This is a genomic window from Oribacterium sp. NK2B42 (genome assembly GCF_000424445.1).
Lineage (GTDB): Bacteria > Bacillota > Clostridia > Lachnospirales > Lachnospiraceae > Oribacterium.
This window is the reverse complement of sequence record NZ_AUJX01000003.1, coordinates 57,672-115,342: the sequence shown is the minus strand read 5'-3', so window position 1 is coordinate 115,342 and position 57,671 is coordinate 57,672. Positions and strand designations below refer to the sequence as shown.

The window sequence follows — 57,671 nt, the reverse complement described above, 5'->3', positions numbered from 1 at the left end:
AAGTTCCTTCTTTATTGCCGGGATAATTGTGCCTGTCAGATTTACAAGATACTCATCTGCACCCCCTGTACATGGGATGTCATTTTTACTTAAAGGCGGACATTCCCACGGAGACATCTCATTATCCCAATTAATGTCACTGATGACAGCAAGATTCACTTTCTTTTCTGTCATTGAGCAAAGCGCACTGTAAATGCTGCTACCGTTTCCCTGAAATGTGTTAATAATCACAAGCGGAGCAGCCTCATCTCTGTCACCATATAAATAAACATGCTTTCCCTCAGCTATCATTTCCTTCATTTATCCTCTTTTGCTTCATATATCTCTTGTTTTCACTAAAGTAAGTGCCTGTTATGCACCATCCAGAAGCTGTATCTTCTGAATCTTGCCTGTATTTTTTACCAGCAAATCATGGTTTACAACCCATTCCGTTGTGTTCCATTAACAGTTTTCTTTCTTTTACATGGGGCTTTGACAGGTTCCGTTACATTCCTCAGAAAGCGGTTAGATAAGGGTCATACCGTCCTTATCCTAATCTGTCCGTCTCGCGTCGGAATGCGTCGTCATGTGTCAAAATAGTCCGTCATTTACTGGATTTTAACGTTGGAAAGGTCACGGATTCAGCGTCTGTCTGTCCCCGATTATTCACGATTATACTACTCAAATCGACCACTTCACTTCCGATTATTTCCGACCACTCAGGTCGATTTTCAGTTAAAAACAGGTCATTTCCAATCTGTGTGGTCAGGCGAATGCCGTCCCACTTTCTAAAACAAATTGTCCAGCTTGCTTGCCAAGCCTTCAAATGTTTCCTGCTCCTTTTCTTCTGTTGCCTCCGCATAGATGTCCATAATAGATTTTTTTTGTTTTGAGATTATGCGTTACTTGCTTGTAACCATGTAATGCACGATGGATGCGCATCTTGCCGCTGCTTCTTTTTCAAAGGTGGGATAATCCACTGTGGCAGAGCCGTCCGCCTTATCTGAAATGGCTCTGATGATAACAAAGGGCACATTGTTCTGGTAGCAGATCTGAGCTATTGCTCCGCCTTCCATCTCACAGCACAGTCCTCCAAACTCAGATGTGATATTATTTTTTTGCTCATCTGATGAGATGAACTGATCTCCCGTGCAGACTCTGCCCTCAAAAACATTAACTTCCGGTGCACATTCTCTGATAGCGCTGACGGCATTTGCCCTCATGGGCTCATCTGCCGGCAAAGAGACAGAGCCTATTCCATTAAGTTCTCCCTTTTGATTCCCTATGGCAGTCAGGTCAAAGTCGTGCTGCACCGCATCGGTTGACACTACAAAATCTCCAATATCTATCGAAGCATCAAGTGAGCCTGCCACACCGGTATTAATAATCCTGTCCACACCAAAACTCGTAATAAGAACCTGAGCGCAAGCCCCCGCATTAACCTTACCTATTCCGCACTTAACGATAACTACATCCTCTCCGTCAAGATTTCCTTCATAGAACTCCATCCGGCCAATATCTGTTACCTTTACGTTTTCCAGTTCCTGCTTAAGGGTATCCACTTCCTCATCCATAGCTCCGATAATTCCGGTTTTTACCGATGACTTAGCCTTTTCCCCGCATCCTATGAGTATGCAGCCAAGTACCATTGCAATTACTACAGACATCAGAGTAATACTTCTTTTTCTCAAATTTAATCACCTCGTTTCCATTATCATTGAGAGTCAGGGTACAGCCCCTTTTCTATTTTACTATATATTCTTGAATTTTAAATTCAAGAATTCATACTTCAATAACCTTACCTCTTACAGTTACATCCTCTATAGCAGATATTAATTTACTCTTTTCTCTATCTGTTATTAGGTATATCTTATACTTCTCAACATCTTTATAAATCCCACATGTGATATATGTCTCTACAAAATCCTCAAGATCTTGTTCTAAGATTATGTCAAAGTGCCAGAAACGCTCCACAAAATCACTCAGCTTATCCTTTCCACTGCCTTCGTCCCAACTGTTGAACAGTTTCTTTATACCAGGCATTGTATAATCCAGAATATGTATTAATTCCTGCAATGCTTTTACATGAATTTCCATGGAGTATCGGTATCGACGGCCCAGGAGCTTGAGCTCGGCATAAACTTCTTCATCTCCCGAATGCCTTTGAAGCTTGAACCATTTTTCTATGCCATAATTAGCAATCATGGTGGAGTTCAACTTGTCCGTCTTTGCACCTCTGATGTTATTGTCCTTTGCAAATTCTTTCATCGCAAAAGGATTGACCACAGACACGAAATACCCATTCTCTTCAAGGAAAGTCATCATGGGTAAGTGATAAATACCAGTGGCTTCCATTACCACCCGTATTTCACCATCCAATTTCCTCAGTAAGTCATCAAGGCCTTCAAGTTCCTTCTCTACATGGAGCACTTCAAATGGGCTGCATACAATCTCTCCATAAGGTTTAAGAATACAGACTGTACTTTTTCCTTTTGAAACATCAATTCCAACGCTTATCATCCTATCGTGATTCCACCCCTGGCCATGGCAAGCAGATTTGAATTGATCATCACATTTTTACCCATCTTTATTCGGTCAAGACAGGCTCCCTGGATCGGTGCAGCTACATATGCCCCTTCCCCAAGATTATCTCCAAACAATTCTTTCAGAATCTGTTGATATTCATCTGTCATTGGCATCGTATGATTCAGCTTAAACGCAAGCTGTGCCAGTCTCTTGCCCTCTTCATAATTCTTTGAATCCGGTATACGCAGATCCACTATTTCTTCTTCACAAATCATTCTTTGTCACCTCTATCTTTTTCCATCATTCAAATAATTCCTCAGCGGTCAAATGTTGCTTATTTCTTTTCTATCATCTTCACTACTCTGGCAGGGTTCCCTACCGCAACCGCATTATCCGGGATATCCTTGGTTACAATACTGCCTGTTCCTACAATGGCATTTTCTCCGATGGTGACACCAGGCAGGATATTTACTCTTGCTCCGATCCACGCATTCCTTTTGATATGGATCTTCTTTGTCATGATCACACGGATATTTTCAGGCTCATGATTTACCGTAAAAAGTCCGACTTCCGGTCCAAGCATCACGCCATCCTCAATTTCAATGCCGCCAAGGCTCATGACGGTAAGTCCGTGATTTGCAAAGACATTCTTTCCAAGTTTTAAGCAGTTGGCAAGATCAACCTGAAACGGTGGTGTAAAGAAGGTTCCATCCTTTATCTGCCCATCAAGCAGCTCATTCTCCAGCTCAACGATCTTTTCTCTATCCTTTGGCGGTGTTGCATTGATCTCAAAACAAAGCTGTCTGCAGCGATCTATCTCGCCATGGGCTTCTCTTTGATAATCCTCATCACGGATATCTATTGCCTCTCCACTGTGCAATCTTTCAAATACATTCATTTAAAATCTTCTCCTTGAACTCTCTTTTATTCCAATACTCTGATCTCAATGGTCCCAGGTGCTTCCTGCAGAGTGTTTTCAATGCCCCCGGATATTTGAATAATAAATGATCAGGTTCTTTGCCATTTTCCCATCCTCCTAAGATTTAATATGTTGATGCTACACTACGTGTAATCTTCCACTCGCCACTTATCTTCTTAAGGCTGCATTTTTGCTGAAGATGCCAGTTCGATCTTCCACCGCCAAATACAGCTGCGGCCACATAAGACTGTCCGGTAAGAACTGCCGTGTCACCACTTATTTCTATCGGCATATGCTCATGCTCTGCACTGAAATAGTTCAGCGTCCCGTTCATAACAGCTTTTATAAAAGCATCCTTTGACTGTCTCATCCCAGTCATATGAACAAGCACAAAGGAATCATCCAATACCTCATCCAGGATTTTCTCATCCTTTTTAATCATTCCTTCGTACATCTTTTTATAAATATTTACGATCATTTCCTTATCTTCCATCTCTTGTCACCACCTTTATCGTCAGTATAGAAAAACCACCGGAAATCATCAATTCGATTTTCGGCGGTTTTTGATAAGTATTACTTATGCGAATTATTTTTCCGGCTGCAAAGATCCGTAATAGTAGGATGCCGTTTCCTTATATCCTCTTACCATCTGCGATGTTCATATCAGGATAAGTTTCCTTAAGTTCTTTTATGCTATTGTGATTGTTTTAGTATCCAAATTCTGTAAGCCATCCGCTAACCTTTTCTTTTACTGCAGTCTGATCATTCTGGGCATCCGTACCTTCTATGGCAAGTCCTGTACCCACTGTACTGTCAGGTAATGCTTTTGAGAGCTTACTGTCAAATCCCGAAAGCCCGCTTCCGGCATGTGTGGAAAATGGAATCAATGTCTTACCTGTCAGTGCATCCGCATTCTCTTCAAAGAATGTGTACATGATCATCGGCCAGTCGCCCCACCATACTGGTGCCCCTACAAAAATGGTGTCATATCCGCTTAAATCCGGCACGGCATCTCTTATGGCAGGTCTGGCATTATCATTCTGTTCCTGCTTGGCTATGTCCGTTAATTCTTCATAGGTATATGGATAATAATCCTCCTCCGGAAGCACTTCATAAGAATCAGCTCCGGTTAAGTCAACGATCATATCAGCAACGATTGCTGTATTTCCCTTGTCAATCACACCAACACTATACTGCTCTCCTGTTCTGGAGAAATACACGACCAGAGCATTTGAACCTCCCTTCGTCATTTCCTCATCACTGTTATCTGCCGCATCATTGCTTTTACTCTCATCGACAGTATTCACAGGCTGCCCTGCTTCACTCTCAATAGTATCAGTACTTTCAGGCTGTTCCGTGTCCTCTTTTACAACCTGCTCGCTTTTTGATGTTGCACTGTCCGTAACGCCGCATCCACCTAGAGCAAACATAAATAGTAATGCAGAAAATAATATTGCTAATCTTTTCATTCAAACCTCCTTATGATCTGTCCGTCAGTCTTTCTGTCGCTTCCGAATATCTTGCTCCAATGACGGTATGTCCATCAAGGATCCTGTCAATGTGATCCGTCTTAAGACGCTTTAGCGATGCATCCATAGCTTTTCTGATCGTCCCGGGTCTTGAATCAAGTCCCATGATTTTTCCGTCTTGGATGTCCCATCCAAACTTGGTGGCGATTTTCACCTGATCTCTCACGGGAGCAAGTGCCTCTCCAACAAGTTCTTCGTTTTCTCCTGCAGCATATGCTTCCGAAGTATCAAAAAAGGTCTGCCCCATCTCCACTGCACGGCGGAGGAATCTGATTCCCTCCTCTTTCTTGGGAAACGGAGGATAGCTTTGGGACAATCCAATACATCCAAGACCAATTGCAGATACTTCTAAATCTTTTCCCAAAATACGTTTTATCATACTCACCTATCTTTTCTGACCGTATACCGGCATCTCAAGTTTATCCAGTAATTCATCGAGTTCTGTTAGGAATGCTCCTTATATCCGCATGTTTTCTTAATAATAAAAAAACCATCAAAAATCATCAATTCGATTTTCGACGGTTTTCAATAAGTTAAACTTATGCGATATCTATGAAAGCCTTTTTCGAAGCATTTCTGCGAACTCCTCAATGTAATAGCCCGTTCTTGCTTCCTGCCAGAATATACAATACTTTCTCGTCACACGACGGTTCTTTCTAAATAGTGGTATCCTTTTTATTGCGCCCGAAACCTCCGGCAGTTTTCCCACAGCCTCTACCGGAAGAAATCCTCTGTTGCCCGTTACCATGAGTCTTGCTTCTTCCTGTGTCTCGGCAAAGATAAAATCGCTGTTAAACCCTAATATGTTTCTATAATATTCCGCTTCTGTATCACGCTGCTCCTTAGACGACACGATAATGCAGGACAACTTGGAAAGATCACCCACTTCCAGCCTCTCCGCTGATGAGAGACCGTTACGCTCTGAAATCTCAATGATACACTCGGCATTCTTAAGTTCCATATTTACATAGTCATCCGAAAATGCCCTGCGCTGATCATTCAATGCCATATCAAGTTCACCTGAAACAAGACCATGATACAGCTCTTCATGGGTTCCGCTACGCACGGATATATTGACCTCCGGATAAACGGAAGAAAACTCAGCAATGGCCTCTGACAGTTCCGGCCCGGCATATAAACTGATATATCCGATATGAAGATTCATCTCCTGATCACTGCCAAGCCTCACTGTCTCTGTCTTAATAGCTTCCAGATCACTAAGAAGTGCCTTACTTTTTCTATAGAAATATTCTCCCGCAGTTGTCACGGAAAAACTGCGTTTTTTCCTCTCTATCAGCTTAACACCCAGTTCTTTTTCCAAAGAATTCAATGCCTGAGATATAGCTGACTGGGAGATGAAGTTTTTCTCAGCTGCCTCAGTGAAGCTGTTCTCGTCTATTATAGATAGAAAGTATCGCATTTGTTTTAGCAGCAAATTTATCCCTCACTTTCTGTCAGAACTATCCAGTATCTTCATTAACTACTTATAATTCGTGATAATAAGGACAGATGTTTTCATATTGTCCATCCTTAATCTCACCCTTTAAGCAACAGCCTTAGCTCCTCTTCATCCATCTTCGGCAAAGCTTTTTTGATATGTTTTATAATCCTGGCAAAAGATTCCTCCGGGCTTCTCTTATATGCCGACCGACAAAGCTTATCTCCCCAGAAGTTCTCTGCAGTATCGTACCGGCAGTTGCCACAACCATACTCGTCACCGTTTTTGCGCTTGCTGTATTCATAATTCACCGGAACAACATAGGTTTCCATCTGAAGTCTGGTGATCACTGTTTCAAATCCTTTATTTCCATCCTTCTTGTAATTTAGGTTATCCTTGATATCCCTCGTCAACATAGCCCCGGCACCGGTAATATAGTCCACAACACCCTTATCTTTATAGGATGCAAGACCATCATCGAACCTGGCATCAAAATCATATCCATCCCGCCTATAATTGCAGAAGTCCGGCCACAGCTTAAGGCTTATAAAGCCTGCCTTCTTCTTACTGCATATGATCCCAGTCCAGTTTCATAAAGCGTATTCCGGTCATCAACATACCCGCAGCGATTATCACACTACACATCATTGCCGGAGGATAAACTGTCAAGGTTAAAACAAGACCTATGACTTTTATGCCAACATCTATTCACAACAATAATCTTCTTTTCTGCATGACTTCCACAGGCTTCTTGTTTTCTTCATTCTCATTCTGTAAAACCATGCTCAATCCTTCTTAATAATGCAACCCTTTCTTCCAATATTTTCTTGACTGCAAAACTTCACACAGCTGCATGTTAAAAAAAACTCCGTATCTCCTGCATCCTGCTCATCTGATCCACCGAGAACGGGCATCTATTGTTACAATGACCGCAGCTGACGCAATCAGCGGCATTCTTTTCAAGTGCCATGTAATGCTCTCTTGCCATATCATCGCCAATACGTGCCAGATCATAGAACTTATTGACCGCACCTATATCTATCCCTGCCGGACAAGGCTCACAGTGATTGCAATATACACATTTGCCGCTTGCTTCCGGAGGTGCAAAAGTTCCGATAATACTATAATCAAGCTCTTCATCAGACTTCTCATAGTATTCCAAAAGAGCATCTATCTCTGCTACGCTCTGCGCTCCTGGCAATACAGTAAGGATCCCCGGCTTATCAAGCGCATATTTTATGCACTGATACTGTGTAAGTGCCTTTCCGAAGGGCGATGTCTTATCACTTAATAGCTGTCCTCCGGAGAAAGGCTTCATAACTGATATGCCTACACCCAGCTTTTCACATCTCTTATATACATCTGCTCTCTCATCCACGCCGCCATAAGCATACTCACCGTGGTTATAGTCATATGCGGGATTGACCGAGAACATCAGCATATCTATGAGATCTGTATCCAGAATCTCCTGTATTACGGAAGGTGTATGGGATGATGCCCCCATATGCTTCACCACACCCTGGTCTCTCATATCCAAGAGATACTGAAGGATGCCGTTCTTCTGATACTTCTCCCAATCCTTTGACTCATCCTGACAATGAATAAAGCCGTAATTGATATAGTCGGTCTTTAGATCCTTCAACTGCTTATCAACTGACCTCTTTACGGTATCAAGGTTAAGAGCCCATCCATAAGTGCCTTTAGAATAATCAGCACCAAAATGGATCTGATACATCACTTCATCCCTTACATCAGACAGAGCCTCACTCAAAATGGCAAATGCTGCTCCGTCTCCTGCGGCAAGGTCATAATAGTTGATTCCACTCTCATAGGCATGTCTGACAGTCTTTACAGCTTCTGACCTTTCAGCCTCTGCGATGTAAGCAGTCCCCATGCCAATCTCACTGATCTTATCTCCGGTTCTTCTGTTCTCTCTGTATTTCATCCGACACCTCTTATCTGTTCCCTATTCGAGAGTAATTTCCACATCACCATTTTCCAGTAAATCGGTTAATTCCTCTTGTGTCATGTCGATATGGCCAAGCCTCGTATATGCCCAGGCGTTTGATCCATAAAAGACTACAATCTGGTCCCCGGAATACAGGACGATATCTCCATATCCGGTCGTGATCTGTTCATCATTTCTCGGCAGGCTTTCACCAAGGGAACCAACCTGCTCAAATCCACCATACATAGACATCTTCACAGTCAGCGGACACAGTTCCTTCAATGCTTCTACCGACTCATTTTCTTCCCATTCAACCGGGTATTCTTCACCATCAATCATTAAGATCATACTTTCACCCGCATCTCCATTTATATCTTTTACAGACAGCAGCTCAATCTGTACATTAAGCTCATCATCCACTGTCACTCTGTATTTGTGGTCAAGATTATCGGCTATCGGTGACCTTTCCTCTATAACCAGCGTCGTCTCACCCGGTTTTATTCCGGTAAAAGTTATGATCTTATCAAAACCGGAGCCTGTCATTTCCCCGTGATCTGAGCTATGATATTTCACCTCAGTTTCGTAAGAAACAATGCCTTCGTCAGCGATCAATACATTAAAATCGGGGCCGCCTCCGTCAAAGGACTCAAAACTGAGTTTTGCTTTCTCACCATCGGAATTATCACTTGCCTCTTCCGTAACGATTTCTCCGGTCCAATGCTCTATTCCGCCAAACTCATAGACATTCACATATCCCATGTCTGCCAGCTTTTGAGATGCTTCCTTACTTCTCCTTCCGGTACGGCAATAAACCAGTATTATCTGATTTTTGTTCGGCAACTCTTCCGGCGGAGTGTCGGTAATACTCTCATTCGGAATCAGGATTGCTCCTGGAATGTGACCTTGTGCGTATTCATCAGCTCTGCGCACATCAACAATTACATGTCCATCGTCATCTTTCATCATAAGCTTGGCTTCATCCTGTGATATACTGACATACGCAGGTTTATATACCATGCCGTCACCATCCAGTTTCTGCATCCCGCATCCAAATAACAAAAACATCACTGAAACTCCCAACAGGATTGATAAAATCCTGCTAATTCTTCTTGAACTCTTCATACTCTTGCTCCGCTTCCTTCATCTCCGCAGCTGTAAAAGCACACAGCTTTACATCCACATCATATTCCGGATAATCAGATGTAAATTTCCTATATGCTCTCAGGCACTGTTTCGTGGACTCTGCCACCGGATTATTCAGTGATCCGCCAAATATCCCGGAACTGATGAGCGGAAACGATATGCTGTGATATCCGTTATCCTTCAGCACCACCAGCGAGTTATAATATGCATCAAACAGTTCCTTGAAAGCCGTCGGTGTTACAGCAAAATTCGGACCTACCGCATGAATGATTGCCTTGGCATTGGTCATTTTAAAAGCAGGGGTAATAACAGCATCGCCATCGTTGAGAGGGGTTTTATACTTGCTACAAGCCTCTGTCAGCTCTGCTCTTCCGGCTTTACTGAAGATTACTCCACATATTCCACAGCCTGCCCAAAGACCATCATTTGCTTATCCGAATATTCGTATAAGCAAATTTATCAGAATAGTTTACTTATCCGCATCTTTTTCTGGGAAATCAGATATCAACCTGTTTCCCAGAGAAAAGATGTACATAATAATCTTACCTAATTCCACAGAGCTTTGCCAGTTCTTCATCGTTTTCCCATAAGGGTTTTTTATTGTTGTCCGTCTCTACAGATGCTCCATATTCCATTTGCTCTCTCAGAAGTTCAACAGAAGGAATTGCATAGGACTTTCTTGTAGTCTTAGTGCTGACATGTCCAAGAATTACCGCTATTGTCTCAATAGGGATCCTATCACGATACATTCTGGTTGCCCTTGTTCGTCTCATGTGAGGATACACGCTATCTGGCAAGTCCGGATGGTCACATCTGATTTTATCAGCATATTTTTTTATGATGCGCTCCACATTTCTTTCTGACATTCTTCCGACTTCACCTTTTATCACCGTATATATAAATGGCCTATTTTGTTTTCTTAAATCCTTATGGAAAACGCGGCTTCAGGAAGATATTGACGAATGCATTAGAATCGCAAAACCTACGAGGACTTTTTGCTCCTTATCAAAGAAAAGGCTATACAGTTAACGGTGAAAAAATCGGTGATACTCACTCAAAATACATAAAGTTCACTGCCCCAGGCCAAGAGCGATCTGTGCGTGGCAGCTTCCGCAATTTTGGAGCCGGTTATACAAAAGAGGAAATAAAGGACAGGATTGAAAATCCGCAGAAATGGCAGAACAAAGAACAAGCCACCCAAGATGCATCATCTTCAAAAGCCGAAGAAAACACTGAGGCTCCAAAGCAGAAGTCAAGAATAAAGATACCAAAGAAAGATATCCTCACCCGTACCAGTGCAAGCAGAACGCTCATAGATACCTCTGGAGAAAAATTTCAAAACAGTCCCGGTCTGCAACACTGGGCTTCCGTCAAAAACCTCAAGACTGACGCAGCCAGCTATGCCACCGCAGATAATCTTTCTCAGCTTCAGAAGCAAATTGATAAAAAGACAGCTGAGGCAAAATCTGCCCGTACCGAGCTTGTAGAGCTGGAGCATAAAATGAAAAAAGTCTCCGAACTGCTCCTATATGCGGAACAGTACAGAGACAATAAACCGTATCAAGAAAAATACAAGAAGTCCAAAGATCCAGACAGATACCTCCGTATGCACGAAACACAGCTCATCTTATATGATGGTGTTGAGCGTATGCTTCGAAAGATGGGAATTGATCCCCAATCTTTCAACCCATCAGAGATACGTGCTGACTATGAAGCTATGCAGGCTCGCAAAAGTACACTTAAAAAAACATATAATGCTGCTGAAAAAGACATGAGATCCCTTCAACAGAATATGATAAATGTTGAACAATACATTGATCAACGCAAGCAACATGAAAGCATAAAAAACACATTAAACAGCGATAACTTATCAAAAACATAAAATGGTTCTTTACTGTCAATCACTCTCTTGATAAAATACTGTTAGTTATAGCTAACCAGTTTTATTCATAGAAAGCATAGGCTATTCGAAAGGATGATTTTACAAAATGCCTTATTAAAAGAAAAGTAACCAACTTAATAATGATATGTGTTGTTATCGTCTCTATATTGCTTTCGCTATCTTAATTTTTATCGTTTGTAAACAGCCTATATATTAATCCTGGAAGAAACATCACACCAAAAAGGACAAAAAACACTCCCGTAATGTAATTCTAGCAATCATGGTTATTGCTTCTTTCGCTATCGGAATTAGTTTGATAGTAATAAAGCCTTCCTTTTGAATTATCACAGAAGCAACAACTACCATTGTCCCAATAAGTGCTCTTATCATTCTTTACGAGACTAAATTTCGGAATGTCACCCCTTAATTCAAAATAGATGCCAAAATATCTTTCTTTTCCTTAATGCCATTTAACCCAACCATGTCTGGTTCAAAACAAAAATCGTCTGATTCATGATAAATCTTTCCAATCTTAATAGCTCTATCCCCAGCACCAATAAAGTCATCTCTATAGATTTCTTCGTTATCTCTGCTAATTATAACAGATATCATAGATATTTTCCCTATTTTCAATTGTTTTTTATTCTTCAGTGTATCTAGAGTTAAAATAATTCTCTCATCTTCTGACAAAGCATCTATCTGAATATCTATCTGCTCCGCTTCACCACCGATATTCATATTATCGCCATGATGTACAATAGCATTATCCTTTACAGATGGATGATCATATGTTGCACCATCTAAGTATTCAACCTTATCTCCTCGGGTCTTTACCACAAATGCTGATACATCACAATCAACCGCAGTATTGTCTTTCGATAAAACACCTGCTATCAAACCTCCTGCCCTTTGATGCTCATACTCGTTCCAGTCAATACATATAGATACAATACCTTTCTTACCAAGTGGTACCTTTTTGTTATTCATATAATCCTCCCCTTTTCCGTCCGCCGCAAAAATCCCGGCATCCTCCAGCTTCGTCATATTTCCATTGATCAGGTACAGATCGCCACCCTGCTCAGCCGGTATCCTGTCCAGGTTCTCCAGCTCACGGATGTCATTGGCGGACATCCAGCCGTTCTGTCTGGCTGTCGCATAGCCGTTCATCCTGCTCTGGTAATCACCATGGAGCAAACCGTCCACATTGAACTTGAAGAAATACTTTTTCTTCTCATCCGGAGTCAGCAAGGCTCTCACCATCGCCTGCTCCCAGCGGCTTACCCAGGGATCCAGCGTATACTTCACAAACTCCAAGCTCTGCTGCTCAATGTTGTTGAAACTGGACTTCTCCAAGTCACCGATCATATGAGGCGGCAAACGGAAGATCCTTGCGATCTCATCAATCTGGAACTTCCTTGTCTCCAGGAACTGAGCCTGCTCAGGACTAATACTGATAGGCGTATATTTCATGCCTTCTTCCAAAACAGCAATCTTATTGGCATTGCCGCTTCCTCCGAAGGTCGCCTGCCAGCTTTCCCTCACCTTGCTCGGATCCTTGATGGTTCCCGGATGCTCCAACACACCGGAAGGAGCCGCACCGTTCGCAAAGAACTTGCTGCCATACTCTTCCGTAGCGATTGCCAGACCAATCGCATTCTTGGCCATAGCAATCGGACTATAGCCAACCAGACCATCGAACCCTAATCCCGGAATGTGCAGCACATCATGAGGCTGAAGCCTTACCGTCCATCCAACCTTATTGGTGCCTTTCCTTCCGTCCACATCGTCCGAATCATAGACCGTGTATTCGTAATAGAGCCGTCCGTGCTCATCACGGTCCACTTTCATCCGATCCGACATCAGCGGATACAGAGCCACGACTTCACCCTTGCCATTGCGGATGATATGACTGTAAGCATTGCCCCACAGCAAAAGGTGTGTCATCAGAGTCTCCCGGAATATGAATGAAGTCATCTCTGGATTCGGCTCATCATGGAGCAAAAAATAAAGCGGATGTTCCACCGCTTTCTCCTTACCGCCATCATCGGTATATCTGTAAAATTGTAATGGCAGGCTCGCCACCGCCTCCGACAGGATCCTCACGCAGCAATAAACCGCCGTCATCTGCATCGCAGATCGTTCCGTCACGTACTTACCGCTCGCAGTACCTCCCAGAAAGAAGCTGTAGCTGCTTCATGCTGTCCTGTCCGTGGGCTTATCCCTGCTCCGAAATAAACCGCTCAGTATTCCCATCGCAATTCCCTCCTTCGTCAAAATACAAGTAATCCGCGCTCATCATAAACACTCCCTTGCGGCTCCGTCTGATTGCGTATACATCGGTCAAGTGCAATGATTGCAGCCACAATGCCGTCGATCTTCTCTTTTGATTTTGCCTTCGTTACCTTGATGTTTCCGGCAGAATCCGTATCGACCACCACGTTGCCGGCCATCCACATGAGACCCGGATGCCCTCCGTGAATGATCTGGCCTTCCATGAGCAGACGATAGAAATCTTTTGTCGGTTCGGACATTGAAGCAAAGCCCTGGCCGAACGGAACCATCGTGAATCCGTCACCCTCCAGGTTCTGGATCATCTGCGTAGCGTTCCATCTGTCCACCGCAATCTCAACGATGTGGTATTTCTCCGCCAGATCATTAATGAACTTCTCAATGAAGTCATAGTGGATCACGTTACCCTCAGTCGATAACAGGTATCCCTGCCTCTCCCAGATGTCATAAGGAGCGGAATCCACCTTCACCCTCTGCGGAATTGTCTCTTCCGGCACCCAGAAGAACGGATGCAGAGTGTACTTCTCATCCTCATCCCTCGGAGGAAACATCAGTACTAGTGCTGTAATATCACCCGTGCTGGATAAGTCCAGACCGCCATAACAGTCCCTGCCTTCCAGCGAAGACAGGTCGATTTCTTCATTACCCTTCATGAATATCGCATCCTGTATCCATGCAACCGTACTTGAAACCCACATGTTCAGCCTCAGCCACTTGAAGGTCACTTCGTCTGCCGGATTCTGTTTTGCTTCCCGGTAGGCATCGCGCAAGCGTTCAATATCTACCGTATATCCCAGCGAAGGATTGACCTTGTACCAGTTCGCTTCATCCTCCCAGTCCTCATCATCCTTCAGTCCATAGACCACCGGATAGAAGGTCGGATTCACACGCCGGCCTTCCAGAATATCCACCGCTTTCGTATGAAGCTCATAGGCGATGGAATGTCTGTCCGTTCCCGCCGTAGTGATAATAAAATGCAACGGATTATGTCTGGCATCCGACGATCCCTTTGTCAAAACGTCATACAGCTGTCTGTTCGGCTGCGTATGAATCTCATCAAACACCAATCCACTGACTGAAAATCCATGCTTACCACCGACCTCTGCACTTAGCACCTGGTAATAATATGCTCATGAGCCTCTTTTCATCTGGCATAGGACTGACAATAGGCTGCAAATGCAGACCGGTCGATCTCCGTCAACACTCCCATCTGGTTCAGTTTTTCCGATAACCGGATCCATTCTATCTTAGCTTCCGGTAATAACCATGCAGGGCACTCGGGCATTCCCTTACCCGGATTCGGTTCTTTTGTGTTCAGTTTTCTCTTTCCCGGATTGCCTTCCAGCTTTTTCACTGCTGTAGGCTTTGGCTTTCTTCCAGCCATAGAGCATCGCCCTCCTTCCTTCTGCTTTGCATAATAAAAGGACCATGCTCTTCACATGATCCTTCAAAAGATTTTTTGAATATATCCTTTATACAGCTATTTTATATTGCTCTTTCAAATTATTCAACATACTGTACTTGATCATTCCTTCCAGCTGCATTCTCCCGACTACTATCCCCGGAGCAATTCCTTGAGCTTTTGCAAATTGGAGTACTCTTCTCTCTGAATAATCCCTTTCCTCTCTGAAAGCTTCAAAATCATCAGATGAAATAAGTGTATCACCAGACCATTTGTCCGCTGCTTTCTCATCATCTTCAGATGTACCATTAGGCTGCCCTACATGACCAAGAGCGATGTGCGCAAGTTCATGGAACAGGCTGAACCAAAACTTGTCAGCATCCTTACCTCTGGCAGTAAGCCCTACAACAATCTTTTTCCCGTCCATAAAAGAAGCCCCCTGGAGGAATGAACCTTTAAGGTGCGGCAGAAATACTAAAGCTATTCCACAATCCGCAAGACATTTCTTGATCTGAGGACAGAATTCCTTAGGTTTAAGAACTGTCATTTTTCTTATCTCTGGCATAGTAGAAATCAAACCTTTGATATTGATCGGAGCGGTTTGGATACCACGCGCCTTAATCTTTGCCTCCTGTGCCCATGCCATTAATGCCAGATCACTTTTTTCTGTTATTGCCAGACGTCTGCAGGCAATTCTCGTAATCTGCTCACTCCCAAGAAGTGAAAGTTCAACAACCTCAAAGTATTTCCTCAGATTGACAACCTTCTCCTTCGCTTCTCTAGTCTCCGGAACCCATCCAAACTTTGCCATCTCGCTATAAGGAAATTGTTTGGCCATTTCAGCATCAGCATCCATTGCATTTTCTGCTTCAGCCTTTATGATCTTCTCTCTGTATATCGCCTCAAGATTATTCCAAAACTTTGCCGGTACACCTAAAACCATTTCTAATCTAACCGCGGTCTCCGGTGTAAGCTGCACCTCACCGTTAATGAGCTTGCTGATATGCTTTTCAGACATATCCATCCTGGCTGCAAACTCCTTCTGGCTCATGCCTCTGTCATTCAACTGCTCTTTAATTGTCGCCCCAGGTGGCGTTGCAATATAACTGCGACTTCTCACCATAGTGCTACCTCCTTGACTTGTCATCTTGACCTCTAATGATAATCGACTATTTCCAAAATGTTTGCTATTTGAATCTCGTCGCCATTCTTCTTGAATACCAATCTGTACGGATGAACCAAATCCACCGCGTATTGCCCTTTTCTATTCTGCGTAAGTGGATGACATCGTCCGATATGGAACTGTATCATCATCTCAACAGTATCTGCTGCACCAATTTCATCTATACGCTGATGTATTTTTTCGGCCATTTCCCTACCGTAGGTTCTCTCTGCAGTTTTGGCATCCGTACAAACCTTTTTGATTTTGTTGTTCTTGTACGTGATATCCAAACCATCACCTCTCTTTCGGATTTACCTTTGAGGTAAATCCATGATAGCACAGATATCTTAATCAGTCAAGATGTTTGTTTACCTCAGAGGTAAATTCTCTTTAGTTCGAATTTCACTTTTCGTTTCGCGATTTTGCACGCATGCCCCCCGCGCCGTTCCCTGGGAGCCATACCTGTAGAGATTTCACCCGCCCCTACCCGTGATGGTTTCCCCAGTAGTCCCCTCTCTTCGCGTGTATGGTTGAGTGACACGACTTGCACAGCGCGATCACGTTACTGCGATCGTGCGTGCCACCTTCACTCAAAGGTAGCTTGTGATGGATCTCTTCAGTCGGCACGATAATTCCACGTTCAAAACACAACTCACAAAAGGGATGCTCCGCAGCATACTTCTCACGGATTCTCTTCCATGCACGACCGTATCTCTTCTTCGTAGACTTATCTCTGCCGTACTTCTCATAATTACTGTTCACCTTCTGCTGATGCTCCGGACAGTAACGACCGTCAGTAAGGTTCGGACAGCCCGGATATGAGCACGGCCTTTTGGGTCTCATTGACATATTCATCATCTCCAATATAAAAGCCCGGCAAGGATCTCTCCTTCCGGGCTCTCATCATATTCACTATCGCCATTATAACTATATCATAGGAACGATATCTCATTCTATCACATTAACTCTCCACTTTATAAAATTTGGAAAGTTCCCTTAACGCCTTATCATGCAGGCGAAAAGTGTGCTGCATACTGTAGCCCATATCCACGGCTATCTGCTCCCATGACTTGAAGCAAAGGTAACGCTGCTCCAATATGATCTGATGCTCATGACTATCCATCATCTTGATCAGGTGGGTAATGTCAGCTTTCAGATCAACCAGCTTGTCAATATCGTGATTGATTTCATCTTCCAACTCCATAATCTTAATAATGGCATCTTCGATCTTGGACTTTCCCTTATTGGGATTGCGCGGCATATCTGAAAATGTAACCGTTGCTTTTGTTGCCAGATCATGCAGGGCACCGATCTGTTCCAGTTTGGAATTGATTCTCTGGTCAATTCTGTATGCCTGCATCAAGTATTCTTTAATCTTCATTGTCGATACCTCCATCAAAAGGTTTATTGTTATATCCTTTGCGGCATCGATGCATTGAAGCATTGTTTTCTGATTCAGTGTGCTATGTTCATTGCAGGGAACCGTCTATCACGGCTCGCACCTCATCCACGGACCTCACCACCAAGGCAGTGTCCCCGGCATTTTGGATTTTTCTGATTGTAGCCTCCTGTAACTTGGTAGGCTCTCCATCCTCGGTCTTAACTTCAAACCCGTAAAATCTGCCATGAAGGCAACAGATAATATCGGGGATTCCGGCGGTACCGTACATTCCGCCATGCTCTTTCCAAGCAAAACATCCCGGCACGGTTTTTAAGTACTTCAGAATTGCTCTTACAATATCCGATTCCTTCATCTGTCAAATCGTCTCCTTGTTTTTCAAGGCTTCTGACACATTTGACACTTGATTTCCATTTTTAAGGAACATTTTTCAAAAATCCTGCATATCTCTTAATATGGCATTATTTCCACGCACATATATTGGGAAGATAGGATTTTGGTGTCAAAATGTGTCAATGTGTCAAAAACCAAATTCAATGGAACTTTAATCCAGGATCTCACCCAGCTTGATTCCTGCAAGCGTCCTCTTTTTGCCAACTTTATCCACGCTCCTTGTAACTCCGTCATTTGCTGCAACGATCTGTGATACAAACTGTTTCTGTGAAAAGGGCTTCAATCCACATTCTTCGCAGTAAGCCTTGTATGCATTGTAAAGCTGTGTTGAACCGACCTCGTAACCATCTCCAAGCTCGCAATCTTCCTTGACAAAGGACAGCACGCTGTCACTTTCCTCGCGATACTGCTGCAGCTCTTCCCTGTTGATATCGGTCTCTGAAAAAACATAATGGTTAGCCATCAAGCGGCGTAAACCTTCCAGCGCAAAGAGAAAAATACCATCTGCCTCAACCCTGAACTTATCAAGCAGGTTCGGATCCTTCTTTTCCTGAGGCACTGCATGATTAAAACGGATAATGATCAGTCTTCTGTAAAAACCATCCGACCTGTCACCGTAATTCTTAGGAATGCTATTGCAGGAAAAGAGCAGCCTCGCATTTGACTGAAACGAGAACGGATCACGGTTCTTTTTCTCAACGGTCAGGTAATCTTCACCGACAAGAGCCTTAAAAATGTCGTTATCATCAATATTCTTCGTCGGAAGATCCGCAAAGATATTTGCCAGCTTTCCGAAAAGCTCTGCTGTCTTAAAACGTTCATTTAACGCCTGCCAGGATACATTGGACACATTTTCCTTCCCCAAAAGCAGCTCATTCAGTACCATGAGCAATTTTGACTTGCCCCGCCACCTGCACCAAAAATAACAAAGCACTTCTGAGCCAGATTTACCGGAATAAGAAAGTATCCCAGCATTTCCTGTATCAGCTTGACCTGACCCATATCGCCGCCCATCGATTCTTCCAAAAACTGCTTGAACCTCGGACAATCAGCTCCCGGATCATAGCTTACATTCAGCTGTATCGTAGAATAATACTCTGCCGTATGCTCTGTAAGCGTATCTTCCAAAACATTGTAAAGACCGTTTTTCAGATTCAGGATATAGGGATTGGAATTAAGCTCCCTGATTTCCTTACGAACAAGCAGTCTCCACTGATGTTCCGCATCGTTGATCTGATTCATCTTGGTCTCGCTTGCGATCATCTTATCCCGTACCAGCTTCTGATTAAGCTTACGCCCCTTGGAAAGCTGTCTCTTCAGATACTTGGTAAATTCCTTCAGCGATCCCGTAGGAAGTGAAAGTACCATCGGGAAAAGCTCACCCTCCATCAGCACATAGATCATGCGGCGGTTCTTACAAGCTTTGCTCTGACCATCCCCGGAACCGAACTGGTTCAAAGGACAGGTAGCACAAGCACCGCCAGGATTACCTGTACCGTTCACGCCGTCAAAGGAACCACAGTCAGGCGGATTCAATCCACCTGTATACTTTTCCTTGTAATAAGCGTAGGCAGGATGATGAAGTAAGATCACTCCAACAATCTCCTTAACCATATTCACTTCTTCACTGTCACCGTCCGGGATCTCGAAAGCCGTTGACCCACCGGCAGGAATCTTTATCCTGTCGAAAGTAAGATCAAGCCCTGCAAGATCCTCTGTCGCATCATTCAGCACCCCTGCATTTGCAAGAGCTGCAAAACCACTTGTAACTGCCACTTCTGTAGCTTTGTTCTTTTTTTCTTCTGACATTTTTCCGATCCTCCCTGTCTATTAACCTTTGCGTACTCCCACGGAAACCTTCTCATAGGTACTTACCACCTCGGAAAGCCAGTCCGGAAGTTCTTCACCGTGCTCTGCCATCTGTTCCTTTACAAAGGATGCCAGTGTGTTCGCATTCACGGTTTCTACTACAATGGAGCCGTAACCCTGATCTTTTAAGGCCTGCATCAGCTCATCCTTGCGACCTGCTGCCGATGAAGCAAAAAGCCTTGTGTTTAAGTAGAATGTATTTCCATTCCTGCTGAACCGATCCAGCTCTGCCTCTGCCATAGCATCGGATAATGCAAGGTCAAGCTCATCAATCTCTGCGGTCACCTCTTTGACCTGAGCATCAAGCTCCTTCTTGCGGTTTTTGGCTGCTTTGAGTTTGTCAGCCAATTCAAATATTTCCTGATTTGTCATGGTGCTTTTCACCTCCTTCTACTACAATCCGAAAAAAACAACCCCCTGTCTTTTCCGGCTCATAGCAGCGCATTTCAATCCTTAAACGGATTCTTGCCTTTCCTGTAATCATCAACCAAAAGCTTTGCCAGATCTCGTTTCTCTCGAAGAGATCTGAGCACCTTACGGTCTACCGTATTCTTCGCAACCAGATAGATATACAGACAGTTCTCTTTCTGAGATACTCTATGGATGCGGGCTTTCGCCTGCTCGAAATTAGACATGGAATAATCCAGGCTGTAGAACACCATTGTCGAAGCAGCTGTCAAAGTAATCCCTAATCCTGCCGCCGCTATCTGTCCTACAAACACCTTGCAATCCTCATCTTCCTGAAATCGGCGTATCTCTTCAGCACGATCTTTTACGCCACCTCTGATCAATGAATAGCCTATGCCCTTTTTCTCCAACAATTCCTGTATATCGTTTAATTCCGGAATGAACCTTGCCATAACCACAAGTTTTTTCCCCTCATCCATAGCGGCATCCAGAATATCCGAAAGCGCATCCAATTTTGCCGTACTAACGGCATTGTCATCGCCTTCGTCATCAGTCAGGTGTCCGCCGGTAATCTGAGATAATCGAAGCAATCTTGTTAAAACATTTACCGCGCTTACTTCAGAACCTGCCATCTGGGTATAGGATTCTTTTTCCAGATTCGTATATAGCTTCATAGCCCTGGGTTCTAACTCAACGGTTCTCACTTCTTCGGTAATATCCGGAAGATCAAGACATTCTGCCTTTGTTACTCTGTATACCACGGAATGCATCTTTTTCAGGAAATCTTCTCTCAGATATTTGCGGAACACCGGCGTATGGTTGCCATATCCAAGCATGTCAAAATATCGATTTCTGAACGCATAAAAGCTTGTGCCAAATATTTTGCTGTTTATAAAGCGATACTGTGAAAAAACATCAATTTCCTTATTAGTAATCAAGGTTCCGGTCAAAAGCAGTTTGTACCTCGCCCTGTCTCCCAAGGCGTGCATACATTTACCTGCTGCCGTCTGGGCAGATTTGATCTTGTGTCCTTCGTCTGCGATGATCAGATCTGCATCAAAGTTTTTAAGTTCTTTTTCAAGCCTCCATGCCGATTCATAATTTACTACCACGATCTGAAGCCCCTTGTCCGATATTTCTTCCAACTGCTCCCGCTTCTTAGCCATACTTCCCTTAAGAACTATAAGTGAAAACGGGAATGCCGAAAAATGTTCAAACTCTTCTTCCCAGACTCCGAGAATACTTAAAGGTGCCACAATCAAAACGCTGCTTACTTTTTCAAATTGATAAAGGCATCCAGTGATCTCGATAGCTGTGATAGTTTTTCCGCACCCAATCTCCATCAAAAGTGCGGCTCCCCTGCTGTAGAACGGTGCATTGAAGATACCGAATAATCCGCATACAAAACCAAACGCCTTGACCTGATGCTCGTAAGGATTAGCCTTTATCGGCATCAGCAACTTTACTTCATCAAGCGTCATACCCGGCACCTCCCTTTCGCAGTTCTTTAATCTCCACGCTGGAAACAGTCTCTCCCGGAGTCAGAACAAATACCTCGCAGAAATCGCCAAATAATAATTTCAGCAACCTCACCGTAAGCATAAGCCTTCTGCCTTTCAGGAGTTCTGTCTTAGTGCCGTTTTTCTCAGCTATGCTGATACATACTTTGTGTTTCATCATCATTCCTCCAATCTGTCATGTACGGGACTAAGCCCGGAGGTTGTTTCTTCCTCTACTACAAGCCGAAATAAACAACCCCCTGCCGTCCCTGCTCCTTACTGCTCCGCCTTTTCAAAAAGCTTCTTCAGGCGATCCAGAATCTTTTTCTTTCGATTCCCGACAGATTGGGGAGACTTATCGGTGCCGTTTGCAGCATTCCCTTCGTCACAGATCTGCTTCAATGTCTTTCTGGCACCGAAATGTTCGTAGATCAGGTTGATCTGATCCTCTGTCAGCAGCTTCATAAAATCCTCTAACTGCTGAATTTCAGGTTTAACTTCCTCTTCCTCTGGAAACAAAGTTTCAAAAATATCTGCTTTCGGATCTGCGATCATTGCCCAGGCATCCGTATCAGACATATCCTCATCTTCCCCGGCCTTTTTGTTGTTCACACGGTTGGAAAATTCATAATCCGCATTTTCATCCTGATAGCGATTCTGAAGATCCACTTCGTGATCAGCATGGTCAAGCATAATGATCCATTCTGCATTCTCTCCGTTTTCTCCAAGAGGAATGGTGCACACCGGCACTTCAACCCACTTCTTACCTCTCTTTTCCCATGTGGTATAAACATAGTTGCCATCAGCATCCATGTAGGAACCACGGTTTCCGTCGTACTCACTGGTACGAACAGTCTTTACTACATTGTTCTTAGAATCTTCGTTCTGTGCTGCCATAACTGAAACCTCCGTTTCGGCTATGGTCAGCTGCTTCACTTGACTGTTTTTTAATGTCCGATGATCCACCCTGAAGCAGCACGCTTTCGCGTAGTGCCCCGTGTACTTTGGAGCAGAGCTTCACATCGAAGGCAGTTAAGGTCGTTGCCCGACCGCCGCCGGAGTGATCAGTTACGGCGGATAAAAAAAGCCACTTAGATCACATCCCAGAAATCAAAGCACGAGCTATATTCCTCGTGGCTCTGAGTCCTGTAATGCGCATCTAAGTGGCTTTACGAGTGACTCGGTTATTTTATTTTTTTACTCTTCTTATTGCCTTACCTGCATAAACAGGTATTTTTTTACCCATAAGACGGCAGGATACGTTCAGTACATCCTTTTCCTGCAGTGGTTCCGGTGTCGATACTACAAAGCATTTGGCACCAGTCGGACATTTCGGAAAGTATGAACAACGATATTCGTACTCATCTCCTTTTGTAAAATCCGCTTCTGGCGGCATTTCGTAATCCGATCCAAACATTCCGATTAAGTCCTGGTAAGTTGTCTCTCCGGTTACAATAGGCCTCACCTCCTTAAAAAGTCCAGATATATAAAAAGCCGGAGTCCATTCCTCCACTACCCGTGAAAGAATCAACTCCGGCATCGCGTCCTCGTTTAGTAACGGAACAAAGCTCGGTATTAAATTATTAACTTGCCCGCATGCAGGCTTGAAGATAAATTTTACGTTCTGCGTCTGTCATATTAATAAACATCTGATATAAAGCATCGCTCATGCAGATCTTCCGATATTGTTTTTTGTGCCTGTTATCCGAACACTTTACATACAGAAACAATCCTTTTGACTCACGGACAAGTTCAAAAGCTTTTTTTCCGTCGTTATCAGTGATTGGTATACTATCGGCATAATCAAGCCACTTTTGACTTTCATACTTCATTTCAAACCTCCTTTATGTTTACTTAATTTGTTTACATAAACTGCCGCTCTGGATATGAATTTATACTCCTGAGATCCGTTCTTTTCTATAATTGCTCTGTCCACACCGGCAATCTGTCCGTTACGTACTGCCTCGTTATATATCTTTCCAAGACGTGCCCTGATAGAAGCTGGTGATTCTTTGATATTTTTCTCGATGATGATCTTGTCTACATTTTTAAATGTTGGAAGATCTGAAAGTGTAAACTCTACATCCATCTGCTCTGATTCATTTTTTAAAGACTCCATGGCAATGCTGTAATCAAAGCTGTGTTCAGTCATAAATGTTTTCTCCAGCTCACTGACCACCAGAGAATTCACACTTAAATACCTGCTATCTGCTTCCTGCTTCAGCCTGTCATAAAGTTCCTGACTGACAGATAAATTGATTCTTGGCATATCATCCCTCCTATGAGTGTTATACAACCATCTATGATTTAATTATATGAGTGTTGTGCAACAGTGTCAATTAGCTTTTCTGATTTCTTCATACCTTCCATACATGTAATAATTCACTTCAGCTCTGTAATAACTTCCCATGGTTGCAGGTGCATTGAAAAGTGTTGAAAGTATATAGGATTTTATGTTCCTTATCTTTGTCGTATTGTTCTTAAGGCACTCCATCACATATTCCAGATGACCATAGTTAAGTTTCAGGAACTTTGATTTAACAAGCTCCGCCGGATATTCGTTTTTTGAAATCCATACGGACTTTCCTCTGCAAAGTACTATCTCAAGGATTAAGTCATACATACCGTCAATTATATCTGTGTCATGAGGATAACTCTCTTTCAATGCCTCCAGTTCAACATTCTCTCTGATCTTCCTGGCATATACCGCATACTCTTCATTCATATCCTTATCATCCGATAAGAGCTGATTAGATATGTTTATATTATTGTTATTTGTATTATTATAATTAGCATTGGTTTTACCCATGTCTGGACTTTGATTTTTCCCATCTCTTGACATTGGTTTTTAAAAGGTCTTGACATTGGTTTTTCCCATGTCTGAAACAGTCATAGTTTCATTAGACATTGATTTTTCCCATGTCTGAGTCTTCTCTGCCTGAACGAAATTCTTCAGGTAGATTATTGCAGGTTTTCCCTGCCCCTGCCTTTTTCTTTCTATCAGACCGATAGCTTCCAGCTCTTTAAACATGTTTCCGGCCTTGTTTTCCTTACAGTTGAGCATTTCCATGGCATCCTGCTGTGAAAAGTAGATATATGCCCGATTCTCGGAATCAAACCACTTGTTTTTTATAGATAAGGACATCCTGTCTAGCATAAGACCATATAAAACCTTGGATTCTACACATAATTCTTTGAAAAAATCATTGGTGAAAAGCAACTTGGGAATTCTATAAAATGTGAGGATATCAGCTTCCTGATCCGTAAAATAGTCGAAAATGATTTTATCGTTCAATCTGTTTCCCTCCCTCCAATGAGCTTTCATACTTCTCTATGAGCTTAGGTGGTGCAGTTTCTGCACTACCCGACACTCCTCAGGACTCTCTGCTCATTGAAATTTTTGACATATATCCTGCTGGCCTTTCCTTTGATCTGTATCCTTGATATGAGTCCGATATCTTCCAGCTCTGCCAAACATGCGATTATGGTATGCCTTGAAAACCTGATATCTTTCTGAATCAGACTTAATGGATACAGGATTGTAAATCCGCCTTTCTTCATCTATCCATTTATTCCCTGAAGCCTGCTTCATTCTGTCCAGCATAATCGCATACAGCATCTTTGAAGAAGGAGAAAGCATTGAAAACCTGTTTCCAGTAAGAAGCTCCTTCGGTATTTCTATTGATGTGAACTGTTTTATCTGATTTCCATAAAAATAATCCATCATATCATTGATCCCCACCTTTTTGTGATTTCTTCCATTGTTCCAGTAGTTCTGTCATGATCTTCTCAATCTCTGTCTGTGAGTAGTAAGCCGGGAAGTACTTATTTAGTTTCCTCTCTGAAAATGTGATATGTTTCCTGACCTGTGGTGTTGCTCTGCTCTCTATAAGTATGTCAATAAGCTGTTCTTGCGTCAGGGAATCATCCTCCCTGTATTGTCTTAAGGCCATGAGCTGTTCCTGTTTTATCATTCCATTCTCATAGATATACTCGTAGATCCATTGCTGGTAGTTATTGTTAAGATAAGAAATTTCCTGAGCTACATTTATAGCAAGTCTCCCTGCATCAACCATATCGAGAAGCTTTGGTATCAGATAAACCAGTCTGATGTACCTATGAACCTGGGCACGCTTTAACCCCACAGTTTCTCCAACTGCTTCTGCTGAATGCAACTTTGTCTCTTTAGTAGACAAAGTTAAATCTGAGCGGCTTCCCCTATGATTCATTGCATCCATTTTCATTTTCAAAGAAAATGCCCTTTCACTGGGAAGTATCTCTTCCCGCTGCATATTGGCATCTACCATTGCGATAGTTGCATCATCATTGGTCATTTCTTTGATAATTGCCGGTATCTTTCTGAGTCCGGCTCTTTTTGCAGCATGTAGTCTTCTGTGACCTGAAATCATTTCATAGGTGCCTTCATCATCCGGTCTGACCAGAACCGGAGTCAAAACACCATTTTCTTTGATGCTATCAACGAGCTCATCCATGTCTTCATCATCCACCACTCTGAAAGGATGATTCTCAAAGGGATATATTGTCATCACATCAAGATCTACAGTACCTTCAACACTTGGTACGCCCAGCAGTTCATCTACACTAGCCAGCTTTACCTTTTTTCCAACTCTACATGGCATGGCTTATTACCTCCTGAATCAGTGCACTGTATGCAAATGCTGCCTTCCCCTTAGGATCATAAACATATAGACTGCTTCCAGATGCACTTATTTCTGCAGCTCTGACTGATAAAGGTATTTCAATGTGAAAAACATTGATGCTGGAGGAATAAACATCATAGACCTGTTGTGCTATGTCTTTTGCATAGTTTGTCCTGTTATCGACCATAGTTATCAGTATTCCCTCAATTTCCAAATGAGGGTTTAGCTGCTTCTTTACACGTCCAATGGTCTTTATCAGTTGCTGAAGACCTTTAACCGGAAGATAGGCAGCCTGTACCGGAATCAGAACTGAATCAGCGCATGCCAAAGCGTTGATGGTCATCATCCCTAATGAAGGCATACAGTCAATGATGATATAGTCGTATAGTTCTCTTGCCTTGTTAACGTATGATTTCAAAATAGTCTCTCTACTGATCACGCCGGTAAGAGTGATCTCCAGACTGGATAACTCAATATTTCCCGGAAGTATGTCTACGCCTTCTTTATGATGTATAAGCCCATAGGTGACATCAATGTCCTCATCTTTTATAATATTTATCATGGCAGTAGCAAGAGAATACTCAAGCCTGTCCGGTTCATCACAACCGAGACTGATGGTAAGCGAACCTTGGGGATCTGCGTCGATCATCAAGACTTTATAGCCTTCCCTGGCAAGGCCTACCCCTAAATTCACACAGGTAACGGTTTTTCCGACACCGCCTTTCTGATTAGCTACAGAAATCACCTTACACATTTTACATTCCCCCCTCTTCATCAAATGACTCTATAAAAGCATTTACCTTTTCGATATTCACAAGGATGATGCCCTTAACTCTTCTTACTGCATTTGCATCCTTTGCCAGTTTTTCAAAGGTATGTCTTCCCATGGAATAAAGTTCTGCTCCTTCTGCATACCGTACATATTTCTTCTGACCGCTCTTTATAAGTTCATCTATGTCTTCTATCTTTTTTCTTCCTCTTGGCATATCTGTTTCTCCTTCGGTTATTTCATCATATAAACAATTGGCTTCTATATAAGCATCAAGCTTGTCCAGATCTACAAGAGCTGTCTTTCTCAGCTTGAATGTTGCACCGGCTTTGATTGCCAGTAAGCGGAAGGTCCCATATGGAAGAGTATATTTCCTTGCACCTTCAAAATAACTGCAGAACCTGTGACCGCTTCCTTTTAAATACTGGTCAAGGTTCACCGGCGGTGAGTTGTTCTTTTTCATTTGCTTCCTCCTGTAATCCATAAAGAGACGCATCGTTACTAAGAAGCCTTGGAAATTAAAAAAGCCAGGTATTCTCTATTGCTAGAAAATACCTGGCTAAATATTAACCAATTTAAATTGTCAAGATATTGCGTGAACCGGTTGATTCCATGAAACATTCATAAATGGTCGTAAATCTACCATTCATGACAACACTTTTACAATCCATAGAGGACACTGAAATTTTAAGGTAAAAATCCATACACGCTCATAGAAGTCCATGGATGTCCAACAGGTTCGTTGTACTCCCGTGTACTGATTGGATTATATTGTATCGCTATGGTTTTCTTTGATGTTCAATGAATCCATGTATCAGTTATTACTCTTCAGCGTGGGGAATATTTGACGCTACCTCATAATTCGCAATAACCTGCAATAATCGGTATTTGTAATCCCTCATTTTTTCCGATTCGCACTGATTTACAATGATCCGTATGTAAATTTGTGTTACTGATGTGTTAATCGGAAGATTTTTAAGAGCTTTATGGTTTACGATACCTCTGTACCGGAATCATCCATCAAGGACTCTTCCTAAATCACATCGTTATCGTTTAACTTCTTAAATTCATCCTGCTTCTTCTTTTCCGATACTTCGGCATAGATATCCAGGGTTGTCTGGATGTCCTTATGCCCCATAACGGACTGTATTACTTTTACATTTGTTTCATTCTCGCAAAGCCTCGAACAAAACGTGTGCCTTGTAATGTGGCAGCTGAAGCGTGGAATCATCAACGGATCTCTATGCTCTTTTGCCGCTTTAACTTCCTCCCTGCAATTATGATCATCAACAATTCTCTTAATGGCTTTGTTGATTCCTGCAGGGTTGTGCAGATTTCCAAAGCGGTTACAGAAGATAAAACCACTCATGCCTCCAAGCTCGACTACATTTTTATAGCCGTACTTTTTCTGATTCTCTTTTTCAAGTTTCAGTGCATCCTGCACCTTGCCCAGCATAGGTATCGTTCTTATACCTGCCTCAGTCTTCGGTTCAGAAACCTCAAACTCACACTTGAACGAGTTATCAGATCTCGGATAGTATGAAATACTGTGGTTTACGCTGATCTCATTCTTATCAAAATCAACGTCCTTCCATCTGAGACCAATGATTTCTCCAACTCTGCACCCTGTACCAAACATTACTACGAACAGGGGCTTCCACCTTACATACTCCGGCTGCTCAATAAACTCAAGAAAGGCCTGCTCTTCCTCAAACGTCAATGCATGTCGCATCTCTGTCTTACCAAGCTTCTTCTTAAGCTCTGCCATTACTCCGTCCGTTGGATTATGTCGGATGATATCGTCACGGACTGCGAGCTGAAATGTCGGATGAAGCACCGAATGGACCGAATCCACCGTGTTTACGCTTAATCCTCTTCCTATCAAAGCGTTGTAAAAGAGCAATACATCGGAGAACTTAACATCCCCCACTTTCTTCTTGCCGAAGCCATTTCTTACATAGCGGTCGTAGGTATATACATAATTCGACATCGTGGTTCCACGAAGTCCGGTCTTAGTCGAGATATAACGATCAAAGACAAAGTTTACATCAGCATGACCCTGGGCATATATATCAAGTCCGTCCAGCTTATCCTTCTCTATCCGCTTTTCCCTATCTCTCAGTTCATGCAAATCCTTGGAATAAATACTCTTCCGATTCCCAAACTGATCGGTATATGTATAGCGGTAGAGATTCCTGTCCTTCTCGTAACTCTCTCCCTTATGCAATACCCTCCCTTTTGAGTCTTTTCTTGCTTTTGCCATTCTTCTTTCCTTTCTGATCGAGATAGGAAAGAGCATTTTGCAAAATTACGCCTTGGCGCCAATAGCTATCCTTACACCCTGACGTATGATCTCTGTTATGGTCTGTCCGCTTTGGTCTGCACGCTTCTTCAGCTGTTCGTACTCTTCGTCCGTGAAACGGATCGAAATCTTGTTAGCCTTCGGCTTTTCGATTTTCGGCCTGCCCATCTTTGCCAAATCAGCGCACCTCCTTTCAGCTATGTACCATTATAATTTCTGTCCGTCACAATGTCAAGGACTTTCTGCCACGCAAAATCTCTTATACCATATCGTCGATATACTGATCCATGACACGAATATCAACAAGCGCAACACCATCCGTCTTTCTTACTGCATCAGCTTTTTTTGCCAGAATCTTCATTTTGCCTTCGCTGATACCGTACAAAGCGGCAGCCTCTTTATACCTGAACAAATGTCTTCCGCGGAAATGCATCCTTAAAAGTACCTCTGATAAGACCTCATTTGAGATATAAAACACCTCATTATTGAACTCGCATCTGACCAGTTCATCAATTCCATTACCTGCCATTTTCTCATCCTCCGTTCATAGGCCGATTAGGAAAGAGATTTTGCAAAATCATTGTTTGCTACGGTCAAGCTCATTATATTGTCCCTACTTGTCCGAATCAATATAAATCTTTCCTAACAGCCGTATGATCTAATGACAGTCCTCGATAAACTGATCCATTACATGGATATTAACAAGTGCCACCCCGTCCGGTTTTCTCGTTGCATCAGCTTCCTTGGATAGTAATTTCATCTTACCCTCGCTGATTCCATACAGTTCTGCCGCTTCCGGATACCGATAATAGTTTCTCCCCTTAAACGGCATTTTCAGAAGGACCTCAGCAAGAACCTCATTTGACACATAGAATACCGTGTCATGGAACTCGCATTTAACAAGCTCCTCGACGTCTTTTCGTTTTGCCATAGGCTTATGCTCCTCTCGCTATATTATTTCATGGCTAATCAGCCAATAAAGGCGCACTTATCCCCTAAAACTCAAATTCTCTTTCGCAAATGCGCTTTTATTGACCGACAAACCTTTTCTTAAAAAAATACTTTGCAGTGATCCTGGGTACAGATCACATTGGAATTCCACCAGCTTCGACAGCCCCCACTCTTCGGGGAAGTAACTTTAACTAAGGAACGCATCATCGCCATAGGATCCCCAATCCCATTTTCAGCAACATAGACGACGCTCCGCTGTCCTATAAGAAATCCGTTTTTCTTCCTTATATTTCGGACTGCATCATGGCGTACTTACTGTTTGGCTCAACGCTCCGGTTGTTCTGCAAAGTATAACCATATTCATTTTTCAAAGATCAACACCACCCCTATGGTGGCAATTCCTATGCCGGACTTGTCAGTCCGAAAGATACATAAGTGACACCTGCAGCTGCTACACCGCTTTTTAGCTTATGTACCTTATGAGAATGACAAATTAAAATGAAGGCGACAGGAATCAGGAGTTATCGTTATAAAAAATGATTATTCCCTAAAACTCATTACAGCATTATCAAATATAATGCCCATATCTCCTAAAAGATCGTCGAAACCAAACCATTCGGGATCAAGTTCGTATTTCTCGACCATAACCATGATTTCCTTATTCAGTTTGTACCGCATAAGTTTTTCATAATGCTCTCTCATGTGAAATAACGCATCAATGTCACCGGCTATGGCTTCCCTGATCAGGTCTGCTTCCGGCGGAGTATATTTACGCTTTTTCATTTTTTCTGACCGCTCCTTTCCTAATTTCTCTGATTGCTTTGGACTTCGTTGATTTTACTGTCTCATACTTAAGTCCCAACTCCTCCGCAATCTCTTCAAGGGTCATATCCAGCATATAATTCATGAGAAGTATTTCTCTCTTCCTCGCTTGAAGCTTCATCAGCATCTTTGCCAGTTCTTCATCACGAACAAAGACCTCCTTCCCCCTGACGGACAGTTTTATCCCAAATATATTTACATGGTCATCCTCATGCAGCATTTCTTCCAAATCCGTCTCATCATTAGTGAACTGGTGGATAAGGTATTGTGTCTGCTTATACACTAAGTTATGCGCCGCATGATAGATAACCTCCTTGCAATAAAAGTCGAATCTGTCCCTTAAACTCCCTTTTTTATCACCTGGATCGAATTCATAGCCACTCATAGTCTTTCCTTTCTACGACTGGCTCCTGATTCCGCCCTCCATTAACAGAGAAGTTCTTTTTTCGTCGAAATGTGGGTAAAAATATTAAAATTTTTAAAATAATCAATATTTTTAATCAGCTTTACATATCCACTTTATATTTATATAATCAAAGTATATACGTTTCGACGAGGTGCTTATAGATGTCTAAAATCCGAGAGCAAAGAATTGAAAGAATAAAAAAACTGGCAAAGCAGAACGGTGGCATGATAACCACCTCACAGATAGAAAAAGAAGGTATCAGCCGTGTGCTGATACCCACCTTCATAGATGAGGGGATTCTTGTTAAAGAAAGCCGTGGAATATATTATTATGCAGATGAATTCCCCGATGAACTCCAGGTCATACAGGCAAACAATCCCAAATTGGTTTATTCCTACGGAACAGCTCTTTACCTTTGGGATATGTCTGATCGGATTCCACATTCATATGAGATTACTGTTCCACAGGGTTTTAATGCTTCAAGGATAAAAAAGGATCATAAGGATATACGCATACATTATATTAAACCCGACAAATGGGAGATCGGAATAACCGAGACACAGACGCCAAGCGGTAATACCGTAAAACTATACGACAGGGAAAGATGCATCATAGACCTGATAAGGAGAAAAGATAAAATAGAAAAACAGCTCTATCTTCATGCTCTTCGCGAATATTTCGCAGACAGCACTACAGATAAAACTGCTCTTATAAAATATGCTAAAATCTTTAATATTGAGAACCGTGTCAGGGACTATATGGATATTCTCATCTGAACAAAGAAAAACCTTACGCAGATTCATGGCGAAACAGCGTAAGGCTCAAATGTACCTTATCTAAGATTTGTTAAGAACTCTTTAATCAACGATTTTTCAATTCATTTTCGATCTCTTCGATCGTAGGCATTGACCCTTTAAACTCTTCCGGCATAACATGGCTAAGTTCATATTCGGATATTCCAATCGGAGCATTAATCATATTTACCGCATACTGAGCCAGTACATTATCTTTGGTTCGGCATATAAGCAATCCTACTGTTTGGTTATCTCCTTCACCTTTCAAAATACCATCAACCGCTCCAATATATGTGCCAAGCTGCCCCATATCACCCGGTTCAAAATCCCTAACCTTTACCTCAACTACAACATAACAATGGTTTGGGATATTATAAAAAAGCATGTCGATGAACTGCTCTGTTTTTCCAACTACAAGCCTATACTCTCTTCCAACAAAAGCAAAGCCTCTGCCCAGTTCCATCAAAAGAGACTGGACATTCTGCATCAGAGCATCTTTCAACTCCTTTTCATCGTAATTCTTTCTGATAGTAAGGAAATCAAAATTGTAAGGATCCTTTGTCATTTCCTGAGCTAAATCGCTCTGTACTGAGGGCAGGACTTTATCAAAATTGGTGATTGCCTTTCCCTGCCTATCATAAAGATCAGTTCCAAGAAAATTCATCAAAACTGCTCGGGACCAATTATTCTTTAAAGTCTCTCTCACAAAGAATAGTGCTTTTTCTGTTTTTCCTTTACACTTGTCAATTATAAGTTTATTGTGTCCCCAAGGAATATTGAAAACCATCCGTTCGAAATCTACCCCAACTTGGGGTAAATTTTGAAGTTCGAAAGAATCTACCCCAACTTGAGGTAAATTTCCGGCATGGGGATATAAATCGAAAAACCACTTCATGTAGTGAAGGTTGGTCACGGAAAATGACTTCACATCCGGAATTTCACGTTGAAGGTCAGTACTGAGTTTTTGATAAAACCCTGATCCATAGGCATTGCTCAATTCCTTTTCATTGATATCCCTACCAAGGAGCCAATAAAATCTCAGCATTTCAGCATTAACTTTAGCGGCTGCTTTAATCTGACTTTTCTTAAACTGGATGCTGATGCTCTTAATCCACTCGTTATATTCCGAATCTCTATGGATCATATCACTCATATGTATACTACCTCGATTTTTGTTAATTTGCTTGACTTCAAATTATATCATATTGAAAATAAAAATATCATGGTTTCGAAAATTTCTCTATAAATACTCAGTTATACATTGACCGTATCACTGAATTCTGTTAACATAGCCTCAATTTCAAAAGACATCTATACTGCTACGATTACTGGTGTTACCCATACGCTGGTACTGTGGCAGTTTTTTATTTTTTCATTGGTTTCCCCACAGTACAAAAGCATAAGAACAATCGCCGGATACGGCGTTATGGGTTCAAAGCCGCCTGCCTATGGGCAGTCTGAACCCGCAAATCGCAAACGATTTGCAAGAAGAATACCAAGCATTGGATGTGTGCCCACACATCCACATTTACTGACCATTTTCCCAATCGGCAAAATAGCAGCAAATGGAGCTTGCAAGGGGCTACGCCCCCTGACCCCCGTTAATGCAAAACCGCTTCAAATTCTCCTACAGCAATATGAACAGTTTTGTTTCAAAAACACACACGCCGGAAACGGCAATATTGAAAGGAAGTGGTATATATGAGTGGCAAGCGAGACCGCACCAATGAGCTAAAAGTATTCCTCAGCGACAATGAGCAATATGTGCTTGATGAAAAGGTCAAAACCTCTCACATGAGGAACAAATCCGAGTATATCCGTCACCTGATCCTATATGGTTATGTCTATGACATCGACTATAACGGGCTGAAGGAATACAGCTACCAGGTAGCCGCCCTCGGCAGAAACATAAACATGATCAGAGAGCGGATTATGAAAACAGGGAACGCTTACGAAGAAGATCTAAATGAGATAAAGGAGCTGATGGATAAGATATGGCATACACACGAATCCATGCTATCAAAAGTACCGTTACAAAAGCTGTAGCTTATATTTGCAACCCGGATAAGACCGAGCAGCAACTGCTCGTTGATTCATTTGGCTGTAGTCCCGAAACAGCCAAACATGACTTTGACTATGCTCTTTCCCGAACAAAGCAATCCGACAAAAATCAGGCTTATCATCTGATCCAGTCTTTTGCAAAAGGCGAAGTTTCTCATGAGGAGGCTCATCGTATCGGGATCGAACTTGCAGACAAACTGCTCGGCGGGAAATATTCCTATGTGGTGGCAACCCACACTGACAAAGGTCATCCACATAATCACATTATTTTCTGCGCCGCCGACAACATAGATCATAAAAAATATAATGCCTGCAAGAAAATCTACTATCATATTCGCCAGCTTAGTGATGAATTATGTAAAGAACACAATCTATCCGTCATCATTCCAAACAGCAGAAAAGGAAAAAAATATGTAGAGTGGAAGGCAGAGCAGGAAAACCTTTCATGGAAAAAACGACTTCGGGAAGATATCGACGAATGCATTAAAATCGCCAAATCCTATGAGGACTTTTTGCGCCTAATCAAAGAAAAAGGCTATACAGTTACCGGTGAAAAAATCGGTGATCCTCACTCAAAATACATAAAGTTCACTGCCCCAGGGCAAGAGCGACCTGTGCGTGGCAGCTTCCGAAATTTTGGAGCAGGATATACAAAAGAAGAAATCAAAGACAGGATTGAAAACCCGGAGAAATGGCAGAACAAAGAAGAAACAGTACAAGAGCCAAACACCACAGAAGCTCCTAAACAAAAATCACGGATCAAGATACCAAAGAAAGATATCGTCACCAAAACCAGTGCAAGCAGAACACTCATTGACACATCCGGAGATAAATTCAAGAACAGCCCCGGTCTGCAACACTGGGCATCCGTCAAAAACCTCAAGACTGCCGCTGCCAGCTATGCCGCCGCAGATAATCTTTCTGAGCTTCAGAAACAGATTGATATAAAGACAAGCGAGGCAAAGTCTGCCCGTACCGAGCTTGTCGAGCTGGAGCATCAAATGAAAAAAGTCTCCGAACTGCTCCTGTATGCAGAACAGTACAGAGACAATAAAACATTTCAGGAAAAATATAAGAAATCCAAGGATCCGGACAGATACCTTCGGATGCACGAAACCCAGCTCATCCTATATGACGGAGCTGAGCGTATGCTTCGAAAAATGGGACTGGATCCTAAGTCTGTCGATACTGCTGAAATCCGAGCAGACTTCGAAGCTATGCAAAAACAAAAAACCGCTCTGGAGAATAAGTTCAAAAACTCAGAAAAGGAAGCTAAATCCCTTCAACAGAAACTGTCCAATGTGGATCAATATGTCGAGTACGGACATTCAAGAGATAATACCCCCATATCAAAAGTCTCCAATGAGCAGAAAAACGACAGAAAACCAAACCGATAATGAAAGCACCGTGGCATTGTTGATCAAAGTCTTTCTATCAGCAATGCCATTTTACATCATATATTTTCATTCATCTGTCCGTGATCATTGCGATTGATAGCCATTGCGTTTTTCAGTGCATCAGGGAAATAGCCTCTTTTTTCGACAAACTCCCGTCCTTTTTCATCCTCCCAAAGGACAAAAAGAATACTCAGATACTCACTCCATTTCATCTTGCGATTACCGGCAACTATCAGCTTCAAACGATCATAGTCCAAGCCTGACCTTTCTGCAATAATTCCGATTTTGTACCCCATCTCTCCACTGATCCATGGAAGATCCAAAGCAAGCTGGCCCATAAGCGTATCGCGGTCTAACTTATTCAATTCCTCCATTATTGCATCAGCCATAGTTAATATTGATACCTTTCTTAATTCTCTCTTCTAATTGTTCTGGGTAAAGACCTAGCACATCTACCACTGGCGCAGTTCTCTCGTTATAGAGGAACACAAACAAAAGTGCCAGATACTGATCCCAACTAAGTTCACGCTTTCCTGCCTCAATACTCTTATATGCATTTCCTGAGATTCCGATAATATTTCCCATCTCCTCTGCCGAAACTCTCATGAGCATTCGCAGCGAAGCCATATCTCTTGCCATCTCATCCATCAGCCAAATACGATCCAGTCGGTTTTTCTTTATCCGTTCTCTGCTCTTTTTTGCACTCTCCCTGGATAATCGCTCGATCTCGTCCTCTTCCTCCGAACTTATTATTTCCGTTAACCGATTATCCCTGCCGATTTCTGCATCTCTCGCACTTTCACGCCTTGCAATCTTTTCAGCTTGATACCTGTCAAACTCTTCTGTAGATTTCATGAGCAGTTCCATCTCATCTCTCACGCTGATATCGAAATGATCCATGCTATATTCTTTTTTATTGATAGCTTCCTCTATATCATTTCGTATCTTATTGGAAAGGCTTGGTCTGATATCATCAGATATAAGCTCATAAAGCTGCATAGTCCTGTCATAATATGCCTGCCAATATATTAGCCTCATTCTCCACCAGAGTTTTTGATCCTCCTGCAGCTTTTCTTTTAAAAATCTGAATTCATCGCGTACATCTGTAACTACTCTGGGATCCGCAATACGCTCTGTAGGAATATCCACCTCTTTATTGAATATGGCATCCACTGATATAGACGGAATACCTATCGCCATTGAAAGAAAGCGAAACGCACTATCCTGACTTCCATATCCTGGTCTCTCATAAAAACGTATCCCTGTATCTCTCAGATATGAAGATCTGTAGATTGTTATGTTGTCAAACATCCAGCTTCTAAAAAGCCGGCTGTCCATTTCCTGTTTTCTGCTATCCCTGACATTTGCCTCTCCGATTGTCTTTCCTCTGTCTTCCGCTGTTCTTCCATAAGAATCCGTACCAAAACAGTTTGTCGCACATGTAAACATATCTGCATGAGGTGCTTCGTCAAGATGAATGCATAAAAACTCTATAGCATTCTGGCGAAAATATCCTTCCGGGTCAGCAAATATAATGTATGGTGCACGGGCATGATCCATTCCAATATTCTTTGCGTGACCGATGCTCCCCATACTGTCTGCAAGAAATATAATGTGATCATCTTCTGCTGCCATTTCCATAAGAAGATCCTTTGTGCCGTCCGTGGAATTCACATCCACTACAATAGCCTCTATATCTGTAAATGTCCGGCTAAAGAGACTGTCTATACAATTTCCGATAGTCTTCACATTATTATGTGTGGCTATTATTACTGATACTTTTGGTGTCCTATACATACTCATTCATTCCATTAACCGCCTGACATCGTAGTTAGTAGCTACCCCATCATCCCGAGAAAAACGACACAGAACCCAGTCCGCGCCAAGGTCATCAAAAACCATACTTCATACTCTCGGTCATTGGAGCATGTGCATTCCGGTTCACGGACAGAGCTTTTTTCAATTCATCCGGAAACAGCCCTTTGCTGTCCAGTATTCCCTTTCCGATATCATTATTCCAAATCACAAAAAGGATTGACATAAACTCGCTCCACTTAAAGCTGCGTTTCCCATTTTCCGCAGCCTTAATCTTTGCAACGTCTACACCGGTCTTTTCAGCCAAAGCTTCCTGTGTCACATTAAGCTGCCTCCGAATATCCGGCAGTTCCTCTGCCATTTTCTCCATCAACGCCTCTCTGTCCAATGACTTTAATCCGTCTAAAGCATCTGCTGTCATCTATACATCACCTATCTTAATCTTTTCCTTCAGAGCATCAGGATATAGTCCCAGTGTATTCACGATATCCGTTGTTCTCATATTGTAGTGGTACATAAAGAGCAGAGTCATATACTGATCCCATGACGGTTCTCTGCTTCCGTTTTCCAACTGCCTGTACAGTCCGGTGGATACTCCAAGCATCTCTGCAGCCTCCTCCACAGAGACACCGACCAACATTCGAAGTGGTGCCAGATCCCTGGTCAACTCATCCGTCAGCCACTTCACATCCATATGACCGTCATAAGGTGCATCAGGATGAATCCCACGGAAGATATTGTTCAGTACCTGCTCATCTGCCTTGAAATTCATATATGTCTTCCGCAAACGTTCAAAATTAATATTCTCAATCCGGAACACGCTCATGATTCTTGTCAACCAGTTTTCCAAAGTCCGGGGATCCGCCTGCTCATCATCCTTGTTTCGGATCAAAGGCCTGCCATTTAGCCGAAACTCATCAATATAATCATTCAATATCGCCGGATAGCTTACCCTTCGGATCTGTTTCTTTCTTGGGATCTCTTCGATGATAATAACCGTCTTCTTCTCCTCATTTTCATCCTTCTTCGGATTCCGAACCCTATGAGCTGTCTCATGGATATATATCTCATTCCGCACCCCGTCCACATCATCGCTATTCAGGGCACACAGTTCTCCTGTCCGCATCCCGCAGAAAATGGACAGAAGCGCCGCCAACATCTCCGGACAGTGGTTATGCTTCGCCTTCAGGCAGATCATCTCCAGTTCTGCCGTTGTCAGCTCCTCATAGGCAGTCCTGTCCATCACAATTTCAGCTTTCTCAATACCCGAAGCAGCATTGGCATAATTGATGACATTGCTCATTACTGCTTTAACTACAAGCAGTCCGCTGTTGGTCAGCAATCTGCCACGCTTTTCTGCAAGATCTGGTGCCACCCTAATAAACCGATTCATTTCAGATTCCGTAACATCCACCATAGGTGTGCTTGCATACTCCGGATATACGTCTCGCTCCAGTGCATCCAGATATCTGTCATAAGTCGTAGAAGCGATTGTACCTTTGGCTTCAGCAAGATAATCCTCCGCCACCTGTTTAAATGTCTTACCTGCTATAGGTGACTTCTCTCCATATATTTCTACCAGCGCAGCTTCAGCCTTCTCACGTACTTCCGCCTTGCTATAGCCGTAGACAGACTTATAGATTGCCTTGCCGTTTGCGTCACGTTCTGCTATGTAACGAGCCTCGTAGCGACCGTCTTTTCTTTTGTATATGTTTTCACCTGTTCGTGCCAAATCCTAATCCCTCATACACTTTAAGCTATAACTTGCGTATCCTGTTCCCACATGAAATCTGCCCATAAACTTATAGTTCTCTATTGATCACAGGAAAAACAGGCATATCCCTATCCGAATTCACCGCAAATGCCATATCAATCCCTGATGGTTTCCTGTCATTTATCACAATCCGCTCTCCCATTGGAATGTTAAACAGAATCTGATCATACCGTATGCCATTATCTTGTAGAAAAGAAATGGTCATATCTTTGAATTCTTCTGTCCTTGAAGTTAATAACAAAATATAATCATGATCAGGAATGCCGCCGAGGTATTCCTTAACACCATCAAGCAAAGTGTCATGACCATCTATTTTATAGCCATTATGCTTAAGTAGTGTTCCATCCAGATCAAAAATCCATGTCTTAGGCAATGTTGATAATGTTATAGCTTCGCCCACTCGATCGCCTCCGTCGCCAACAGGTTATAGTCAAACTTTTCTATGTTATACATCTCTATAGATTTCCACTTGGTATCACAGTAGTTATAATCCGGATACAATGCTATCTTCTTGGCTTTTGCTTCACGCAGGATATCACAGAGTCCACTCCTAATCCCGACAAATGTACCCGCTCTTTCAACTACAGATCTTATTTCAAGTAAAGATGGAGATATCGCATCTGTGCCATCCAATGGTTTCTCATCTCCTATCACATTGGTGTAGCACTTATATCCTGCTCCGGTATAATAATTCACAGCTTCTTCCCACACCTTAGGATCAATAGCCGTCACAGACTTTGCATAAGGTGAAAGAATAACAGCCCTGCCATCCGGAATGGAAGCGATATCCTTATATATATGCAAATTGGAATTAGGTTTATCTGGAACTGTACCTACAGGAAGACCATAAACACCGCAGCAATAAATCTTTTCCAGAGGAATCCGCTTAATATATAGTGCTTTAGAAAGATTGACCACATATGGTCTGTCCTGGTGCGCAATAAAACAATTCTCATCCTGCGTATAAATTACAGACTGAATCATCGCATCCAGTTCCTTTTGTTCATATGTTTCGACAGGATAATCTCCGAACATATGGATTACATCCGCCAACACTGGATTCGGAACGCAGAAAACAACCCGCTCAAGACTTCTCTTCTTTGCATATGCCGGCCAATATGAGATCATAAAATAAATGTCTCCAAGAGCATTGAATGGACAGAATACCTTAAAATGTTGATTATACTTCTTTGATAGCTCTTCAAGTAATTCTGCACCATGTCTTTCCCTTGCTTTCATCCTTGACATAGTATCAACGGAAAGCGAATACTCCGCATAAGTGTTATAGTCTATTACTTTACGCACCGGACCTTCGTACCCAAGTTCACGCAGTTGCTGAAGCATGGCCGCATAAAAACGGGATGTAATTAAAACTACTGAATCTTCTCCTGCAAGATCACCAATCTGTCTTGGATATATTACGACCGCTCCCTTATATTCCTGCCCCTGCTTTACATCACTATTATCAAGAATACCCTTCGTCATTAAATCCATAGATTCTAGAAGATCTATCAACTCCAATGTTGCATTACAATGTCCAAAGAGGAAAATCCTCTTCTCAGACAAATTTATCTCTGAATTCACTTTTTTGACATTTTCTACCATCTCATCATAGAGTCTCTTTTCCATCTTCTAATCCTCTGTATTCTTCAGATTTTGTATAACAGAGCATCAATCATTTCCTGTTTAGTCAGAATTCCAGTTTTCACGTAATTGAACATAGTTCCGTACTGATCTGAATCCGAAATAACAAATACTTTGTCAGAAAAATCATACATACGGTATATATATATGGCTTTATTAACGATCTCTCTTGAAATGAATTTTGATAGTTCGCTATTAGGTTTCTCTTCTATTGACTGCCAGATCTCCACATTAGAAATATTCTTTGAGACTAATACTTTGCATAGAAGGTGTATAATATCCAAACTATCATAATCTAGAATTATTACTTTATTGCCTGAGGTAATTGATGTATTAAGTCTTTCTCGTATTTTAATGTTATTCATCATTATTCTCCCCAACTATTCAGTCTGACAAAACTGATGTTTTACCAATTCTCTTCCACTTTTCATAAATTGGAAGATGACGGTATTTACAGCTATTCATCGGTGATCTTAATTGCCGGAGTAGTTTCTCTGTTGTAAAATTGTCATCGTACAAGTCAATTACAACCTGATTCGTAATAAAGTATTCATGTTCAAAGTATTTATTAAATACCGGTGCCGTTATCAGGAAATAGCATCCGCTTATTTCCCCTCATATACTGTATCTTTACAAGTGAACGTTTAGCAGTTATACCCAATTGTTACTTCGCTCAAATAATTACTAATATGATCTACCGCATAAACTCCCATACTGTTAAGTTGTCTAACAATACTAAATGCCGTTCCAACATCATCAATACATATAAGTACAAATGCATCTCCAAATCCTGCTATTTGCGATGGTGATATGCATTTGATACCATAATACTTTTTACCCCATTTTTCCGGATTGTTATCCGCTAAATATGATATATTGCAAGTCTTTAAGACAGTTTCAATATTTCGTTTAAGACAGTTTCCTATCCCGAAAGCTATGATTTTACTTTTCATTGTAGGCACTATTTCCCCTTGTATATTATTTCTATAATTCCTCATCAGATATAGATCCGCTTTTAGTCTGTACAATTGATCCCTTAATTCTGTATTTTGCTTTTTGTTATCTGAATAGTCATCAAACAAAATATCATAATCATCAGATGTCCCCTTATAACTTCTCGATGTTTCCAGAATTCCATTTAGCCATTCCTTACTTTCAGCTACTTTTTTTTCTAAATGCTCTTTAACTTCCCTATAATTAATGCTGGTATATGTAAGAGTCGAGCTATCATCCAAAACTATCAATCTGTTAGATAATCCTAATTCATCAAGGAATTCTGCTATTCTTTCTATTCCACGCCAATTATTTCTCTCAAATAAGACATAGAAATCTTTTTGAAAGATTATTGCAAAGCAAACTCCATGAAATGAGTCAGTCAGAAACAAATGTGAATCGCGTATCAGCGCCAACCATTCTTCCACTTTAGGATCATCCACAACATGCATTTTTCCAACATAGTCTTTGTATGCATATGTCTCTCGATCAAGAATAACTCTATCCTCTAATCCGTTTTCATCTAAGACTTTTTTTAATATCTTCTCTTTGATATCATTAGGGTCCAAGAAATATGCCCCAACATATTTATCAGTCCCTATACAATGTTCCTTTCCAATATCTGCCATGTTATGAAACACTATAGGATCAATGAGAAATACGGGATCAACTACATGTATAGGTTTATTAACTCCAAATTCTTTGCGCATAATATCTACGCCGGCTTGTTCTCTCACTGAAACCGCTTGAAATCTTGATAATAAATGTGCTATCTTTTTTTTCAGCGAATCACATTTGGCATATTTTGCATTACCAAAACTAGTTCCATATGAAAATTTAAACTTATAGGAATAAACAAATTTTAGTAAAGATACAAAATCCATTCCTTCAACAAAATTTTCACGGAACAATTGATCAGATCCTACACAGAAGATATTACAATGATTATTGTACTCAACATATTCCGCGTTACACATTCGCTCAGCCAGGTCTTCCTTATAGTATGGGTTTTCAATGAACCCATCACCAAAATATATATCCTGATTAAAAAAAGAATCCTTTGGCGTATTAATCACCAGAACAGAATATCCAACATCATTTAAATACCGATACAACGCATAATTTGTTAAATTATTTCCATAATTACGATTCGAATAACAAATAAGACCTATATCATGCTTATCTTGCAGCGCATCATATACTGCATTACTAAAAGATTTTTTCTTTAATAATCTTGTGAAGTATCTAGCATTTTTGTGTCCTTTCCGGCAATCATTGCCAATTCTGTTTCCTTTATTTCTCGACCATTGAATTGGAACTTCTTCAATTCTTTCAAACCTTTCTTTGATCTTTCCTACAAAATCAAGTCCTTTATGGGAGTTTGCGATTATTAAACTTGTACCATTGTGATCATCCCATGAAGAATCCTCATATCCAATACCCCAAAAATCTCCAATGGTTATATCTCCTTGCCTTGGAAAATATGCAAACGGGCAGTCCTCACAAAGCTGTCTCCGCATTATAAAACCATGGTATGCAGCCTGATACGGATCAGAAGATTGTGTACATAAAAATCTTTCTCCATCAGACATATACATCGCATGTCCATCACATGTCCATCCCAAATCCCTTTTGGGTCTAAATATAACTTTTTTTAAAGCTGGATAGTTTTCAGAAATGTATCTTTTAAAATAGAACGCAGATGGCGCATGAGAGCAAATAAGATCAACTGTAATCAAATTATCTACATCGTGCAATTCTCCTAGAAAACTATTCAAACCCGCAATTTGACAAGGCATACCAAAATAAACCACTTGTCTTCCTGTTTCTAACTGTCTCTTAACTTCACGAAATGTTAACTCTGTATTACTTTGCAAGTATTTAGAATAGCGATGTTCTACTGTTTCTGGTAACAGCGAAGCACCTGTAATGCTACACGAGAAATCATCATTCCAAACTGCACCATATACTATCCCACCATTTTCTATCACAGAATTAGAAAATATAGGAGCTGCTCCTCCTGATGAACACTTCATTCGTACTTCCATGGGTGCCCATGCTGCAAAACAAACACTCTCGTCATATTGAAAATGTGTTGTAATCGGTACATTGTTTATATGAGGGCATATTTGCCTACACTTACCACATTCAATGCATTTAGCATTATCAACTACAGGAGTCAAATAGCCATCGTCATCGTAACCCATGACTATTGCATCTACAGGACATATATTGCCACATGCTCCACAGCCATAACATCCTTCATCCATAAGTACTGTCTTGTTAATATTTTCTTTATGCATATATCACCTATCAAAAATACATTTCGCTAAGAATGTGGAAGTCCATCATATATAACTCAAAAATTTATCCAATGAGTTGAACTTATTTTCATGAATAATCACGCCATTCTCCGCCATGAATTCAATTCGCGATTTCGTAAAAATACAATTAGTATTCAATTCTATTACATCCAGGAATCCATGATCAGAGTATACATCTATTACATGTGCTAGGTTATTGTCCAGATATACTTTGTCATTTTCTATCCATGCACAACAAGTGGCCACTTCTTCATTTCCCTGTCTCTCAGCCTCATAGTTTTTGACCACCTCTATCTGTGAGTTATTTATATTAATTCGAAGAAAGTAGTTTGACCACATAGGTATTGCATAAAGAAATCCATTTAATTTGAGAAGCTTTGAGAAACCGATTATTCTTTCTACCTTAAAACCTTCCGGCATGCATAGTTTATTAACAACCCCATTCTCATCAACATTACATATCTGTCCATCTTTTCTGCTACACAAGAACATATGATTATCAATTATCTCTATCCCGGAAAAGCCTTTATTATCATTTAATACGTGTTGAACCGAATATTCATTCGTAACAAATGATCTTCTTACTATACAATCACTGTTAGCGCAAGCTAATACAAGTTCATTATTGGATATACTATAATCTGACCAAAAGAATGCCTCCCCTTCAAAAATATGGTCATTAATCAGTTCTATCCAATCCGTTTCGTACTCAAGTGATTCATTTCTTATGTCAAAAACAACTATTGCGGGGTATGTACGTGGAATCATATATAACTTTCCTTCATGTATTACTCCAATGCTAAACTTCAAATAGTCAATATATGGATTCTTATTAGTTGTTGACGGAGCTTCTATTTCATATCGCTTAAATGTATTCAAGTCTATATCGTAAACAATTAGTGCAGACGCACCTCTGGGAATTAGAAATATTTTATTATCAAAATATTTTATGTCTGCAAACAGATAAATAGACGAATCATTTTCACCTGGAGCTACACCCTTAAAAACAATCTCATCATTCGTATTCATACAGCACAACGCATTAAATTCATTTGCAAAAAACCATCTTTCTCCATTTACTACGCAACAACTTTCAAATGATACACTCGGGTCATCCTGAAACGCTTTCTCTTTCATAGTCATCGACTCCATTTTTAAAAATCAAAATTATTAGGATCAGCCCCTATTCTTTTCCCCATTTCAAGGTTGTCTATCGCTTCAAATTCATCAGCATTGAGGCTGAAATCAAATATGCTTATATTTTCCTTCATTCTTTCAATTCTTGAAGTTTTAGGAATGGTAATAATATCCCTTTGAAAATGCCACCTCAGTATTACTTGTTGCGGTGTTTTACTATATTTTTTTGAAATCTTAATAATTTGTTCATCATTTGACTCCATGTTATTCGGTCCACCCAAAGGACACCATGCTTCTGACAATATGCCCTTACTCTTGCAATACTCAACTACTTCATTGTTTCTAAAATATGGATGTATTTCTATCTGATTAACAGCAGGCAATATACTTGCCCCTCTTGTTTTCAAACCCTCAAAATGCTTAATTTCAAAATTGCTCACACCAATTGCTCTAATTTTCTTCTCTTTATATAACTCCTCCATTTCAAGCCACGCATCTTCATATCCCTCCGCCGGCCAATGAATCAAATATAAATCTATATAGTCAGTTTTTAATCTTTCAAGGCTCTCCTGAAAAGCATCCCTAGTCCTACGTCTTCGAATATCATCCGTCCAAAGCTTTGTGGTCAGAAAAATATCATCCCTACTAACGACGCTTTCTGACAGTGCTGCTCCAAACTCTTCTTCATTACCATATTGAGCTGCAGTATCCAATAGTCTATACCCTGCATCAAGTGCCATGAGTATTTGATCCTTTTTTTGCGACCAACCTCCCATTCCAATCGGAGGAATAAAAATTCCATTGTTAAGTTTTATATTCATCACACATATTCCTTAATGCTTTTGGTACTTGGTTTCCAATTAGAATCATGTTTCCAGTTCTTTTGATCGCAAAATCTGCAGAAAGGAACCCACTTCGAACCAAATTCAGCAAACTCATGCCAATCATTTACTTCATAAATATCCAGATAATCACTTTCTGCATATTCGAGATTCTTCTTAAATCTATTATTAAAAATATTTATATGAGCCTGCACTGGACACATGTAATACCTACCATCTTTAACAACATTAAACTTATTAAAATATAAACAATGCACACAGTGTTCTTTAGGGACTTTACCTTCCAAATCCATAGCATGTTTATCAGATATTTTGGTTTGTTTTGTAGCCTCAACTGCATGAATATCCGATGACAATTTCAGCGACACACCATATTCAGCCGCTTTCTTTTCAATGGCTATATAGTCGAGTTTTATCGGATAGACTGTAACGGTTACATGAACATGGTTCTTTTTTAGAATCTCCCACAAATTACCCTGTGATGAATTTTCCAAATTTGTTAGAAGCACCCCATTCGTCAATAGAATTAACTCCGTTTCAGGAAACTGCTCTCTAACATACTCTATAAGTTCATTCAAATGCGGATGAAGAGTAGGTTCTCCTCCAAGTAATGATATGGCACCTATCTCATGATCGTATATCTCAGCCATCCGTCTTATATCTTTTTTAAACTGTTCAACATCAACAAACCATGGATCCGACAACTGCGAAAAATGATCGCACATCTGGCACGATAAATTGCAATGATCCGCCAAACTGATTTCAAAAGTCATTTCGTCTTTATTCCTTGGTGCCATTTGTTCAGCAATTCCAAGACGAGTATGCTCTGTAAGAGATATCCAATTTTCAAACCCTTTATCTCTGAACATGGGAATAATTTCCCCGTGATATCTATCGCACAGTGCTAAAACTATCCCTACATCAGGCTGATTGATAATATCATCTATCAGCTTTACCGGTAGTTTACGATAGCAGAAATTACTTTCACTTGGATCATAAGAGACTACATATCCCTCAACACTTACTACCCCACACATATCAAGAAAACGTAAGAGCCATTCTTGAGCTTCGCCCCGCCCATATATATAGATTCTCTTGTTTTTTCTGCAAAAAGCTATAAGATCATCTATTTCATAAATATGAGGCAACCTGTTTATCCAGTGCTTATTTCTTACTATAGTGCTCATTCTAATCCGCTCCTTTTTATATTATTTCAGCTATTTGCTCAGCAATATTCTCAGTAGCATTGTGTTCGTATTCTATTTCAACAGCATCATCACATAATTTCATTCCTCTGAGAGAAAAGTATTCAAATGCACTTCCCATATAAAACCTGTTGCTCTTATCATAAAGAATCACTTTTTTTGCTTTTGTACCGCTTATCACATCGCAAAATCCGCTTCTTACTCCGACAAACGCACCTGCTTCCTCAATAATCTGCGGCGCTACATCCAACGGAAAAAAAACACCTACTGTTCCCATTATTGCGGGCTCAGTTTTCCCTCCACTATTCGTCGCAACCCTATATCCCTTCTTTGCCAGCCTAGATGCAAGTTCTTCCCAAAATTCTGTTGGTAGGTCTGAAAGGGTATTTGAATATGGTGACAAAATAACTGTCTTTTTTGAAATCAAACCATGTTCTTCAAATATTTTTCTCACTATGTCATTTGCATTTTTTAAAGTCGGATGTTTGGGCTTAATATCATCAGGCAGCTCAAATACAAACCTACGGAACAAATCAGTAAAGTATAATCCTTTGTATCCTCTGAACCATTCCACTTGATTGGTATGCACCTGCGCCCAACAGTCATTAAGCAATTTCATCTTTCCTTTTTCCGGGTCATATAGATGATATTCAATCAAATACGACGCATATTCTTTTTTCTTAACTACCTCTATATTCTTGATATCAAAGAGATCAGCGACCTTCTTGCAGGCTTTACTAATTACAACAAAAACATAGTCGTTAATGTTGTTTCTCTTGGTATATTCATCCCAAAATGTACCAATTAAATAGATATCTCCTGTTCCCGTATACGGACAGATAAAAACTGGCACATCACCATATTTTCTTTTAAGTGCTTTATAATACGTTCTACCCCTGTACGCCCTAAATAATGATAATAATAATAAGCCAGGCTTACGGTTCAGCCTCCATATGTTTTTCTTCAAGATTCCTTTATCGGTCAGCTGTGGAACCATCTCCCTCCAGTATGCGGAGTAAATAATATATAGATTCTTTTTATTATCCGGTTTCTGTATCTCATCAAATGAAATCACTTTCAGTCTAGAGCAATAACTCCCTTGCTTTGATGAATCATTGTCAATTACATTCCTTGGCTCGATTCCACATTCACGTAGTATCTGTATTATTTGCCTTGAATTATCACTTACTCCAAACAAATAAACATCTCTGTTCTTCAGCAGGCCCATGGTATTACGAAATTTTAAAATTCGTTCTGTCCGATGTAACTCAACATCATACATTTTCTGAATTATCTCCTTGCCTTAGGCACAGATCTAAGATGGAACAATGCGAGACACGCTGCATCTTCCTCGTTAACATCAGTTTTCTCCAGATATGTTCCAAGTAAATTGTCCTCTGGCTTATCTACATAGGTAAAAACAATATTGTCAAAAAACTTCATGAAACTGTAATAGTCATATAACTTTTCCATGTCTGCTTTTGACATAGCATCTATATACACACTATTATTCCCAGACATAAAATGTGTCCATTCTGATATACACCTTTCAACACATAGAACAACAGCACACTCTACATGTTTTCTTTCTGTAAAATCAGGTAGGTGTAATAATACCTGCCTATCCAACTCATGATTTTCATCAGAAAGTACAATCAGTGCCTTACTATAATTAACAGCGTATTTTATTCTTATTCTTTGCCAGAATAACCATCCTCCAAGAATATGCCCTATCACCGCTGATCCTTTCCCGACAATCTTGCACCTATTCCACCGCCAGGGTGATTTACTTTAAAATCATCTAAGGTGATTCCTAATCGCTTGCCAATTTCTATCGCCATTCCCTGAAGAACTATTAGATATACAGTGGTGGAATTATTCGGAACTATATCCCATTCATCTCCTTCATTTATGAGGTGCATTATGAATTTCTTCTCTACAACCTTTGACGCTTTTCCATCCCCATAAAACGACATCAACCATGTATTGGTACCACGCTTATTCAGATGCGTTCCAAGATCAACCGTCTCACTTGTATTTCCACCTTTTGTCAAAAGGAAAACGATATCCTTCTTTCCTACCATTCCAAGATCGCCATGAACAGCTGTATTTGTATGCAGGAATCTGGCATCAATACCTAATGAATTTAATGTTCCTACAAACTTTTCACATATAGGAACATTTTTACCTAATCCACTGGCTATTATCTTCCCTCCGTTTTTTAGAGTATCAACACACTCCTCTATGATTTGTTCATACAGATTTTCTTCAATGGATTCCAAAGAATCCTCGATTGTATGCATCACGTCCTTGTAATATGCAATCATAATATTTCCTCCAAGTAATACAGTCCGTTGTAAAATGCTCCACATATAGAGTCATAATCCTGCCATGCATACGTTGTAAGTGATAACCAGATCACCGCATGCAGTAACTTTATTTCTTCTCTATCAGCTCCGGTCATATCAAAGAAATCATTTTCCAATTCCTCCCAGTGATTTGAAGTAATTTGCAAATGCACTCCATCGTCAAGATCATCTCCAATTTCTAATCGAAATCTCTTCAGATTGAACTGATCATAATTACCCACTACAGAATAGTAGAGTTTCGCCCAATCGTATCTAACATCACCATATAATTCCGAGAATCCAAAATATCCTCTTGGATCTATTAGAACCGGACTGTTATCTTCCCTGACCATCAGATTAGAGAATGTGCAGTCCCCATGAATAAAAGCAAATCTATCGCAATTTGTTTTCAGTTTCTCTATTCTCTTTTGTAGCTCTCCTTTGTGATAGTAAACATTCCTGCATTTTCTACCATTGATCACAATTTCCTTGTCTCTGGCAAAAGGGATAAGATCCTGTATTTTTGCAAGACGATCCATGGTTTTATTGAAATAAGCCTCCTCTATACTAAAGGTATCAGCCGCAACTACTTCACTTTCATGAAGAGCTTTTAGCGCACTTATAAGCGACCTAAGTATTGACTTCTTTGTTTCATAGTCAAAGTCACAATCATATATATTTCTACCCGTAATAAATTCCATCTTCAAAGGCTTAGTCTCAAATATCTTTGGTAATTCAGGAATATTCAACAATCTGGCTTTCTCATACCATGCTGCTTCTCTCTTAGCCAGTTTTTTCCCCTGTTCATCAATAGGTTCTTTGATCAGAATATCTCTATCAACTGTAATCCTATTAAATGGTCTGCATTTTGCCTGTGGAAGCTTTTCATACTCTTCCAACACTCCGAACTCTCGTGTTCCGGTGAGACCTACAGTTTCAAATGATAAGTTCTGTTCACTCATCCACCTGACAAGTTCTCCACTTTCAGGCACGTTTATTATTTTTTTCTTATCCGAGAACAAGAAAAAGCCTGCAACACCATGCTCTGTTGATCTTTCCTCTTTAAATGATCCATTCTCATACCTCCATCTGCATGAAAACGTCTCTGAAAGGCCAACATAGTCATGTTCAGGCTTCTTATCATCCTCGTATTCCTTTGGAAGCTCCAGACTATCCGGTAGAATCAGATCTGACCAAACTAACATGAATGGCTTGCCATCCGGTATAAGATCTATCGCCTGTTTTACCCCTGAACATGTACCAGTTCCAGAAGCGTCCACAACCTGATATTTAACATCAGCAAAAGAAGCGAGGTACTCACGCATCACCTCTTTCTTATAATCAGCTATTACCACAAATCTCTTATCCGGGTATTTCTTGAATAAATAGAACAACATCGGTAGATTGTCTACTGGCACCAATGCTTTGGGTTTATTCTGCGTCAAATATTCCAACCGGGTTCCCTTTCCACCGGCTTGCACTATAATATAATCCAACTTTCAAACACCTTTCGCTTTATTTTCGCAAATCTATTAATTTCTATAAACAGGGCTAAGGAATGCTGAATTTATAAGCATTTCTGGCTTATCTGACCATTTTCTATACGGAGAATAAATCTGAGAGCATATTCACTCCGTCCTCTTTACTCTTCTTGTTACTATGGACGTATGTATTGAGCGTGGTAGCCACATTTGCGTGACCGAGGATCTCTGATAAGGTCTTGGGGTCCATCCCCCTCTCAATGCAACGGGATGCAAAAGTATGTCTGGTGCTGTGGACACCGACTGGCTTCAAGTCACATTTCTTAAGGATGCTCTTAAAACGGTTCTCCATAGTCTTTGGCTCTACAAATTTCTCCTTATCGCCGGTCAACAGAAATGCTCCGGGTTTGTAAAACCTGCGGAGCACTTCTAAAAGTTCTTTATTTATGGGTATATCCCGAATTGAGCATTCACTTTTCGGTTTACTTATCGTGACCTTCGTCTTTTTATCTCCTCCGCTATGATCCGGAAGGCGCTGCATGGTGGCACGGATACGGATTACTCTACTCTCCAGATCTATATTGTCACAGTTCAAAGCGCAAAGTTCGCCGACGCGGATGCCCGTAAACAGACAGGTGAGAAATCCTACATCCGTCTCATCAGTATCGGATTTTAACTCGGCAACAAGTTTCTTCTCCTCTGCTTCAGAAAATACCTTTATTTCTGCCTTCTGCGATCTGACTACAATGCACTCCGGGTTAAAGCGTACCTGATAATCCATTTTGAGCGCATGGAGCCGTATCTGCTTAAAAACTGTCAGCACAGACCTGGCTGTGCCGGCACCGACTGGTTTTCTGCCCGTCATTCCTTCTGTCTGAATCATAGATATAAAGGATTCAATTTCCGCTGTGCTGATGTCGGAAAACTCACGCTTTCCAAAATGCGGCAGAATGTAGATGCCCAGCTTTTCCTGATAGCGGCATTTGGTGGATTCCTTCCACTTGTGGGAGCTGTCCTTGATCCATGCCTTTGCAACGGTTTCAACCGTTCCTGCTTTAGGTTGGCCTTCATAGTTCATGTCTGCCATCTTGAGCATTTCGTCCTGACGTTTCTTCTTAACTTCCGAGTAACTCAATGCATAAACAGACCGATATTTTGCCCGTCCGTTTGCATAGCGGCCAATGATATATCTGGCTTCCCACCGTCCATCCTTTCTTTTGTAGATGTTTTCACCTTTTCTAGCCATAATTCTGGTCTCCTTTCCTTTTGGCAAATCAGACGCATCTGCTGACGGAGAATTAGCTGATTATCACATCTTTCTACTGTCCCCTTGTAGCATTAAAAGCCTGATTTAAAAATATTTTTAATTTGTACTAAAGAAATCGGGTATTTGTGTCGATAAAGAAATATAAAGTCAAATCAGTATTCGCAAATCATTGGAAATTTATTTAGATGGTCAAGGATGGTTTATTGGATTTTTAGGCATGTTTACCTTATTTTCCGATGATTTGCTTATGAAGTTGACATAAACGTCATATAATGATTTAAGAAATATTTGTGTACGTATTTACGACAGTAAAGAAATTAATAGTTTTACGAATTTTAAATAGACATGAAAAGAGCAGGGTGGCTGTGATTATCACAATTCCCTGCTCTTAGTAATTACACTAAATTTGAAGATATTTCTTTACAGGCTATTCCATTTCCATCAATTCCCGCTGCGCTGCCTGATCCCGCGCCACATACACAAACACTAATTTTATAAACCCCTCTGTGAAGCTAATGCTTCCTGCGCCTCTCGCTGTTTACTTCTTTGGGGGCTTCCGCCTCCGGCAGCTACTATCGCTTTCTTTGCCGCAAGTCTCGCCCGAAGTGATGGACGCTCCCCTCTTGCCCTGCGCTTTCGCTCTTCTTCCTCGATGCGTTCCTGCTCCGCCTGCCGTGCTTCCCTTTTCTCCTCGGATTTTGGAACCGTGTTGCTGAGTACATTGTCGATCTGGTTAAGATTGACCTCTTCAAGCTCCTCCACTTTGGCAAGTGGCTTATACTCTGCCAGCTTCACAAGAAGTTCCGCAGCCTTGCGGACATCCTCGATGTTGTCACTCTCTTCTATCACAGTTCCCAGGTACTTCTTATAATCCGCAGAGTTGCCGTTTCTTATATCATCGGCTATGTTCTGCACCTGTAACTCCCAGTTATCGACCGTATCTTTGTACTCATACGGATCAAAGTCACTGGAAAAGCGGTCTATTTCAGCCGCCAGCTTCGCAGCCTCGTCCACATATACCGGCTTAACAGCATCCATATCCTGTTCCGGTATATCCTGTACAGTTAATCCCGGCAGTGTCCCGATTACCTTTACATCCGGGAATTCATCAATGATCTGTCCGACCTTTGAGAGTCCCTCCTGATTATTCCATATCTGAGGAACATACCGCAGATCATCAAGATCTATGCTGTTTCCATAAAGTACATCCATCTGCACATCATCTATCTCCGGTGTCCCGGCTTCATGTATGTTGATGCCGACAGCAGGGATCATATTGCTATGATTTTCACGGATGCTCTCAAACAGAGCTTTTGCCTCTTCTATAGTGGAAATTCCCTCATGATAGGTTCCCATGCTGTGAAATTCGCCGCACTCCGCAACGGTATAGGTTATCTCCGTGTTACGCTGCTGCGCTTCCTGCATCATTTGTGCCTGCTTTTCGGCAAGGTACGCTTCCACGCCTGTCAGATACTCGGAAAGACTCCCGTGCTGTTCCTGTGATATTGTGTTTATATCGAGCTTTACACCACCCATAATGATATTTCCCTGATTAAGAGTGTTAAACAGATCGTCCTCTCTCACCGAACCGCTGTAATACAGCACAACATCAAGATCAGACCCCTGCTCTTCCATGCCTCTGCATCTACTGCCGGATACCACTACATCCTCAATGGTTACATCCATCCCATAATCATTCACAATGCCCTGCACTATATTTTTGACATTAGCTTCTATCGTTTCAGGATCCATGCCGTCAAGCTCATGAAATTTCTCTTTGGTCTTGTCCTTAAATGCGCTTATGACAGCGGCATCGTTAAGGCTTTCGCCTTTTGTTTCATCCTTTGCCATTTCCGCTCCTTTCCAAAAGGCTCCGGAGATAATCCCCGAAGCCTTTTAATCTTATGCTATAACCTCTTCTTTTTTCTTTGCTACCGCAGGTGCTTTCTGATCCATGGCAGCTACAACCGCCTTCTTCTCATTAAGCCTTGCGACAAGGGACGGTCTTTCCTCTTTTGTCTCCGGTTTTGTTGCAGGGTTCCCCATATCCTCTGTTTCTGATATATCAGCCTCCTCAGCTTTTTCGCTTATTTCAGCCTTATCCTCCGATATGTGACCTGCCTCTTTGGTAGCCTCCTGTGCCGGCACTACCGTCTCGGTCTGTTCTGCTGTTTCTTTCTCCGGCTTTGGAGCATCTTCATCAAGATCAACTGCATCCTCGCCTTTTTCATCCATATCAAGCAGGCTGTTCAGTTCTGCAAGCCTTGTCAGCTTATCGTTAAGCTCCTTCTCCTGCGGGAACGGCTTTTCCACCTCAATCTTTGCGATTTCAAGCTGCTGTTCCACATTGGCAAGCTTCGCAATCGCATCCTCAAGCTGTTTTGACATTGATTCCATGGCATTACCGATACGGGTGATATTACCGGACGGATCAGAGCCAACCTCCACTTCATGGCTGAGTTTTCCCTTCATGTTCAGCGTAAACTTCCTGAAAAATGAATCAAAGGTTACATTCATCTTCATACCCAGATACTCACCGATTGGCACAGCCACATTTGCCTGCTTCATTTCCTTACAGATACCGATGATCGCTGTTCCGGCTTCCTTCCTGTCATCATAGGTCTTTCCGGCTACCGTCATGGTGAAGATATCCTTATCCGCAGGCTTGTTTGCATTATAGGTTGCGATATCTGCCTTCATTCCGGCAATACGCTCTTTTAACGCTGATATCTGCTGCGGATAATTCTTCGCAATATTATCCTCCAGTCTGTATTTCTGACTGGTATGGTTCGCTTTCATCAGCTTCAGCTTCGATACCTGGATATCCAAGTCCATCTTTTCCTTAATGTACGGATTACCCGTAGCAAGTGCCTTGACCTCTGCATAGGTAAGAGCCGCCTCGTCGATATCCTCACAGCTTCTGACCGGAGATTTACTGGTCATGATCTGCCCGATGAATTTCTGCTTATTCTCGATGAGCTGCCATGAGTAGGCATCAAATGTGCCTTCCGTGACATATCGGAAGATCTTTACTTTCGGATTGGTATTACCCTGTCGTAAGATACGACCTTCCTGCTGTTCAATGTCAGACGGTCTCCATGGCACATCCAAGTGATGAAGTGCTATCAGCCTGTCCTGCACGTTCGTACCGGCTCCCATCTTCTGTGTTGATCCCAATAAAAAACGGACCTGTCCGCTTCTTACTTTGCCAAACAGCTCCGCTTTCCTCGTCTCGGTATTCGCATCATGGATAAAGGCTATCTCTTCCGGTGGCACTCCTTTTGCTATCAGCTTGTCCCTAATATCCTCATATACATTGAAGGTTCCATCTCCTTTAGGTGTACTCAAATCGCAAAAAATGAGCTGGGCCGACCGCTTATCTTTTGTCTCCTCCCACATCTCAAATGCTTTTTCCACGCATACGCTGGACTTACTGTTAGGATCATCCGGCAGCATATCGCTCATAAGACGCTGATCTAAGGCGAGCTTCCTGCCATCGTTAGTGATCTTAAGCATATTATCGACAGATGAATCCACCATACGGTTACGCACCCGCTCTGCCCTGTCTGCCAGGGATGCTACCATTTCCTTCTGCGCTTCGGACGGCTTTAATGTCACATTTTCATACTCTGCCTCCGGCACAGGGAGTTTTAACATATCCGGTGTCTGTATATCGGCACTCTCCTTAAAAAGTGCGATCAGCTCCGGCAGGTTAAAGAACTTCGCAAACCTCGTCTTTGCCCTGTATCCGGTTCCTTCCGGCGCAAGCTCTATTGCAGTCTGTGTATCACCAAAATTAGCCGCCCATGCATCAAACTGCCCCAGTCCCAGCTTCTGAAGCGTACCATACTGAAGATATCTCATGTTGGTGTAAAGCTCTGTCATGCTGTTGGAAATTGGCGTTCCGGTTGCAAAGGTCACACCCTTACCACCTGTCAGTTCATCAAGGTACTGGCATTTGTTGAACATATCCTGCGACTTCTGTGCCTCTGTCTGTGCGATACCTGCTACATTACGCATCTTGGTATATAGGAACAAATTCTTGTATGAATGTGACTCGTCTACAAAAAGCCTGTCAACGCCAAGCTGTTCAAAGGTTACGACATTATCCTTACGGCTCTGATCATTTAATTTATCAAGCCTTGTCATAAGCTGCTTCTTGGATTTTTCCATCTGTTTGATGGTATATCGCTCACCCCTGTCAGCCTTTGCCTGTGCTATGGCTTCCGTGATCTCATCTATCTGCCGCTCCAGTATCGCCACCTGTCTTTCCTGTGACAGAGGGATCTTTTCAAACTGAGTATGACCGATGATAACAGCATCATAATCGCCTGTCGCTATACGGGAACAGAACTTCTTACGGTTTGCAGGCTCAAAGTCCTTCTTCGTTGCCGCAAGTATATTAGCTCCGGGATAAAGTTTTAAGAAATCTGATGCCCACTGCTCTGTTAAGTGGTTTGGTACTACAAACAGCGACTTCTGTGCAAGTCCCAGCCTTTTCAGTTCCATCGCTGCCGCAGTCATTTCAAAGGTCTTGCCGGCACCTACGCAGTGTGCAAGGAGCGTATTATTCCCATACAATACGTGGGCTACCGCATTCTTCTGGTGCGGCTTAAGCTCTATATCCGGTGTCATACCCGGGAACTGCAAGTGTGATCCGTCATATTCCCTTGGTCTTGTGGAATTGAAACGCTCATTATAGACCTTTACAAGATTGGCTCTCCGCTCCGAATCCTTAAAAATCCAGTCCTTAAAGGCTTCACGAATTGCCTCCTGCTTCTGTGCAGCAAGGGTGGTCTCCTTCTTATTCAGCACCCTCTTTTCCTTGCCATCTTCCACGATAGTATCATAGATACGCACATCCTTAAGGTTTAAGCTGTCCTCCAGTATCTT

The 57,671-nt window shown here is 41.6% G+C and carries 62 protein-coding genes and 4 pseudogenes (2 of these 66 cut by a window edge); 4 read left to right on the top strand and 62 right to left on the bottom strand.

Annotated features, from left to right (window positions below):
- From G625_RS0100590 to G625_RS17705, 14 genes and pseudogenes are all read right to left on the bottom strand, one after another.
- Positions 1-300: the 5' portion of an alpha/beta hydrolase gene (locus tag G625_RS0100590; protein ID WP_029199555.1), read on the bottom strand. The gene continues 369 nt to the left of window position 1, outside the view; 300 of the gene's 669 nt are visible here — the first part of the coding sequence; it begins with the start codon at positions 298-300; its stop codon lies off the left edge, out of view.
- Between the two features lie 581 nt (positions 301-881).
- Positions 882-1,628, bottom strand: coding sequence for a 5'-methylthioadenosine/adenosylhomocysteine nucleosidase (locus G625_RS0100580; RefSeq protein WP_044931096.1), 747 nt, complete (start codon positions 1,626-1,628; stop codon positions 882-884).
- Positions 1,629-1,761: 133 nt separating this feature from the next.
- Positions 1,762-2,499: an IS110 family transposase gene (locus tag G625_RS17740; RefSeq protein WP_242826561.1), complete on the bottom strand. Its 738-nt coding sequence runs from the start codon at positions 2,497-2,499 to the stop codon at positions 1,762-1,764.
- Positions 2,496-2,780 carry a hypothetical protein gene (locus tag G625_RS17735; protein WP_049895525.1) on the bottom strand — a complete coding sequence of 95 codons (285 nt, stop codon included), beginning with the start codon at positions 2,778-2,780 and terminating at the stop codon, positions 2,496-2,498. Before G625_RS17735 ends, G625_RS17740 begins: the two co-directional genes overlap by 4 nt.
- Before the next feature lie 59 nt (positions 2,781-2,839).
- The gene (locus G625_RS0100565) at positions 2,840-3,403 is read right to left on the bottom strand and encodes a sugar O-acetyltransferase (RefSeq protein ID WP_029199554.1); all 564 of its coding nucleotides are present in this window, start codon (positions 3,401-3,403) and stop codon (positions 2,840-2,842) included.
- A gap of 145 nt (positions 3,404-3,548) precedes the next feature.
- Positions 3,549-3,917 carry a nuclear transport factor 2 family protein gene (locus G625_RS0100560; protein ID WP_029199553.1) on the bottom strand — a complete coding sequence of 123 codons (369 nt, stop codon included), beginning with the start codon at positions 3,915-3,917 and terminating at the stop codon, positions 3,549-3,551.
- Positions 3,918-4,131: 214 nt separating this feature from the next.
- Positions 4,132-4,893: a flavodoxin gene (locus tag G625_RS17730; RefSeq protein ID WP_049895524.1), complete on the bottom strand. Its 762-nt coding sequence runs from the start codon at positions 4,891-4,893 to the stop codon at positions 4,132-4,134.
- A 10-nt stretch (positions 4,894-4,903) separates the two neighbouring features.
- The gene (locus G625_RS0100550; protein ID WP_029199552.1) at positions 4,904-5,332 is read right to left on the bottom strand and encodes an aldo/keto reductase; all 429 of its coding nucleotides are present in this window, start codon (positions 5,330-5,332) and stop codon (positions 4,904-4,906) included.
- A 171-nt stretch (positions 5,333-5,503) separates the two neighbouring features.
- Positions 5,504-6,388, bottom strand: a complete 885-nt coding sequence (locus G625_RS0100545; protein WP_029199551.1) for a LysR family transcriptional regulator — start codon at positions 6,386-6,388, stop codon at positions 5,504-5,506.
- Between the two features lie 101 nt (positions 6,389-6,489).
- On the bottom strand, positions 6,490-6,966 hold the full coding sequence (locus G625_RS17725) for an AlkZ-related protein (RefSeq protein WP_442852561.1): 477 nt from the start codon (positions 6,964-6,966) through the stop codon (positions 6,490-6,492).
- A 281-nt stretch (positions 6,967-7,247) separates the two neighbouring features.
- On the bottom strand, positions 7,248-8,336 hold the full coding sequence (locus tag G625_RS0100535; RefSeq protein ID WP_029199550.1) for an aldo/keto reductase: 1,089 nt from the start codon (positions 8,334-8,336) through the stop codon (positions 7,248-7,250).
- 21 nt (positions 8,337-8,357) lie between these two features.
- On the bottom strand, positions 8,358-9,461 hold the full coding sequence (locus G625_RS23240; RefSeq protein ID WP_330364923.1) for a cyclophilin-like fold protein: 1,104 nt from the start codon (positions 9,459-9,461) through the stop codon (positions 8,358-8,360).
- Positions 9,439-9,900 (bottom strand): annotated as a pseudogene (locus tag G625_RS17710) (macro domain-containing protein); the annotation flags it as partial. The pseudogene G625_RS17710 and the gene G625_RS23240, both read right to left, overlap by 23 nt.
- 124 nt (positions 9,901-10,024) lie before the next feature.
- Positions 10,025-10,348, bottom strand: a complete 324-nt coding sequence (locus tag G625_RS17705; RefSeq protein ID WP_029199549.1) for a tyrosine-type recombinase/integrase — start codon at positions 10,346-10,348, stop codon at positions 10,025-10,027.
- 89 nt (positions 10,349-10,437) lie between these two features.
- Here G625_RS17705 and G625_RS17700 point away from each other — a divergent pair, with 89 nt between their 5' ends.
- Positions 10,438-11,364, top strand: coding sequence for a hypothetical protein (locus G625_RS17700; protein WP_198014787.1), 927 nt, complete (start codon positions 10,438-10,440; stop codon positions 11,362-11,364).
- A gap of 423 nt (positions 11,365-11,787) precedes the next feature.
- On the opposite strand, the gene G625_RS23380 is transcribed toward G625_RS17700, so the two are convergent.
- The 29 genes and pseudogenes from G625_RS23380 to G625_RS0100365 form a co-directional block, all read right to left on the bottom strand.
- On the bottom strand, positions 11,788-12,351 hold the full coding sequence (locus G625_RS23380) for a TerD family protein (RefSeq protein ID WP_242826568.1): 564 nt from the start codon (positions 12,349-12,351) through the stop codon (positions 11,788-11,790).
- 6 nt (positions 12,352-12,357) lie between these two features.
- A pseudogene (locus tag G625_RS23375) lies at positions 12,358-13,617 on the bottom strand (phage portal protein); the annotation flags it as partial.
- Between the two features lie 17 nt (positions 13,618-13,634).
- A pseudogene (locus G625_RS17690) lies at positions 13,635-14,777 on the bottom strand (terminase large subunit); the annotation flags it as partial.
- Between the two features lie 20 nt (positions 14,778-14,797).
- Positions 14,798-15,037: a P27 family phage terminase small subunit gene (locus tag G625_RS17685; protein ID WP_044931075.1), complete on the bottom strand. Its 240-nt coding sequence runs from the start codon at positions 15,035-15,037 to the stop codon at positions 14,798-14,800.
- Between the two features lie 88 nt (positions 15,038-15,125).
- Positions 15,126-16,178, bottom strand: coding sequence for a HigA family addiction module antitoxin (locus G625_RS0100490; RefSeq protein WP_029199548.1), 1,053 nt, complete (start codon positions 16,176-16,178; stop codon positions 15,126-15,128).
- 32 nt (positions 16,179-16,210) lie between these two features.
- Entirely contained in the window at positions 16,211-16,507 is a 297-nt protein-coding gene (locus G625_RS0100485; protein WP_029199547.1) for a type II toxin-antitoxin system RelE/ParE family toxin, read from the bottom strand.
- 193 nt (positions 16,508-16,700) lie between these two features.
- A complete protein-coding gene (locus G625_RS21750; protein ID WP_084152694.1) occupies positions 16,701-17,066 on the bottom strand; it encodes an HNH endonuclease in 366 nt (121 codons plus the stop codon).
- Positions 17,067-17,178: 112 nt separating this feature from the next.
- A complete protein-coding gene (locus G625_RS0100475; protein WP_029199546.1) occupies positions 17,179-17,598 on the bottom strand; it encodes a DUF1492 domain-containing protein in 420 nt (139 codons plus the stop codon).
- Positions 17,599-17,686: 88 nt separating this feature from the next.
- Positions 17,687-17,971 carry a VRR-NUC domain-containing protein gene (locus tag G625_RS0100470; RefSeq protein ID WP_029199545.1) on the bottom strand — a complete coding sequence of 95 codons (285 nt, stop codon included), beginning with the start codon at positions 17,969-17,971 and terminating at the stop codon, positions 17,687-17,689.
- Between the two features lie 189 nt (positions 17,972-18,160).
- Positions 18,161-18,874 carry a DNA primase family protein gene (locus tag G625_RS22655; protein ID WP_198014786.1) on the bottom strand — a complete coding sequence of 238 codons (714 nt, stop codon included), beginning with the start codon at positions 18,872-18,874 and terminating at the stop codon, positions 18,161-18,163.
- Between the two features lie 11 nt (positions 18,875-18,885).
- Positions 18,886-19,818 carry a hypothetical protein gene (locus G625_RS22650; protein WP_198014785.1) on the bottom strand — a complete coding sequence of 311 codons (933 nt, stop codon included), beginning with the start codon at positions 19,816-19,818 and terminating at the stop codon, positions 18,886-18,888.
- Between the two features lie 21 nt (positions 19,819-19,839).
- Complete coding sequence (locus G625_RS0100455; protein ID WP_029199543.1) at positions 19,840-20,250, bottom strand: gp33 family protein; 411 nt, start codon at positions 20,248-20,250, stop codon at positions 19,840-19,842.
- A gap of 74 nt (positions 20,251-20,324) precedes the next feature.
- Positions 20,325-21,767, bottom strand: a complete 1,443-nt coding sequence (locus G625_RS0100450) for a DEAD/DEAH box helicase (protein ID WP_029199542.1) — start codon at positions 21,765-21,767, stop codon at positions 20,325-20,327.
- Positions 21,757-21,966, bottom strand: a complete 210-nt coding sequence (locus G625_RS0100445) for a hypothetical protein (protein ID WP_242826560.1) — start codon at positions 21,964-21,966, stop codon at positions 21,757-21,759. Before G625_RS0100445 ends, G625_RS0100450 begins: the two co-directional genes overlap by 11 nt.
- A 95-nt stretch (positions 21,967-22,061) precedes the next feature.
- Positions 22,062-22,682 carry a sigma-70 family RNA polymerase sigma factor gene (locus G625_RS0100440; RefSeq protein WP_029199540.1) on the bottom strand — a complete coding sequence of 207 codons (621 nt, stop codon included), beginning with the start codon at positions 22,680-22,682 and terminating at the stop codon, positions 22,062-22,064.
- 292 nt (positions 22,683-22,974) lie between these two features.
- Positions 22,975-23,325, bottom strand: coding sequence for a hypothetical protein (locus G625_RS0100435; protein ID WP_029199539.1), 351 nt, complete (start codon positions 23,323-23,325; stop codon positions 22,975-22,977).
- Between the two features lie 43 nt (positions 23,326-23,368).
- On the bottom strand, positions 23,369-23,617 hold the full coding sequence (locus G625_RS0100430; protein ID WP_029199538.1) for a hypothetical protein: 249 nt from the start codon (positions 23,615-23,617) through the stop codon (positions 23,369-23,371).
- On the bottom strand, positions 23,614-24,054 hold the full coding sequence (locus G625_RS0100425; RefSeq protein WP_029199537.1) for a hypothetical protein: 441 nt from the start codon (positions 24,052-24,054) through the stop codon (positions 23,614-23,616). The genes G625_RS0100430 and G625_RS0100425 overlap by 4 nt, the downstream gene beginning before the upstream one ends.
- A gap of 66 nt (positions 24,055-24,120) precedes the next feature.
- A pseudogene (locus G625_RS23570) lies at positions 24,121-25,080 on the bottom strand (DUF6017 domain-containing protein).
- 93 nt (positions 25,081-25,173) lie between these two features.
- A complete protein-coding gene (locus G625_RS0100415) occupies positions 25,174-25,512 on the bottom strand; it encodes a replication initiator protein A (RefSeq protein WP_029199536.1) in 339 nt (112 codons plus the stop codon).
- Between the two features lies 1 nt (position 25,513).
- A complete protein-coding gene (locus G625_RS0100410) occupies positions 25,514-26,425 on the bottom strand; it encodes a ParB/RepB/Spo0J family partition protein (protein ID WP_029199535.1) in 912 nt (303 codons plus the stop codon).
- The gene (locus G625_RS0100405) at positions 26,415-27,200 is read right to left on the bottom strand and encodes a ParA family protein (protein WP_029199534.1); all 786 of its coding nucleotides are present in this window, start codon (positions 27,198-27,200) and stop codon (positions 26,415-26,417) included. The genes G625_RS0100410 and G625_RS0100405 overlap by 11 nt, the downstream gene beginning before the upstream one ends.
- A 1-nt stretch (position 27,201) precedes the next feature.
- Positions 27,202-27,678 carry a DUF6462 family protein gene (locus G625_RS23230; RefSeq protein ID WP_330364920.1) on the bottom strand — a complete coding sequence of 159 codons (477 nt, stop codon included), beginning with the start codon at positions 27,676-27,678 and terminating at the stop codon, positions 27,202-27,204.
- A gap of 570 nt (positions 27,679-28,248) precedes the next feature.
- A complete protein-coding gene (locus G625_RS0100390) occupies positions 28,249-29,478 on the bottom strand; it encodes a site-specific integrase (RefSeq protein WP_029199533.1) in 1,230 nt (409 codons plus the stop codon).
- A gap of 45 nt (positions 29,479-29,523) precedes the next feature.
- A complete protein-coding gene (locus tag G625_RS17660) occupies positions 29,524-29,685 on the bottom strand; it encodes a plasmid mobilization protein (protein ID WP_242826567.1) in 162 nt (53 codons plus the stop codon).
- Positions 29,686-29,776: 91 nt separating this feature from the next.
- Positions 29,777-30,046, bottom strand: a complete 270-nt coding sequence (locus G625_RS17655) for a DUF6462 family protein (RefSeq protein ID WP_044931027.1) — start codon at positions 30,044-30,046, stop codon at positions 29,777-29,779.
- A 129-nt stretch (positions 30,047-30,175) separates the two neighbouring features.
- Positions 30,176-30,448: a DUF6462 family protein gene (locus G625_RS17650; RefSeq protein WP_044931025.1), complete on the bottom strand. Its 273-nt coding sequence runs from the start codon at positions 30,446-30,448 to the stop codon at positions 30,176-30,178.
- 560 nt (positions 30,449-31,008) lie between these two features.
- Complete coding sequence (locus tag G625_RS0100370) at positions 31,009-31,251, bottom strand: hypothetical protein (RefSeq protein WP_029199531.1); 243 nt, start codon at positions 31,249-31,251, stop codon at positions 31,009-31,011.
- Positions 31,238-31,675, bottom strand: a complete 438-nt coding sequence (locus G625_RS0100365; protein WP_029199530.1) for a sigma-70 family RNA polymerase sigma factor — start codon at positions 31,673-31,675, stop codon at positions 31,238-31,240. Before G625_RS0100365 ends, G625_RS0100370 begins: the two co-directional genes overlap by 14 nt.
- 182 nt (positions 31,676-31,857) lie before the next feature.
- Here G625_RS0100365 and G625_RS0100360 point away from each other — a divergent pair, with 182 nt between their 5' ends.
- The gene (locus G625_RS0100360) at positions 31,858-32,472 is read left to right on the top strand and encodes a type IV toxin-antitoxin system AbiEi family antitoxin domain-containing protein (protein ID WP_029199529.1); all 615 of its coding nucleotides are present in this window, start codon (positions 31,858-31,860) and stop codon (positions 32,470-32,472) included.
- Positions 32,473-32,557: 85 nt separating this feature from the next.
- Here G625_RS0100360 and G625_RS0100355 read toward each other — a convergent pair whose 3' ends face one another.
- Positions 32,558-33,643: a PDDEXK nuclease domain-containing protein gene (locus G625_RS0100355; RefSeq protein ID WP_029199528.1), complete on the bottom strand. Its 1,086-nt coding sequence runs from the start codon at positions 33,641-33,643 to the stop codon at positions 32,558-32,560.
- A 548-nt stretch (positions 33,644-34,191) separates the two neighbouring features.
- Between G625_RS0100355 and G625_RS0100345 the strand changes: the two genes are divergently transcribed.
- The gene (locus G625_RS0100345) at positions 34,192-34,536 is read left to right on the top strand and encodes a plasmid mobilization protein (protein ID WP_044931024.1); all 345 of its coding nucleotides are present in this window, start codon (positions 34,192-34,194) and stop codon (positions 34,534-34,536) included.
- Entirely contained in the window at positions 34,485-35,948 is a 1,464-nt protein-coding gene (locus G625_RS0100340) for a relaxase/mobilization nuclease domain-containing protein (protein ID WP_029199525.1), read from the top strand. Before G625_RS0100345 ends, G625_RS0100340 begins: the two co-directional genes overlap by 52 nt.
- Positions 35,949-36,004: 56 nt before the next feature.
- Here G625_RS0100340 and G625_RS0100335 read toward each other — a convergent pair whose 3' ends face one another.
- From G625_RS0100335 to G625_RS0100250, 18 genes are all read right to left on the bottom strand, one after another.
- The gene (locus G625_RS0100335; protein ID WP_029199524.1) at positions 36,005-36,337 is read right to left on the bottom strand and encodes a hypothetical protein; all 333 of its coding nucleotides are present in this window, start codon (positions 36,335-36,337) and stop codon (positions 36,005-36,007) included.
- Positions 36,330-37,745, bottom strand: coding sequence for a glycosyltransferase family 2 protein (locus G625_RS0100330; RefSeq protein WP_207637311.1), 1,416 nt, complete (start codon positions 37,743-37,745; stop codon positions 36,330-36,332). The genes G625_RS0100335 and G625_RS0100330 overlap by 8 nt, the downstream gene beginning before the upstream one ends.
- 94 nt (positions 37,746-37,839) lie before the next feature.
- Positions 37,840-38,184: a helix-turn-helix domain-containing protein gene (locus G625_RS0100325; RefSeq protein WP_029199522.1), complete on the bottom strand. Its 345-nt coding sequence runs from the start codon at positions 38,182-38,184 to the stop codon at positions 37,840-37,842.
- The gene (locus G625_RS0100320) at positions 38,185-39,495 is read right to left on the bottom strand and encodes a phage integrase central domain-containing protein (protein WP_029199521.1); all 1,311 of its coding nucleotides are present in this window, start codon (positions 39,493-39,495) and stop codon (positions 38,185-38,187) included.
- A 70-nt stretch (positions 39,496-39,565) separates the two neighbouring features.
- Positions 39,566-39,937, bottom strand: a complete 372-nt coding sequence (locus G625_RS0100315) for a hypothetical protein (RefSeq protein ID WP_029199520.1) — start codon at positions 39,935-39,937, stop codon at positions 39,566-39,568.
- Positions 39,922-41,166 (bottom strand): hypothetical protein, encoded by a 1,245-nt coding sequence (locus G625_RS0100310; RefSeq protein ID WP_029199519.1) that lies wholly within the window; start codon positions 41,164-41,166, stop codon positions 39,922-39,924. The genes G625_RS0100315 and G625_RS0100310 overlap by 16 nt, the downstream gene beginning before the upstream one ends.
- A 20-nt stretch (positions 41,167-41,186) precedes the next feature.
- Positions 41,187-41,546: a hypothetical protein gene (locus G625_RS0100305; protein WP_029199518.1), complete on the bottom strand. Its 360-nt coding sequence runs from the start codon at positions 41,544-41,546 to the stop codon at positions 41,187-41,189.
- A gap of 279 nt (positions 41,547-41,825) precedes the next feature.
- Positions 41,826-44,477: a polysaccharide pyruvyl transferase family protein gene (locus tag G625_RS0100300; protein ID WP_029199517.1), complete on the bottom strand. Its 2,652-nt coding sequence runs from the start codon at positions 44,475-44,477 to the stop codon at positions 41,826-41,828.
- Between the two features lie 45 nt (positions 44,478-44,522).
- On the bottom strand, positions 44,523-45,635 hold the full coding sequence (locus tag G625_RS0100295; RefSeq protein ID WP_029199516.1) for a hypothetical protein: 1,113 nt from the start codon (positions 45,633-45,635) through the stop codon (positions 44,523-44,525).
- Positions 45,636-45,652: 17 nt separating this feature from the next.
- Positions 45,653-46,456, bottom strand: a complete 804-nt coding sequence (locus G625_RS0100290) for an aldo/keto reductase (RefSeq protein WP_044931022.1) — start codon at positions 46,454-46,456, stop codon at positions 45,653-45,655.
- Complete coding sequence (locus tag G625_RS0100285; RefSeq protein ID WP_029199514.1) at positions 46,456-47,664, bottom strand: radical SAM protein; 1,209 nt, start codon at positions 47,662-47,664, stop codon at positions 46,456-46,458. Before G625_RS0100285 ends, G625_RS0100290 begins: the two co-directional genes overlap by 1 nt.
- 16 nt (positions 47,665-47,680) lie before the next feature.
- Positions 47,681-48,964, bottom strand: a complete 1,284-nt coding sequence (locus G625_RS0100280; RefSeq protein ID WP_029199513.1) for a hypothetical protein — start codon at positions 48,962-48,964, stop codon at positions 47,681-47,683.
- A gap of 8 nt (positions 48,965-48,972) precedes the next feature.
- Complete coding sequence (locus G625_RS0100275; RefSeq protein ID WP_029199512.1) at positions 48,973-49,419, bottom strand: hypothetical protein; 447 nt, start codon at positions 49,417-49,419, stop codon at positions 48,973-48,975.
- Entirely contained in the window at positions 49,416-50,009 is a 594-nt protein-coding gene (locus tag G625_RS0100270) for an SIS domain-containing protein (protein ID WP_029199511.1), read from the bottom strand. The genes G625_RS0100275 and G625_RS0100270 overlap by 4 nt, the downstream gene beginning before the upstream one ends.
- Entirely contained in the window at positions 50,006-51,526 is a 1,521-nt protein-coding gene (locus tag G625_RS0100265) for a sugar phosphate nucleotidyltransferase (RefSeq protein ID WP_029199510.1), read from the bottom strand. The genes G625_RS0100270 and G625_RS0100265 overlap by 4 nt, the downstream gene beginning before the upstream one ends.
- Positions 51,527-51,629: 103 nt before the next feature.
- Positions 51,630-52,757, bottom strand: coding sequence for a tyrosine-type recombinase/integrase (locus tag G625_RS0100260; RefSeq protein ID WP_029199509.1), 1,128 nt, complete (start codon positions 52,755-52,757; stop codon positions 51,630-51,632).
- A 513-nt stretch (positions 52,758-53,270) separates the two neighbouring features.
- On the bottom strand, positions 53,271-54,629 hold the full coding sequence (locus tag G625_RS0100255) for a hypothetical protein (protein ID WP_029199508.1): 1,359 nt from the start codon (positions 54,627-54,629) through the stop codon (positions 53,271-53,273).
- A 51-nt stretch (positions 54,630-54,680) separates the two neighbouring features.
- On the bottom strand, positions 54,681-57,671 hold the final stretch of the coding sequence (locus G625_RS0100250) for a YodL domain-containing protein (RefSeq protein ID WP_029199507.1). 5,898 nt of this gene lie beyond the right edge of the window; 2,991 of the gene's 8,889 nt are visible here — the last part of the coding sequence; the start codon falls outside the window, past its right edge — the gene reads right to left on this strand; it ends in the stop codon at positions 54,681-54,683.

Excerpts from the sequence above, each read along its gene's own strand:
- G625_RS0100580 (WP_044931096.1), bottom strand. The coding sequence starts at position 1,628 with ATGGTACTTGGCTGCATACTCATAGGATGCGGGGAAAAGGCTAAGTCA.
- G625_RS17740 (WP_242826561.1), bottom strand. The coding sequence starts at position 2,499 with ATGATAAGCGTTGGAATTGATGTTTCAAAAGGAAAAAGTACAGTCTGT.
- G625_RS17735 (WP_049895525.1), bottom strand. The coding sequence starts at position 2,780 with ATGATTTGTGAAGAAGAAATAGTGGATCTGCGTATACCGGATTCAAAG.
- G625_RS0100565 (WP_029199554.1), bottom strand. The coding sequence starts at position 3,403 with ATGAATGTATTTGAAAGATTGCACAGTGGAGAGGCAATAGATATCCGT.
- G625_RS0100560 (WP_029199553.1), bottom strand. The coding sequence starts at position 3,917 with ATGGAAGATAAGGAAATGATCGTAAATATTTATAAAAAGATGTACGAA.
- G625_RS17730 (WP_049895524.1), bottom strand. The coding sequence starts at position 4,893 with ATGAAAAGATTAGCAATATTATTTTCTGCATTACTATTTATGTTTGCT.
- G625_RS0100550 (WP_029199552.1), bottom strand. The coding sequence starts at position 5,332 with ATGATAAAACGTATTTTGGGAAAAGATTTAGAAGTATCTGCAATTGGT.
- G625_RS0100535 (WP_029199550.1), bottom strand. The coding sequence starts at position 8,336 with ATGAAATACAGAGAGAACAGAAGAACCGGAGATAAGATCAGTGAGATT.
- G625_RS23240 (WP_330364923.1), bottom strand. The coding sequence starts at position 9,461 with ATGAAGAGTTCAAGAAGAATTAGCAGGATTTTATCAATCCTGTTGGGA.
- G625_RS17705 (WP_029199549.1), bottom strand. The coding sequence starts at position 10,348 with ATGTCAGAAAGAAATGTGGAGCGCATCATAAAAAAATATGCTGATAAA.
- G625_RS23380 (WP_242826568.1), bottom strand. The coding sequence starts at position 12,351 with ATGAATAACAAAAAGGTACCACTTGGTAAGAAAGGTATTGTATCTATA.
- G625_RS17685 (WP_044931075.1), bottom strand. The coding sequence starts at position 15,037 with ATGGCTGGAAGAAAGCCAAAGCCTACAGCAGTGAAAAAGCTGGAAGGC.
- G625_RS0100490 (WP_029199548.1), bottom strand. The coding sequence starts at position 16,178 with ATGGTGAGAAGTCGCAGTTATATTGCAACGCCACCTGGGGCGACAATT.
- G625_RS21750 (WP_084152694.1), bottom strand. The coding sequence starts at position 17,066 with ATGTCAATGAGACCCAAAAGGCCGTGCTCATATCCGGGCTGTCCGAAC.
- G625_RS0100475 (WP_029199546.1), bottom strand. The coding sequence starts at position 17,598 with ATGAAGATTAAAGAATACTTGATGCAGGCATACAGAATTGACCAGAGA.
- G625_RS0100470 (WP_029199545.1), bottom strand. The coding sequence starts at position 17,971 with ATGAAGGAATCGGATATTGTAAGAGCAATTCTGAAGTACTTAAAAACC.
- G625_RS22650 (WP_198014785.1), bottom strand. The coding sequence starts at position 19,818 with ATGTCAGAAGAAAAAAAGAACAAAGCTACAGAAGTGGCAGTTACAAGT.
- G625_RS0100455 (WP_029199543.1), bottom strand. The coding sequence starts at position 20,250 with ATGACAAATCAGGAAATATTTGAATTGGCTGACAAACTCAAAGCAGCC.
- G625_RS0100450 (WP_029199542.1), bottom strand. The coding sequence starts at position 21,767 with ATGACGCTTGATGAAGTAAAGTTGCTGATGCCGATAAAGGCTAATCCT.
- G625_RS0100445 (WP_242826560.1), bottom strand. The coding sequence starts at position 21,966 with ATGATGAAACACAAAGTATGTATCAGCATAGCTGAGAAAAACGGCACT.
- G625_RS0100440 (WP_029199540.1), bottom strand. The coding sequence starts at position 22,682 with ATGGCAGCACAGAACGAAGATTCTAAGAACAATGTAGTAAAGACTGTT.
- G625_RS0100435 (WP_029199539.1), bottom strand. The coding sequence starts at position 23,325 with ATGCCGGAGTTGATTCTTTCACGGGTAGTGGAGGAATGGACTCCGGCT.
- G625_RS0100430 (WP_029199538.1), bottom strand. The coding sequence starts at position 23,617 with ATGAAGTATGAAAGTCAAAAGTGGCTTGATTATGCCGATAGTATACCA.
- G625_RS0100425 (WP_029199537.1), bottom strand. The coding sequence starts at position 24,054 with ATGCCAAGAATCAATTTATCTGTCAGTCAGGAACTTTATGACAGGCTG.
- G625_RS0100415 (WP_029199536.1), bottom strand. The coding sequence starts at position 25,512 with ATGATGGATTATTTTTATGGAAATCAGATAAAACAGTTCACATCAATA.
- G625_RS0100410 (WP_029199535.1), bottom strand. The coding sequence starts at position 26,425 with ATGCCATGTAGAGTTGGAAAAAAGGTAAAGCTGGCTAGTGTAGATGAA.
- G625_RS0100405 (WP_029199534.1), bottom strand. The coding sequence starts at position 27,200 with ATGTGTAAGGTGATTTCTGTAGCTAATCAGAAAGGCGGTGTCGGAAAA.
- G625_RS23230 (WP_330364920.1), bottom strand. The coding sequence starts at position 27,678 with ATGAAAAAGAACAACTCACCGCCGGTGAACCTTGACCAGTATTTAAAA.
- G625_RS0100390 (WP_029199533.1), bottom strand. The coding sequence starts at position 29,478 with ATGGCAAAAGCAAGAAAAGACTCAAAAGGGAGGGTATTGCATAAGGGA.
- G625_RS17660 (WP_242826567.1), bottom strand. The coding sequence starts at position 29,685 with ATGGGCAGGCCGAAAATCGAAAAGCCGAAGGCTAACAAGATTTCGATC.
- G625_RS17655 (WP_044931027.1), bottom strand. The coding sequence starts at position 30,046 with ATGGCAGGTAATGGAATTGATGAACTGGTCAGATGCGAGTTCAATAAT.
- G625_RS17650 (WP_044931025.1), bottom strand. The coding sequence starts at position 30,448 with ATGGCAAAACGAAAAGACGTCGAGGAGCTTGTTAAATGCGAGTTCCAT.
- G625_RS0100370 (WP_029199531.1), bottom strand. The coding sequence starts at position 31,251 with ATGAAAAAGCGTAAATATACTCCGCCGGAAGCAGACCTGATCAGGGAA.
- G625_RS0100365 (WP_029199530.1), bottom strand. The coding sequence starts at position 31,675 with ATGAGTGGCTATGAATTCGATCCAGGTGATAAAAAAGGGAGTTTAAGG.
- G625_RS0100360 (WP_029199529.1), top strand. The coding sequence starts at position 31,858 with ATGTCTAAAATCCGAGAGCAAAGAATTGAAAGAATAAAAAAACTGGCA.
- G625_RS0100355 (WP_029199528.1), bottom strand. The coding sequence starts at position 33,643 with ATGAGTGATATGATCCATAGAGATTCGGAATATAACGAGTGGATTAAG.
- G625_RS0100345 (WP_044931024.1), top strand. The coding sequence starts at position 34,192 with ATGAGTGGCAAGCGAGACCGCACCAATGAGCTAAAAGTATTCCTCAGC.
- G625_RS0100340 (WP_029199525.1), top strand. The coding sequence starts at position 34,485 with ATGGCATACACACGAATCCATGCTATCAAAAGTACCGTTACAAAAGCT.
- G625_RS0100335 (WP_029199524.1), bottom strand. The coding sequence starts at position 36,337 with ATGGCTGATGCAATAATGGAGGAATTGAATAAGTTAGACCGCGATACG.
- G625_RS0100330 (WP_207637311.1), bottom strand. The coding sequence starts at position 37,745 with ATGTATAGGACACCAAAAGTATCAGTAATAATAGCCACACATAATAAT.
- G625_RS0100325 (WP_029199522.1), bottom strand. The coding sequence starts at position 38,184 with ATGACAGCAGATGCTTTAGACGGATTAAAGTCATTGGACAGAGAGGCG.
- G625_RS0100310 (WP_029199519.1), bottom strand. The coding sequence starts at position 41,166 with ATGGAAAAGAGACTCTATGATGAGATGGTAGAAAATGTCAAAAAAGTG.
- G625_RS0100305 (WP_029199518.1), bottom strand. The coding sequence starts at position 41,546 with ATGAATAACATTAAAATACGAGAAAGACTTAATACATCAATTACCTCA.
- G625_RS0100300 (WP_029199517.1), bottom strand. The coding sequence starts at position 44,477 with ATGCATAAAGAAAATATTAACAAGACAGTACTTATGGATGAAGGATGT.
- G625_RS0100295 (WP_029199516.1), bottom strand. The coding sequence starts at position 45,635 with ATGAAAGAGAAAGCGTTTCAGGATGACCCGAGTGTATCATTTGAAAGT.
- G625_RS0100290 (WP_044931022.1), bottom strand. The coding sequence starts at position 46,456 with ATGAATATAAAACTTAACAATGGAATTTTTATTCCTCCGATTGGAATG.
- G625_RS0100285 (WP_029199514.1), bottom strand. The coding sequence starts at position 47,664 with ATGAGCACTATAGTAAGAAATAAGCACTGGATAAACAGGTTGCCTCAT.
- G625_RS0100280 (WP_029199513.1), bottom strand. The coding sequence starts at position 48,964 with ATGTATGATGTTGAGTTACATCGGACAGAACGAATTTTAAAATTTCGT.
- G625_RS0100270 (WP_029199511.1), bottom strand. The coding sequence starts at position 50,009 with ATGATTGCATATTACAAGGACGTGATGCATACAATCGAGGATTCTTTG.
- G625_RS0100260 (WP_029199509.1), bottom strand. The coding sequence starts at position 52,757 with ATGGCTAGAAAAGGTGAAAACATCTACAAAAGAAAGGATGGACGGTGG.
- G625_RS0100255 (WP_029199508.1), bottom strand. The coding sequence starts at position 54,629 with ATGGCAAAGGATGAAACAAAAGGCGAAAGCCTTAACGATGCCGCTGTC.